This window comes from Pseudomonas sp. NBRC 111132 (genome assembly GCF_001320565.1).
Classification (GTDB): domain Bacteria; phylum Pseudomonadota; class Gammaproteobacteria; order Pseudomonadales; family Pseudomonadaceae; genus Aquipseudomonas; species Aquipseudomonas putida_P.
Genome location: NZ_BCBI01000020.1, coordinates 1 through 56854 on the forward strand (window position 1 = coordinate 1; position 56854 = coordinate 56854).

The window sequence follows — 56854 nt, forward strand, 5'->3', positions numbered from 1 at the left end:
CTTCCGCCCGCCATGGTTCCACCGCAACCTGATGAACGAGTTCATGGGCTTGATCAATGGTGCCTACGACGCCAAGGCCGAGGGCTTCCTGCCTGGCGGTGCCTCGCTGCACGGCGTGATGAGCGCCCACGGCCCCGACGCCGAAACCTGCGAAAAAGCCATTGCCGCCGACCTGGCGCCGCACAAGATCGACAACACCATGGCCTTCATGTTCGAGACCAGCCAGGTGCTGCGCCCGAGCCTGCAAGCCCTTGAATGCCCGCAATTGCAGGCCGACTACGATAGTTGCTGGGCAACCTTGCCAAGCACCTTCAACCCGAACCGGAGATAACCGATGAACCACACTGCCAATGCCCGTAGCTGGGTCGAGCACGCCAACGGGCACAGCGACTTCCCGCTGCAGAACCTGCCATTGGGCATCTTCAGCCGGCCGGGTGAAGCCCGGCGCTGTGGCGTGGCCATCGGCGACGCGATCCTCGACCTGGAAGCGGTGTTGGCCGCCGGCCTGTTCGAGGGGGAAGCCAAGGCCGCCGTCGAGGCTACTCGGGGTGGGGCACTGAACGCTTACTTCGCATTGGGCCGCAGCGCCCGTGTCGCCCTGCGCGAACGTTTGCAGGTGCTGCTTGGCGAGCACAGCGAGCACCAGGCTGCTCTGCAGCCGGCACTGTATCCAGCCAGCGCCTGCCAACTGCATGTGCCAGCGCAGGTCGGGGACTACACCGACTTCTACGTAGGCATCGAGCACGCCAAGAACGTGGGCAAGCTGTTCCGCCCCGACAACCCGCTGTTGCCCAACTACAAATATGTGCCGATCGGTTATCACGGCCGTGCCTCGACCATTCGCCCGTCCGGCACCGATGTACGCCGGCCAAAAGGCCAGACCCTCCCGGCTGGGCACACCGAGCCAAGTTTCGGCCCATGCGCACGCCTGGACTACGAACTGGAACTGGGCATCTGGATTGGCCAGGGCAATGACATGGGCCAGGCGATCCCGGTTGGCGATGCCGCCGAACACGTAGCGGGGCTGTGCCTGCTCAACGACTGGTCGGCGCGCGATATCCAGGCATGGGAATACCAGCCATTGGGGCCGTTCCTGTCCAAGAGTTTCATCACCAGCATATCGCCCTGGGTGGTTACCGCCGAAGCGCTGGAGCCGTTCCGCTGCGCCCAGCCTGCACGCCCGGAAGGCGACCCGCAGCCGCTGTCGTACCTGCTGGACAAGCGTGACCAGGCCGCCGGTGCATTCGATATTGAACTCGAAGTGTTGCTGCTGACCGAGCGCATGCGCGAGCAAGGTGTTGCCCCGCACCGCCTGACCCTGAGCAACACCCGCAGCATGTACTGGACCGTGGCGCAGTTGGTGGCGCACCACAGCGTCAACGGCTGCCAGCTGCAGCCGGGCGACCTGTTCGGTTCGGGCACGCTGTCGGGTGCTACGCCGGGGTCGTTCGGCAGCCTGCTGGAGATCACCGAAGGCGGCAAGCTGCCGATTGAGCTGGCCAGCGGCGAGGTGCGCAAGTTCCTCGAAGACGGCGACGAAATTATCCTGCGTGCCCGCTGCACGCGTGACGGCGTAGCCAGCATCGGCTTCGGCGAATGCCGTGGCACGGTCATCGCGGCCAACTAAGGAGGCAGGGGCATGGAGCTGTACACCTATTACCGTTCCACCTCGTCCTACCGGGTGCGCATTGCCTTGGCATTGAAGGGGCTGGCTTACCAGTCCCTGCCAGTCAACCTGCTGCAGGGGGAGCAGCGCGGTGCGGACTATACCGCCGTCAACCCGCAGGGCCGCGTGCCAGCCCTGCGCACTGACGGCGGTGAGTTGCTGGTGCAGTCGCCAGCCATCATCGAGTACCTGGAAGAGGTTTATCCACAGCCTGCGTTGCTACCGACCACGGCCGTGGAAAGGGCAAAGGTGCGTGGTGTGGCGGCAATCATCGGCTGCGACATTCACCCGTTGCACAACGTCAGCGTGCTCAACCGGCTGCGCCAGGCGGGTCAGGACGAAGGGCAGGTCAATCAGTGGATCGGTCACTGGATAAGCCAGGGGCTGGCAGCAGTGGAGCGACTGATTGGCGATCACGGCTTCTGCTTTGGCGATACGCCTGGGTTGGCGGATGTGTACCTGATCCCGCAGTTGTATGCGGCCGAGCGCTTCAACATCGACCTCGACAGCTTCCCGCGCATCCTGCGGGTTGCCGCACTGGCGGCCGCGCACCCGGCGTTCGCCAAGGCCCACCCCGCCCAGCAGCCGGACAGCCCGGCTCAGTGAAGTGAACGGTTTGCCGCCGGAAGCTTGCCGATTCGCTCGGACAGCTTCAGGCGCTGGACCGGGTCTTCCGTCAGCAGCAACGCATGCTCCAGGTCGAAGCGCTCGGCCTGCGGGCAATCCAGTTGTTGGTAGAGCGAAGCGCGGGTCACGTAATCGCTGACTTGCACCGGGCCCAACTGCATGACCCGCTCGGCGTCGATCAACGCGGCCAGGTGGTCATCGTTGCTGATGTGCAGTTGACGCAGGTTGCGCGACAGGCGTTGCAGCATCTGCAGCGGCGTAGCGCTGCGCATGTGCTCTGCCGTCAGCGCCACATGTGGGCCAAACTGGCGTGCCAGCAGTTCGCGGCAGTCACTCGGGTACAAGCGCCGACCGCCACAGGGGTCGAGCAGGTGGTCGGCACCCGGCACGCGCAGCAGGAAATGGCCAGGAAAGCCCACGCCCTCCAGCGGTATGGACAAGCGCCGGGCCAGCTCCAGGGAAAGAATGGCCAGGGTCAGCGGTTGGCCGCGGCGGCGCTGCAGTACTTTGTCCATCATCGCCGCATGCGGGCGTAACGGGTGGTATTCATCCTGCTGAAAGCCCAGCGCAATCAGTTGGCGCAGCAGTGGCTGGGCCAGTTCGCACAGTGGCAGCATCGGCAGGTTGGCGCTTATCTCGCGCTGCAGCTCGTTCAGGGTGGCAAGGCTGGCCGCGGGCTCGACACTACGATCGTGCTCGGCGGCAATCCACAATGCGGCTTCCAGCAGGGCGACAGGCTCGCGTTCCAGGCAGGCCAGGCAGGCTTGACGTGGCTTCATGGGGCATCTCCACACACGTTTGAGTATTAGCTGTGACGCGTGGTTTCGTCCAGTGGTCCGGCAGCGGCGTCAATGCCGGGGCCGTGCCTATACTGGAAGGAGCACCTCGTGGGGGAGCCTGTCGATGTTCGCACTGATGCAAAGTACCCGGACCCAGTCACTGCATTTGTTCAACGACCCACCTACGGGCCTTAAGGCGGTGGTGGCGATCCACAGTGAGCACCTGGGCCCGGCCATGGGCGGTTGCCGCTACCTGCCTTACGCTGATGACGAAAGTGCCATGACCGACGCCATTCGCCTGGCCCAAGGCATGAGCTACAAGGCGGCATTGGCCGGCTTGCCGCTAGGTGGCGGCAAGGCGGTGATCATGCGCAACCCGCACGTGGAAAACCGTGCCGCGCTGTTCGAGGCCTTTGGCCGCTTCATCGATACCTTGCATGGGCGCTTCATCATCGCCGTGGACAGCGGCACCTCGACCCTGGACATGGACTGCATCGCCCAGAGTACTCCCCATGTGACCAGCACCACTGCCTCGGGCGACCCTTCGCCGCATGCGGCGATGGGGGTGTTCGCTGGCATCCGCGCCACGACCTCGTTCCGCCTGGGCAGCGATGACCTCAGGGGCCTGCGGGTGGCGGTGCAGGGGTTGGGTAATGTCGGTTATGCACTGGCCGAGCAACTGCATGCGGTGGGCGCGGAACTGCTGGTCAGCGACCTGGACCCCGGGCGGGTGCGGCTGGCGATGGAACAGTTCGATGCCAAGCCTGTGACCAACGATGCACTGATCAGTACCCCTTGCGACATCTTCGCCCCCTGCGGTGTGGGGCCGTTGCTGAACGGGCAGAGCGTGATGCAACTGCGTTGCGCGGCAGTGGCGGGGGCGGCCAACAACCAGCTGACCACCTTGCAGGTGGCAGACCAGCTGGAGTCGCGGGGGATACTGTATGCGCCTGACTACGTTATCAATGCCGGTGGGCTGATCTACGTGGCGCTGACCCATCGTGGCGAGGACCTGGGCACCATCACCGCGCACCTGGCGCGGATACCGTCACGGCTGACCGAAGTGTTTGGCCATGCGCAGGCGGAAAAACGTTCGCCGGCGCGGGTGGCGCAGATGTTGGCGGAGCGGTTGCTCTACGGCTGACTGTTGATGTTGGCTCTACTGGCCTCTTCGCGGGTTTACCCGCGAAGCAGCAACGTCGCTATCACTCGGCAGCGCCACCCTCTAGCAACTCGGCCAGGGCATCCGGCTGGCTTTTGAAGGCCCGAGCGAACACATCGCGGTTCTTGGCCATGTAGATACCGGCTTCCTCGACCTGTTGCTCGCTCAGCGACGGCACTGCCTTGTGCAGCACTTCGGCCAGGCGCTCGGCCAGTTCGAGCATCTTGTCGTGACGGTCTGCTTCGGCCTTATCCATGAACAAGCGCTCCGGGTCGCGGCTGCTGCGGTACACCACTTCGACGGCCATTCATCACCTCTATGCCTTTTTGCTGGTTGTGTTGCTGGTTGCTGTATCTATATACAGTAATGGCATTTGCCATCACCACGCAACCAGATTCTCACGGCAAAAGCCTAGTACACAGGTGCCTTGCGGCAATCGGTCGCCTTCCAAGCCAAGGGCCTGGCCCTTTAACTGCATGGCACAAGCGTCACATCGGTGACGCATCATCCTTAAAGACGTATCGGGGAATGGAACATCGTGAACATCAAGTGGGCAGAAAAGCTGCGCAAGGGCCTGCACGGCTCGGCGGACTCGCTGGGCAACCTGTGCGTCGAGGCCTTCCATTACCTGGCGCTGTTCGGCATTGGCGCGATTACCGCCTATGCGGCAGTGGTGACCTTCCTGGACATGCTTGGCAAGGGTGGGGTCAGTGTCGATGACATCCTGCTGCTGTTCATCTACCTGGAGCTGGGGGCGATGGTCGGTATCTACTTCAAGACCAACCACATGCCGATCCGCTTCCTGTTGTACGTGGCGATTACCGCGCTGACCCGTCTGCTGATCGGCGATGTCTCGCATCACAAGGCGCCGGACGAGGGGCTGTTGTACCTGTGCGGCGGCATCTTGTTGCTGGCCTTCTCGATTCTGGTGGTGCGCTACGCCTCGTACCGCTACCCCTCGACCAAGGTGCTGGATGCCAACGGCAAGGAAGTGGAGGAGGGCAAGTAGCCCTCAGTTGGCCACGACATGGCGTGGGTGGTGGCGGGCATCGCGGGTCAATGCGGCCAGCACCTGCATGGGGTTCTGGCTGAGTTCGATGGCCAGGCCCAGGCGGATGCTGTCGATTACCCGCTGCAGGCGCACCGGGTCGTTGCGCTGGGCCTGGGTGATGAGGCGCTTGGCGACCACGCCTGCGTCGTCGGACAGGGTCAGCATGATGCTGCCATCGAGGTTTTCGATGCTCAGGTTGACCCGGTATTCGGGGGCAAATGCGGCACTGATGAGTTCGAATGGGTTGTTCATGTTCAGGCTTCTGCAGCGAATGAGTGCAGAAGTTGACTGGCAAAACGGCGGGTTGGTTCAGTGCCGTTGATCGCTGCAAATAAAAACGCCCGGCTCTAGGCCGGGCGTTTTGCATTGCCAATCAGGCGTCTGGGTCACTCAGTTCCAAGGCGCCGCGCTTGCTGCGCAGCTTGCCGTAGAAGTGTTCCAGCGCGTGGCTGAGCTTGGTGGCTGCACCGTCCACTGCCTGGTCCAGCGAAGTGGCGGTGTGGGTCACCGAAATCGGTTGGTGGCCTTTGGGGCGAGCCTCCATCTGGCAGCGTTTGTCATGCGGTCCGGGCTTGGCGCCGTTCTCGTCGCGCAGGTGAACCTCGATACGGGTGAGGTCTTCTTCGTAACGTTCCAGCGAGTTCTGCAGTGTGCTGCGGACCCACTGATCAAGCCGGGCGTTGCCTTCGAAATGGTTGCTGCTGTTGACCTGGATTTGCATGATTCAATCCTTATTCAGCTTGCTCGCATGGAGGCGCGCCTAGGCCCTTGAGACCCTTGGAATTTCTGCGCCTCTTGACTCTAAGGTCAGGCAACCACGAAACGAATTCAAGCCCTTTTTGAAAATAAATGTCTTGTTGCAAATGGGGCGGCAAAGCGGCCCCCCATTTGCAGTCGATCAGAATTCCACCGACGTCTGCACATACAAGGTACGCGGCTCACCCACGTACTTCCCTTTGTTGTTGTCATCGTAAGAGCGTGTGTAGTACTCGCGGTTGAACAGATTCTTCACCCCAACCGCCACTTTCAGGTTCGACAGCTGCGGGCCAAAGTCGTACCCGGCGCGGGTGCTGACCAGCATGTAGCCCGGAATGCGCCCGGTGCTGCCGTCGGCGCTTTCGGTGCTGGTGTTGGCGTTGTCTGCGTACTGGCTGCTCTGGAAGCTGCCGTCCAGGTTCAGCTGCCAAGGGCCATCGGTGTAGCCCACGCCCAGGTTGCCCTTGTGGCGTGACGAGAACGGCACCTGGTTGCCTTTGTTCGGCCCGTCCTCGCGGATAGTGGCGTCGACGAACGCATAGCTGGCATGCACATCGAAACCGGCCAGGGCGGGGCTCAGGCCGTCGAGCGCGTAGCGCACGCTGGTCTCGATGCCCTGGTGGCGAGTTTCGCCGCGGGCGATCACCGAGTCGTTGGTCTGGTTGCTTTCGTACTGGTTGTCGAAATTGATCAGGAACGCGCCAATCTCGGCCTGCAGGTCACCATTGTCATAACGGGTACCCACTTCCCAGGTACGCGCCTTTTCCGGTTTCACTTCGCCGCTGCTGACCCGGTTGGGCATCTGGCTGTACTGCACGCTGCCGAACGAGCCCTCGGTGTTGGCGTACAGGTTCCAGCTGTCGGTCAGGTGGTACATCACGTTCAGCGCCGGCAGCGCGGTGTTGTAGCTGCCTTCGTAGCGCTGGCCGTTGAGCTTGTTGCTTTGCTCGGAGTCGATCATCTCGTAGCGCACACCGGGGGTGATGGTCCAGCGGCCGATGTCGATGCGGTCATCCAGGTAGATGGCGTGGGCTTCGGTGCTGCCACGGGTGTCGCGGTCATTGCGGCTGGCGGTGGTCGGCAGGCTGCCATTGACCGGCTCGCGGAAGCGCAGTTCGTGGCCGGCTTCGTTGACGTAACGGTAGCCGATGCCCAGCTCGTGCCAGCTGTCGCCAAGGGCCAGGCCCTGCGAGAAGCGGGTTTCGATGCCGCGTACCCAGTACTCGCGTGGCGACAGCGAGACGAAGCTGCCCTGGTCCAGGTAACCGCTGCGCAGGGTCTTGGTGAAGAAGCTGTTGACGCTGAACTGGCGGTCGTCCTGCTTGTAGTCGTAGCCGAAGTTGAACAGGGTGCGGCGGCCCCAGAACTTGTCCTTCAGGCGCGTCGACTGGTACGGGTCGGCAGCGAAATCGGCAGTGCTCAGGCCGCCGGGCATGTCGGCTTCACCCTCGTAGTACTGGGCCATGGCGTGCAGGCTGTTGGCTTCGTCCAGTTGCAGCTTGCCCTTGAGGATCAGGTCGTCGATTTGCGTGTCGCTGTGTTCGCGCCAGTCACCGCCACGGGTGCCAGAGTACAGCAGGGCACCGCCCAGGCCGTTGGCATTGGTGCCGCCGACCAGCAGGTTGGCGCTGTTCTTGAAGCCATCGTGGCTGGAAGACGGGCTGATCTGGTTCTGCATGGCGGCCTTGAACGTGGCCTGTTCAGGGATCGCCCGAGTGACGAAGTTGACGATGCCGCCAACGTTCTGCGGGCCGTAGCGCACCGCGCCGCCACCGCGCACCACATCCACGGCGTCCATGTTGCCCATGCTCAGCGGTGCCAGCGACAGCTGCGGCTGGCCGTACGGGGCGAAGGGCACCGGGATGCCGTCCATCAGCACGGTGGAGCGCGATGCCAGGCGTGGGTTGAGGCCACGGATGCCGAAGTTCAGCGCCAGGTCGTGGCTACCGGTGCCGTTGTTGTCGGGGGCGTTGACACCGGGGATACGGTTGAGCACTTCGCGGGCGGTGGTGGCGCCGTTGCGCTCGAATTCCTCGCGACGCACTACGTCGCGGGCACCGGGGTGCTCGAACACATTGTCCTGCCGGGCCTCGGCCAGCCAGTCGCCGACCACGGTGGAAGCACCGAGCTCGACCGGCGCACCCGCAGCGGGGGTATCGATGGGCTGCAGGCTGAAGGCGTTGTCGGTTTCCTGCCGCACCTGCAGGCCGCTGCCGCGCAGCAGTGCATCGAGGCCCTGTCGCACGTCGTACTGGCCGTCCAGGCCTTGAGTGTGGATGCCTTGGGTCAGTTGCGAGCCGAACGAGATCAGCGCCCCGCTTTCGCGGCCAAACTGGTTGAGGGCGTCTTCAAGCGAGCCGGCGGCGATATGGTAGCTGCGGGTTTCGGCATAGGCGGCAGGCGTGGCCAGGCCGAGGGTGGTGGTGAACAGCAGGGCGTGGACGAACGGGCTGTGGCGCAACGGCATGGGTCGGGTCCTGAAAGAGGGGTTCTGCCATGTCTGTCACGCGAGGTTGGAAAAATGGCTCACTTGATTGAAAAAATGTACGTACGGCTCTACCCGATCTTCGGCTCGACCGTCACCCAGTACCGGGTGAACCGTCGCACCCGCACCGGTAGCGCCACCTCCAGCATCTGCAGGATGCGTTCACTGTCATCCAGCGGATACGATCCAGAAATACGCAAGTCGGCAACCTGCTCGCTACACCCCAACTGCCCATGGCGATAGCGCCCAAGTTCGGCAAGAAAGTCCGCCAGGCGCATCTGCGACGCCACCAGCATGCCGTCTACCCAGGCCCCGACATTAGGGTCGAGCGGCGTCACCGATCGCCAGGCGCCGGTGAAGCGGGCCTGTTGCCCGGCCCGCAGTGGCTGCCCAGCCGCGCTGGCAGCCCCCTGGAATACCGATACCAGGCTGTAACCGTCGAACTGGCGCACGTTGAAGCGCCCGCTGTCCAGGCGCAGCGCCCCTTCAGCGGTGCGCAACAGCAATGGCCGTGCATCGCTGGCCACTTGCAATGCCAGTTCACCTTCGAACAGACGCAGCTGTCGCTGCTGGCTGTCGAAGCGCGCGTCTGCGGCACTGCGGGTATTGAGTTGCAGCACGCTGCCATCAACCAGCTGCATGCGCCGACGCTGGCCGAGCGGGCTACGGTAGTCGGCCATCAACCCAGGCAGCGGATTGTGCTGTTGCAGGCCAAGCCCGGTGGCACTCGCCACACCGACCAACAGCAACGCCTTGAGTGCCCGGCGCCTGGCCGGCGAAGGCGGGGCTTGCAGCGTTGCATGCACCACGGGCGACGACACACCGCGCAGCCGCTGGTTGACCTGCTGGATATGGGCCCAGGCTCGCTGGTGCTCCTGGTTGGCCTGGAGCCAATGCTCAAGCGCCAGTTGCTGTACCTGGCCGAAGTCATCGCCCTGAGATTCGATCAGCCAGTGCACGGCCTGCTCCGCAACCTGCGCAGAGAACGAGGCGTTCACAGGGCAAAGTAACAGCGCATGGCTGCCTTGCTCAGGTAGCGTTTTACCGTGGCCAGGGAAATGCCCAGCTCACGGGCGATTTCGCCTTGGCCAAGGCCGTCGACCTGGGCCAACAGGAAGGCACGTTTGACCAATGGAGGCAGGCCGTCCAGCAGGCGGTCGAGTTCCAGCAGGGTCTCGAAGATGATCGCCCTCTGCTCCTCACTGGGTGCCACTTCTTCCGGTATTTGGGCCAGGGCCTGCAAGTAGGCGCGCTCCAGCTCCTGGCGGCGGAAGTGGTTGCACAACACACGCTTGGCCACGGTGGCGAGAAATGCGCGAGGTTCGATCAGTTGCGGTGTTTCGCGGGCCTGCAGCAGGCGCAGGTAGGTGTCCTGGGCCAGGTCGGCGGCACTCTGCGGGCAGCCCAGGCGGCGGCGCAACCAGCTGGTGAGCCAGTTGTGATGGGCGTGGTAAAGGCCTTCGACCGTGGAAGAGAGCGCGCTGGGCACCGTGATACTCCGGCGCTCGATCGCGCAACTGGTAGTAAGAATTGTTCGCATTATATGGACGGTCGCGCTACTCGGCAATCGTCACTCGTCTTGGGGCTTTGCTTATGAGAATTGAAATCATTATTATTGCAGCCCCGAAAACGCCCGGACCTTCGCCATGACGCGCAAAACCGCCGGCCTCCCGCTCAGCTATCGCCTGGCCGTGACCTCTCGCAGCCTCGCCGCGCTGCTGGGCGGCTACTTGCTGGCGTCCCTGGCGAGCGTCTGCATTGCCTTGCTGGCACCAATGCCAAAGGTGGATGCCACGCTCACCGGCCTGCTGCTGTCGTTCGTCTTCTACCTGCTGGCGTTCATCTGGTGCTTTGCCTGCCGCAGCGCTTGGCGTGCGTGGTTGGGCGTGCTGGCGCCAAGCCTGTTGCTGGGCATGATCAGCGGCGTTGCCTACTGGATGCAGAACCCATGAAAGAAGGCTTCCGCCAGGCCATGGCCTGGCTGCACACCTGGACCGGCTTGATCTTCGGCTGGCTGTTGTTCGCCATCTTCCTCACCGGCACGCTGTCGTATTTCAAGGAAGAAATCACTCACTGGTCGCAGCCCGAAGTGCGCAGCCACGCCCTGGACCCGGTCAACAGCCTGGGGGTGGCGCAACGTTACCTGCAGGACAATGCCGGGCATTCGGGTACCTGGTTCATCCGTATGCCCAATGCGCGTGAAGCGGCCCTGAGCGTGGGCTACCGCGACCCCAATGGCGGGCCGCGTGGCTTTGTCAGCAAAACCCTCGATACCCAGACCGGCCAGCCGGTGGAGGCACGCGACAGCCGCGGTGGTGAGTTCTTCTACCGCTTCCATTTCCAGCTGCAGATGCCTCATCCGTTTGGCCGTTGGCTGTCGACGTTCTGCGCTTTCATCATGCTGTTGGGGCTGGTCACCGGCATCATCACCCACAAGAAGATCTTCAAGGAGTTCTTCACCTTCCGCCCTGGCAAGGGCCAGCGCTCCTGGCTGGATGGGCACAATGCTATTGGCGTATTGGTGCTGCCGTTTCACCTGATGATCAGCTACAGCAGCCTGGTGCTGTTCATGTACATGGTGATGCCGGCAGGCATCATGGCCAGTTACGGCAATGACACCGACAAATACTTCAATGACCTGTTCGGCCGTAACGATGCGCCCAAGGCTGCCCAGGTGGCTACACCTCTGGTAGCGCTGCCGAGTTTGTACGCCAAGGTGCAGGCACTGCAGCCGGGGGCGCGCATTGGCAACATCCAGGTGCAGAACCCAGGCGACAGCAATGCCCGCGTCACCTTCACGCAATCGGCCGCCGACCACGTGGCTTATCGGCGCAGCGCCAATTGGACTTTCGATGGCGCCAGTGGTGCGCTGCTGAGCCAGGGCAAGCCGGAGAGCGGGGCAATGATGACCGCGTTCAGTTTCGCCGGGTTGCACATGGGTAACTTCGCCGGGCCCTGGCTGCGCTGGTTGTACTTCTTCTTTGGCGTGGCCGGTACTGCGGTGATCGGCACCGGGCTGGTGATGTGGTTGGGCAAGCGCCAGCTCAAGCACGCCAAAAGCGCACACATGCCAGGCGAGCTACGCCTGGTCGAAGTGCTCAATATTGCCAGCATGAGCGGCCTGTTACTGGCAGTGGCGGGCTTTTTCTGGGCCAACCGGCTGATGCCCATGGGTGTCGAAGGCAGGTCGGACTGGGAGGTCAATGCATTCTTCATCGCCTGGGGGCTGTCGCTGGTGCACGCCGTTTTGCGCAGTGGGCGCAGGGCCTGGGGCGAGCAACTGGCGTTGGGCGCGCTGGCCTTTACCTTGTTGCCGCTGCTCAATGGCCTGACGACCGATCGGGGTTTGAACCATTCACTGCCGGAAGGTGACTGGGCCATGGCCGGCTTCGACCTGACTGCGCTGGGCACTGGCCTGTTCCTGGCCTGGCTGGCCAGCAAGATGCTGCGCAGCCCCAAGCCCGTAGCCAAGCGCGCCGCGCGTGCGGCAAAAAAGCCGAGCACTGAAACGGCGGAGGCGAGCTGATGCTGGGTAACGCACTGATCGCATTCGCAGGCTTCGTCGCCCTCTGCCTGGCCATGGAAAAGCACTTTAGCGACCTGCTTGGGCGCAAGCCGCGCCCAGGGCAGCTGCGCCTGTTGCGTGTCGTGGGTTGGCTGCTGCTGATGCTGTCGTTGGCCCTCAGCGTGCACCTGCGTGGCTGGGCTCATGGCCTGGTGGAGTGGACGGCGGTGACGATGGCCGGGGTGACGCTGTGGGTGTTTGGCCTGCCATACCAGCCGCGCCTGCTGTTGGGCCTGGCCGCCGCCAGTGGGGTGCTGGGCCCGTTGCTTGCCGTGTTTGCCGTGTGACGCTGTGAGCGAGCAGAGCGATAGCATAGAGCCTGACGCCGACAGCGCAGGCGCGCGTGCTCGTTTCGTCCAGGTGTTCCAGGCCCAGCGCGCGCGCATGGAGGCGCTGGTCAGCCGCAGGGTCGGCTGCCGAGCTACCGCTTCGGACCTGGTCCAGGAGCTTTTTCTACGCTTCTGGCGCCGGCCCGAGGTCAAGGTCGAAGCGTTGGACACCTACTTGCTGCGGTGCGCCGGTAACCTGGCCATCGACCACCTGCGCAGCGAGGGTAGCCGCGAACGCGTGGCCGAAGTTGCTCTGCAGGTGGATGAAGCGGCCATGGGCCATGCCCCGGAGCAGGCGGTGGAGATCGACCACGACTTGCAGCGAATCGAAGCCGCCTTGCGTGCCTTGCCCGAGCGCACCCGGCAGATCTTTTTGCTCAACCGCATTCACGGCTGCAAGTACGGCGAGATCGCCAAAGCCATGCAACTGTCCCAGAGTGCTGTGGAAAAGCATATGATGCGCGCCCTTGAAGCGTGCAAGGCAAGTATTGCCGAACCCGCGCCCACCCCACGCCGGCCAGGGAGCGCCCGTCGATGAGCAGCATGCCCCCCATCACCGAGGCGCAATCCCAGGCCGCCCTGCAATGGCTCAGCCGCATCAACGAGCAGCCCGCACAAGCCGAAGGGGCGGCGTTCAAGCGCTGGTTGTTGGCCGACCCAGGGCACCGTGCAGCCTACCGGCAGGCGCAGGCGCTGTGGCAGAAAAGTGCCGCCCCGGCGCAGCGGTTGGCCGACGAAGAACAGCAAGCCCTGCACCGCTACCTCGATGCCATGGCCAGGCCAGCGCCCCGTGGCCGGTGGCGGCGGGTGGCAGCACTGGCGATGGCAGCCTGCATGGTACTGGCCCTAGGTATTGCAGGTGGTTGGCACCCGGGTTACTGGTTGCAGGACCTGCAAGCGGACTACAGCAGTAACGGGCAGGTGCGCCAGGTGACCTTGGCTGACCAGTCGCAGATCACGCTTGATGCAGGTAGCGCCATTGCGGTCGATTTCGCCCAGGGCGAGCGCCGTGTGCGGCTGCTGCATGGCGCAGCGTTCTTCCAGGTGACCCATACCGGCGAGCCGTTCATGGTCGAAGCTGCCGGTGGCGAGGTGCGAGTCCTCGGTACCCAGTTCGAGGTGCGCGAGCAGGGTGAGGGGGCACTGGTCACGGTGCGCAGTGGGCGCGTGGGGGTTAGCCCTGTTCCGGGCGCTTTGGTGCGTGAACTGACTGCCAACCAGCAGGTGGCCTATCGCGCAGGGCGCGCGGGCGACACGTTGGCGGTGGACAGCGATAACCGCCTGGCCTGGCGGGAAGGCTGGCTGAACTACTACCAGGTGCCGCTGGCGCAGGTGCTCGAGGACCTTGGGCGCTATTACCCAGGGCGCATCCTGCTGCTGGATGGCGAACTGGGGCAGCGCAAGGTCAGCGGCAGTTTCCCGGTGGCCGAGCCGTTGCTGGCGCTGGATTCGTTGGGCAATGTGATGGGCTTTTCGCGGCAGACGGTGTTGGGGCGTTTGACCCTGATTCGGTAGTTGTCGGCGAAGCGGTCGGCACAGGAAAATATTTTTCAGATAGCGGGTGAGGTAACAGGACGTGGCATCCGTGTAATGAGTGGAAGTGCGATTCATTCGCAGTAATATCCCTCTCACAGGTCAGCGTCCATGAAGTTCTCCCCGCGTTGCGTCCCTCTCTGGCTAGGCCTTGCTACGCTGCCTGCCATCGCTGTCGCCCCCCTGGCCTGCGCCGCCGAGCAACAGCAGGCCTACGCCTTCGCCCAGCCAGCCCAGCCCTTGGCCCAGGCACTCAACGCTTTCAGTCGTACCACCGGCCAGAGCGTGGTCTACACCCTTGAGCTACCAGGCGTGCAGGCGCCTGCGCTAAATGGCCGGTACAGCGCCGAACAGGCCCTGCAACAGCTGATGGGTACTTCCGGGCTGGCCTGGCGCCGCGTCGATGCACGCACCTTCACCCTCGAAGCCGCCGACACCTCCGGTGCCCTCAACCTGCAGGCCACAACGGTGACCTCGCAACTGGATGACTACAGCTATCAGCCCCCGGCTAGCGCCTCGATCATGCGCGGGCAGGGCCCTAACCAGGACATCCCCCAGGCGATCAACGTGGTACCGGCGCAGGTCATCCGTGATCAGGCGCCGCGTAACCTCGATGACGCCCTGGCCAATGTCAGCGGCATTACCCAGGGCAATAACTTCGGTGGCACGTCCGACACGGTGATGAAGCGTGGTTTCGGCGACAACCGCGATGGCTCGATCATGCGCGATGGCATGCCCATCGTGCAGGGCCGCAGCCTCAACGCCAGCACCGAGCGGGTCGAAGTGCTCAAGGGCCCGGCTTCGCTGCTGTACGGCATCCAGGACCCGGGTGGGGTGATCAACGTGGTCAGCAAGCGCCCGCAACTGCAGCAGTACAACGCCCTGACCGTGCGTGGCTCGACCTACGGCAGTGGCAAGAACGGCAGTGGCGGCGGGCTCGACAGCACTGGCGCGCTGGGCGACAGCAACTTCGCCTACCGCTTGGTCGTCGACCACGAGGACGAAGACTACTGGCGTAACTACGGCGTGCACCGCGAATCGCTGGTGGCGCCGTCGCTGGCCTGGCTGGGCGAAGATACCCAGGTGGTGGTGGCTTACGAGCACCGCGAGTTTCTCTACCCGTTCGATCGGGGTACCGCGTTCGGCAACAACGGCCACCCGCTGAACATCCCCGCCACGCGTCGTCTGGACGAGCCCTTCAACGACATGGAAGGGCGCTCCGACTTGTATCGCCTGGAAGTCGACCATCAGTTGGCCGATGACTGGAAGCTGCACTTCGGCTACAGCTTCAACCGTGAAACCTACGATGCCAGCCAGGTGCGGGTGACGGCCGTCAACGAAGCAAAAGGCACGCTGACACGCAGCATCGACGGCACCCACAACGCCATGAGCCGTGACCAGTTCGCGACCGTCAGCCTGGCAGGCAACGTGGAAGTGGCCGGCATGCAGCACGACTTGCTGTTCGGCATCGACCACGAAGACCGCAAGATTTTCCGGGGTGATCTGATTCGCCAGACGGCCAAGTCCACGTTCAGCTATGTGGACCCAGTCTACGGTCAGGAAGTGGAAGGCAGCACGGTGCGCGCCAGTGACAGCGACCAGACCGACAAGCTGCGCACCGATGCGCTGTTCGTGCAGGACGCCTTGCACCTGGACGAGCACTGGATCCTGGTGGCCGGCGCGCGCTTCCAGCAGTACGACCAGTACGCCGGTCGCGGCCGCCCGTTCCACGTCAATACCGACATCAGTGGCCAGGCCTGGGTGCCTCACGCCGGCATTGTCTACAAGGTCGACGACCAGCTGTCGTTCTATGGCAGCTACAGCGAATCGTTCAAGCCAAACTCCACCATTGCGCCACTGACCGGCAATATCGTGCTCGACTCGTCGGTAGCCCCGGAAGAGGGCAAGTCGTGGGAGCTGGGGGCCAAGCTCGATATGCCGGGCCGCATCACGGGCACCCTGGCGCTGTTCGATATCACCAAACGCAACGTCCTGGTTTCGAACTTCGACGCCAGCACCAGCGAGACGGTCTACAGCAACGCGGGTGAAGTCAATTCACGAGGCGTGGAACTTGACCTGACCGGCCAGCTGACTGATCGCTGGAGCTTGATTGGCAGCTATGCCTACACGGATGCCAAGGTTACCAAGGACCCGGACCTGCAAGGCAACCGCCTGCAGAACGTAGCCAAGCACAGTGGTTCGTTGTCGGCTGTGTACGACTTCGGCAGCCTGTTCGGTGGCGACAAGCTGAGGGTAGGTGCGGGTGCGCGCTACGTGGGCGAGCGGTCGGGTAACTCGACCAACACCTTCGACCTGCCGTCCTACACCGTGGCGGATGCATTCGCCAGCTACGAGACCAAGCTCGATGAACACAACGTGCGCCTGCAGCTCAACGTGAAGAACCTGTTCGACAAGGTTTACTACAGCTCGGCGGTGAACCAGTACTTTGTGGCGATTGGAGATGCGCGGCAGGTGAGTTTGTCGAGTACCTTTGAGTTTTAAGTACAGCCTGTGCCGGCCTCTTCGCGGCTAAAGCCGCTCCTACAGGGATCGCGTTACTCTGTGGGAGCGGCTTTAGCCGCGAATGGCCGAGCGATATTCCCCAGGCGTTGCGCCAAGGGCCTGCCGGAAGCGGTTACTGAAATGGCTGGCGCTGGCAAACCCGCACAACAGGGCAATTTCGCCCAGCGGCATTTCCCCCAGTCGCAACAGCTCACAAGCCCGTTGCAGCCGCCTGGCTAGCAAATACTGATGCGGCGGTAACCCGAAACTGGCGCGGAACATGCGCGCGAAGTGGTATTCGGACAAGTTGCAGCGCAAGGCCAGTTCACCCAGGGTAATCGGCTGGTCCAGGTGCGCTTCGATGTACTCGACCAACTGCCGGCGCAGGTTCGGCGCCAGCCCGCCTTTCAGGCGCAGGCCTTGGCGCAGCCCGACCTGGTTGAGCAGCGCATGGTCGACGATTTCGTGTGCCAGGCTGCTGGCCAGCAGGCGTTCGCCGGGCTCGTCCCAGTCCAGCTGGATGAGTTGGCGAAAGCGTGCCGCCTGCTGTGGATCGTCCAGAAAGGTCGCCTCCTGCAGTTGCAACTCCCGTGGCTCACGGTCGAGCAGGCGCACGCAGCCCAGGGCGAACTGCGCCTCGCTGACATACAGGTGTGCCAGCCGGATCGCGCCATTGACCACCCAGTTCGATTCCTGCCCGGCCGGCATCACGCACAGCTTGCCGGGTGCGCCCTTGTCGGCCGGGCGTTGGCGGCGGAAGGTGCCGGTGCCGTCGGCGATGTAGCACGACAGGGTGTGATGGGTCGGTGCCTGGTAATCACGAGCATCGTCACGGTTGCTCCACAACGCCGCCGCCAGCCCGTCGCCCAGGTGCGCGCTCAGCTCCAGCCGGGCGTGGGGCGAGGCATGCATGGCGTTGAACACTTGCAACTGGGTGAGTGGCGTCATGGCGGGTTCCTCTTGCCAGTCATCCTACTGCGCCCTGCACAGCGTGACATCTACTGGCGCAAGAAAAGCGCAAGTTTGTGCAAGCCGGTAAAGGCCCATCTATCTAACACTGGTGATCCCTGTGGGAGCGGGTTTACCCGCGAAGCGCCGGGCACCGATCCTGAAAGGCCCAAGGAACTGCCGCCATGAACCTGTCACTCTACCTGCTCACCGTCCTGATCTGGGGCACTACCTGGATCGCCTTGAAGCTCCAGCTGGGCGTGGTCGCCATCCCGGTCTCGATCGTCTATCGCTTCGCCCTGGCCGGCCTGATCCTGTTCGCCATCCTATTGCTCACCCGGCGCTTGCAACCGATGAACCGCCGTGGCCACCTGATCTGCCTGGCACAGGGCTTTTGCCTGTTCTGCGTCAATTTCATGTGCTTTCTCACTGCCAGCCAGTGGATCGCCAGTGGTCTGATCGCCGTGGTGTTCTCCACTGCAACCCTGTGGAACGCACTTAATGCGCGGGTCTTCTTCGGCCAGAAAATCGCCGCCAATGTACTGGGCGGTGGTGCCCTGGGCCTGCTTGGGCTGGGGCTGCTGTTCTGGCCCGAGCTGTCCCATCATGCGGCCAGCCGTGAAACCCTGTACGGCCTTGGCCTGGCGCTGCTCGGCACGCTGTGCTTCTCGGCGGGCAACATGCTGTCGAGCATGCAGCAGAAGGCCGGGCTCAAGCCCATGACCACCAATGCCTGGGGCATGGTCTACGGGGCGGCCATGCTGATGGTTTATTGCCTGGTCAGCGGCATTCCTTTCAACATGGAGTGGAACACCCGCTACATCGGTTCGCTGATGTATCTGGTAATTCCGGGTTCGGTGATCGGTTTCACCGCCTACCTGACCCTGGTCGGTCGCATGGGGCCAGAGCGCGCGGCCTACTGCACGGTGCTGTTTCCGTTGGTGGCGTTGAATGTGTCGGCGGTGGCCGAGGGGTATCAGTGGACGGCACCGGCCTTGTTGGGGCTGGTGGCGGTGATGGCGGGGAATGTGCTGGTGTTTCGCAAGCCTCGGGTCCGGGTGGCTGGCGGTGTTGTGGTGGCCAAATAGGACATGCGTTGCCTGCACCGGCCCTTTCGCGGGTAAACCCGCTCCCACAGCGTTCTGGACCTGTGGGAGCGGGTTTACCCGCGAAAGGGCCGGTGTAGGCAATAGAGCGCTATCAGCCCTTCCACACCTGCGGGTTCACCAGGTCCCGCGGCCGCTCGCCCAGCAGCGCCGCGCGCAGGTTGTCCATCGCCCGATTGGCCATGGCCTCACGGGTTTCGGCAGTGGCCGAACCAATGTGCGGCAAGGTCAGCGCATTGGGCAGCTTGAACAGCGGCGAATCGCTCAGCGGCTCCTTCTCGTACACATCCAGACCAGCCCCACGAAGGGTACCGTTCTGCAGGGCTTCGATCAGCGCCGCTTCATCCACCACCGGCCCGCGAGCGATGTTGATCAGGAAGGCACTCGGCTTCATCAGTTTCAGCTCGCGGGCGCCAATCAGCTTGCGGGTGGCGTCGGACAACGGCACCACAATGACCACGAAGTCCGCTTCGGCCAGCAACTGCTCCAGGCTGCGCAACTGCGCCCCAAGTTCTTGCTCCAGCGCGGTCTTGCGGCTGTTGCCAGCGTAGATGACCGACATGTTGAAACCGAACCGGCCACGGCGGGCAATGGCAGCGCCGATGTTGCCCATGCCGACGATACCCAGCGTCTTGCCATGCACATCGCTGCCGAAATGGGCCGGGCCTACGGTGGCCTGCCAGTTGCCGGCCTTGGTCCAGGCATCCAGTTCGGCGGTGCGGCGGGCACAGCCCATGATCAGCGAGAAGCCCAGGTCGGCGGTGCTTTCGGTGAGCACGTCGGGGGTGTTGGTCAGGGCGATGCCGCGTTCGTTGAAGTAGTCCAAGTCGTAGTTGTCATAGCCGACCGAAACACTGGACACCACCTCCAGCTTGGCCGCGCCTTCAAGCTGTGCACGGCCCAGCTTGCGGCCAACGCCGATCAGGCCGTGGGCCTCGGGCAGGGCTTCGTTGAACTGGGCGTTGATGTCGCCGAGCTTGGGGTTGGGCAGAATCACGTTGAAGTCTTGCTGCAGGCGCTCGGCCATGGCCGGGGTGATACGGCTGAAGGCCAGGACAGTCTTTTTCATCGGGCAACTTCTCTGCAAGGCGGGGGTGGACATTGGTTAGCAACCTACCATTGTCCACCCCCGCCATGCAGCAGCTTTTTAGTTGGCGATGAGCACTTGATGGGTTTTCAGGTCCGCCTCATGGGCCGCGAGAATCTCTGGCAGCGAGTTGCGCAGGTACTCGACCCAGGTCTTGATCTTGGCATCCAGGTACTGCCGCGATGGGTAGATGGCGTACAGGTTCAGTTCCTGCAGGCGGTACTCGGGCAACACTCGCACCAGGCTACCGTCACGCAGGCCGTCGATGGCCGAATAGATCGGCAGCACGCCTACGCCCATGCCGCTGCGGATCGCGGTCTTCATGGCATCAGCGGTGTTGACCATGAACGGCGAGCTGGTGATGTTGACCATCTCCTGGCCTTCCGGTCCGTCGAACAGCCACTTTTCCAGCGGGATCACCGGGCTGACCATGCGCAGGCAGGCATGCTTGAGCAGGTCGGCGGGCTTGTGCGCAGTGCCGTGGCGGGCGATGTAGCCGGGCGAGGCGCAGACGATGCTGTAGGTGATGCCAAGGCGCTGTGACACGAACCCCGAATCGGGCAGTTCGGTGGCCAGCACGATGGACACGTCATAACCCTCGTCGAGCAGGTCGGGCACGCGGTTGGCCATGGTCAGGTCGAAGGTGACGTCCGGGTGCGACTCGCGGTAGCGGGCGATGGCATCGACCACGAAGTGCTGGCCCACCCCGGTCATCGAGTGCACCTTCAACTGCCCGGCCGGGCGGGCGTGGGCATCGCTGGCTTCGGCTTCGGCTTCTTCCACATAGGTAAGAATCTGTTCGCAACGCATCAGGTAACGCTTGCCGGCCTCGGTCAGCGCAATGCGGCGGGTGGTACGGTTGAGCAGCCTTGTTTGCAGATGGGCTTCCAGGTTGGAGACCGCCCGCGACACGTTCGCGGTGGTCGTATCCAGTTGCGCGGCAGCAGCGGTAAAGCTGCCAAGCTGGGCTACGCAACTGAAAGCACGCATGTTTTGCAGGGTGTCCATGGGTCACTCTCGATGTAGAGGACAAAATTGTGTCACGAAGTAACGCAAAAAAGCTGAAAAGTTACCTTCGACCAAAGGCGGATTATCGCTGTTTTGGTAACAAAGATTCGCAGGAATCTGCGCTTATCGCCAGTGCTGTCGCCCCCTAGAATTGCCCGGCCCCTTCACCTCTTCCTCGGGAAATCGCAGCTGTGCCGCGTCGCATCATCAGAACGCTCAATGCGTTCAGTGCCTGTGCCCTTGCCCTCACCTTGAGTGGCTGTATCGGAACCTGGGGCATCGCCCCGCAAAGCAAGACGCTGCAAGCCAATACCTTGACCACCGACGCGGCCATACGCGAAGCCGCGACCGACGCCCATTGGCCTGATCAGCAGTGGTGGCACGCCTATGGCGACCCGCAGCTGGACCGCTGGATTGCCCTGGCCGTGGCCGGCAGCCCAAGCCTGGCCATGGCCGCGGCGCGGGTGCGCGAAGCCAAGGCCATGGCTGGCGTGGTCGAGTCGGCGGAAAAGCTCCAGGCCAACGGCCAGGCCACGCTCAAGCGCCACAACTGGCCTGAAGACCAGTTCTATGGCCCTGGCGCGCTGTCGGGCGCCAACACCTGGGACAACAACGCTGCCATTGGCTTCAGCTACGCCCTCGACCTGTGGGGGCGCGAGCGCAACGCCAGTGAGCAGGCCGTGGACCAGGCGCACATGAGCGTGGCCGAAGCCCGCCAGGCGCAACTGGAGCTGCAGAACAACGTGGTGCGCGCCTACATCCAACTGAGCCTGCACTTTGCCCAGCGCGATATCGTCAAGGCCGAACTGGAGCAGCAGGAGCAGATCCTGGCGCTGGCCAAGCGTCGCCTGGATGCCGGCATCGGCACTCACTTCGAAGTCAGTCAGGCCGAAGCGCCGCTGCCGGAAACCCACCGTCAGCTCGACAGCCTCGACGAAGAAATTGCCCTGACCCGCAACCAGCTGGCGGCGTTGGCTGGCAAAGGCCCGGGGGAGGGCGCACAGTTGCAGCGCCCGACCCTGGCCCTGGCCGCGCCGCTGAAGCTGCCCTCGAACCTGCCTGCCGAACTGGTCGGCCAGCGCCCCGATGTGGTCGCCAGCCGCTGGCAGGTGGCCGCTCAAGCGCGTGGCATCGATGTTGCCCATGCCGGCTTCTTCCCCAACGTCGACCTGGTCGGCAGCCTGGGCTTCATGGCTACCGGTGGTGGCCCGCTGGAGTTCCTGACCGGGCGCAAGTTCAACTACAACGTCGGCCCGGCGATCAGCTTGCCGATCTTCGACGGTGGCCGCCTGCGTTCGGAACTGGGCGTGGCCTCGGCGGGGTATGACGTAGCGGTGGCGCGCTACAACCAGACCGTGATTGGTGCGCTGAAGAACATTTCCGACCAGTTGATCCGCCGCGAGTCGATGAAAGAGCAGTCGCACTTCGCGGCCGAGTCCGTCGCCGCAGCTCAGAAAACCTACGACATCGCCATGGTCGCCTTCCAGCGCGGCCTTACCGACTACCTGAACGTGCTCAATGCGCAGACATTGCTGTTCCGCCAGCAGCAGGTGCAGCAACAGGTGCAGGCCGCCCGCCTGGTCGCCCATGCCGAGCTGGTCACCGCCCTGGGCGGCGGCCTGCAGGCCGGCCAGGATGTGCCGAAGGAGGAACGCCAGGCTGCGCCGAAAACCCCGGCTACCCTGGCCATTTTCGACAAGAAGCCGGATAACGCCGAATGAGCACTTCCAGTTTGCCCGTGCGCTGGCTGCAAAGCCTGGAATGGCGCCGGGGCTTCTTTGCCTGGGCACGCACCGACGGCGTGACCTGGGTGTACATCTTCAAGGTGCTGGCCGCCGCGTTCATCACGTTGTGGCTGGCCATGCGCCTTGAGCTGCCGCAACCACGCACGGCCATGATCACCGTGTTCATCGTCATGCAGCCGCAAAGCGGGCATGTGTTCGCCAAAAGCTTCTACCGGGTGCTCGGCACCCTGGCCGGCTCGGCGATGATGGTGGCGTTGATCGCCATCTTCCCGCAGAACACCGAGCTGTTCCTGCCCAGCCTGGCGCTGTGGGTGGGCCTGTGCTCGGCCGGTGCCATGCGCTACCGCACCTTCCGCGCCTATGGCTTCGTGCTGGCCGGTTACACCGCCGCGATGATCGGCCTGCCGGTGCTGCAGCACCCTGAGCAGGCGTTCATGGCAGCCGTATGGCGGGTGCTGGAGATTGCCCTGGGGATTCTGGTGTCGACCTTCGTCAGTGCCGCAATCCTGCCGCAGTCGGCCAGCGCCGCGATGCGTAACGCCCTGTACCAGCGCTTTGGCGTGTTCGCCGGGGTGGTGGTCGAGGCCCTGCGTGGCGATAGCCAAAAGGACCGTTTCGAGAGCAGCAACGTGCGTTTCGTGGCAGAGGCCGTAGGCCTTGAAAGCTTGCGCAATGTCACCGCCTTCGAAGACCCGCACATGCGCCGGCGCAGTGGTCGGCTGGTGCGGATGAACAGTGAGTTCATGGCCATCACCACGCGCTTCAACGCCCTGCACCGCTTGCTGGAGCGGCTGCGTGCCCGTGGCCCACTGCAGATCGTCAGTGCCATCGAGCCGGGCCTGAATACCTTGGTGGAGCTGCTGCAGCCCTACGTGGGGCGGGCGTTGACCGACGCCGATGCGCTGCGCCTGACCCTGGAGCTGGCCGCCTACAAGGAAGGCCTGCAGGCCCAGGTGCGCGGCTTGCGGGCCGAATACCTGGCGACCGACCCCAGTGAATCCGACTTGCTCGACTTTCACACTGCGTTCGAACTGCTGTATCGCTTCGTCGACGAGATGTTCAGCTACGCCGAAACCCATGCCTCGCTGGCCGCGCACACGCACCAGCGCGAGCAGTGGGACGAGCCCTACGTGGCGCAGACCAGCTGGCTGGTGTCGCTGGCCGCCGGTGTGCGTGCCTCGGCGGTGCTGTTGCTGCTGGGTAGCTACTGGCTACTCAGTGACTGGCCCAGCGGCGCCATGATGACCCTGATCGCCACCGTCACCGTGGGCCTTTCGGCGGCGTCGCCGAACCCCAAGCGCATGTCGTTCCAGATGGCCTGCGGCACGGCCATCGGTGCTTTTGTCGGGTTCTTCGAAACGTTCTTCGTGTTCCCCTGGATCGACGGTTTCCCGCTGCTGTGCATGGTGCTGGCACCCGTGTTCGTGTTGGGCGCGTTTCTGTCGTCGCGCCCGGCCTATGCCGGCTACGGCATCGGCTTGCTGGTGTTTTTCGCGATTGGCTCGGTGCCGAACAACCTCACCGTGTATGACCCCTACACCTTCATCAACGACTACATCGGCATGGTGATCGGCATGTTCGTCTGTGCCGCCGCCGGGGCGATCATCCTGCCGCCCAACAGCCGCTGGTTGTGGAACCGGCTGGAACAGGAGCTGCGCGAGCAGGTGCTGTTCGCCATCAGTGGTCGCCTGCGCGGCATCGGCACGGCGTTCGAAAGCCGCACCCGCGACCTGTTGCACCAGGCCTATGGCCTGGCGGCGGGCAAGCCGCAGGTGCAGAGCCAGTTGATGGGCTGGATGTTCACCGTGCTGGAAATCGGCCACGCCGTGATCGAGTTGCGCAAGGAGCAGGCCCGTGCGCCGGTGCACCCGGCCTACGCCGAGTCGCAGCCGTGGCGCCAGGCGATTCGCGTCATGGGCCGTGCCCTGGCGCGGTTGTTCCTGCAGCCAAGCGCCAGCAACCACGAGCGTGCATTGGTGGCCGTGGACCATGCCATCGCCCGCGTGCAGGCCACCGACGAGCCGTTCGCCCGGCACTTCGACACCTCGGTGCTGCGCCGTGCGCAAAGCTACCTGCACTTCATCCGTTCTTCCCTGCTGGACCCACAGTCGCCACTGGCACCGGCGAAAGGATTGCACCATGCCCCGTGAAATCGCCTTCCATGGCGTGTACATGCCCACCATGACCTTGATGTTCCTGTTCGCCCTGGGCCTGGCCTGGGGCCTGGACCGGTTCATCGCCAGCCATGATGGCTACCGTTTCTTCTGGCACCCGGCGCTGCTGCGCCTGAGCCTGTTCGTCTGCCTGTTCGGCGCCATGGCGCTTACTGTCTACTGGTGAGAAACCTTCGATGAAAAAGTTCTTCAGCCTGATCGCCACCCTGCTGGTGCTGGTCGCTGCCGTGGCCATCGGTCGCCAGTTGTGGTTGCACTACATGACCACACCATGGACCCGCGACGGCCGCGTGCGTGCCGACATCATCAACGTCGCCGCCGACGTGCCCGGCTACGTGGTGGACGTACCGGTCAAGGACAACCAGCGGGTGAAGAAGGGCGACCTGCTGATCCAGATCGACCCCGAGCACTACCAGTTGGCGGTCGACCAGGCCAAGGCGCTGGTCGCCTCGCGCAAGGCCACCTGGGAAATGCGCAAGGTCAACGCCAAGCGCCGGGCCGACATGGACAACCTGGTGATCTCCAAGGAAAACCGCGACGATGCCAGCAACATTGCCAACGCTGCCCAAGCCGATTACCAGCAAGCCCTTGCTGAACTGGCCGCAGCCGAACTGAACCTCAAGCGCACGCACATCGTGGCCACGGTGGATGGCTATGTGACCAACCTGAACATCCACAAGGGCGACTATGCGCGTACCGGTGAGGCGGTGATGGCGGTGGTCGATGAGAACTCGTTCTGGGTGTACGGCTTCTTCGAGGAGACCAAGCTGCCGCACGTGAAGGTGGGTGACCAGGCCGAGCTGCAGATGATGAGCGGCGAGCGCATCAAGGGGCATGTGGAGAGCATCGCCCGTGGCATCTACGACCGCGACAACCCGCAAAGCCGCGAGCTGATTGCCGATGTGAACCCTACGTTCAACTGGGTGCGGCTGGCGCAGCGGGTGCCGGTGCGTATTCACATCGATGAAGTGCCGGAAGGGTTTTTGCTGGCGGCGGGGACGACTTGTACGGTGGTGGTGAAGCCGAGTTCGCCTTGAGAGATTTGTAGTCAGGAACATCGAGCGCCGCCCGCGCGGCGCTCGATCTCAAAGGCGCTGTAAAAATCATGGCGAGCACCTGCATGCCCAAATGAAGCTCAGAGCCAAGCGTCCAATCTTCTGTGATTTCTACCCCGCCGCCCCCACCAACACTGGCACCTTCACCTGGTCAATCACCTTCGCGCTGATGGAAGGGTCGAGCAACCGTCCCAGCCGCGACAGGTGACGGTGGCCCATGATGATCAGCTCGCAATTGAGTTCGTGCGCCTTAGTCACGATCACATCGACCGGCTGCCCAGCCACCATGCAACCCCGGCTGGCAAAGCCGGCTTGCTGCAGTTCGCGCACGGCCTCGGTCACGGCGTGGTCGGCATGCTGCTGTTCCTCGCAGGCGGCGGGGTATTCCTCCAGCTCTTCGGTGGTGTAGGGCGCTGGTTGTTCATGCACGGCGAAGGTGGAGTCGATGGCCAGCAGCACGTGCAATTCGTGCTCGCCAGGGCGGCAGTAGCGGCGGGCGAGGGCCAGCAGGGCACTGGAAGCCGGGGAGGCGTCGATGGCGATCAGGACGGAGCTGGGCATGTAGGATCCTTGGCAATGGCTGGCGGGTGTATCTGCAGGATCGGCCCTTTCGCGGGCACGCCCGCGAAGAGGCCGATCCTGCCAATGCTCTATTTAAGGCCGAACACGGTCAGTGAATAAATGCCCCACAACGCACGAGCGCATTGCGTCTGGTGCAATCGAGCAACCTGTTACCATCGCCATTCCCACAGCTGTAACGGAAAACGGCCATGCAACTCCCGGACATGAACCTGCTCGTCGCCCTCGATGTCCTGCTCGACGAGGGCAGCGTGGTCGGCGCAGCTCAGCGAATGAACCTGAGCCCGGCGGCCATGAGCCGGACACTGGGGCGCATTCGCGAAGCCATGGGCGACCCGATCCTGGTGCGTGCCGGTCGTGGCCTGGTGCCGACGCCGCGCGCATTGGCCCTGCGCGAACAGGTGCATGGGCTGGTGGAGCAAGCCGGGCAGGTGTTCCGCAGCCGCGACGATGTAGACCTGGTGAACCTGGACCGTGCCTTCAACATACGCACCAATGACCTGTTCATCGCCCTGTACGGCGCCCAATTGCTGAGCATGATGCTGGCCCAGGCGCCGCGTACCGTGTTGCGGTTCGTCCCGGAGGGCAGCGGTGACGATGATGCGGTGCTGCGCAACGGGCATATCGACCTGATCATCAGCTCGGCCGTTGAACTCGGCCCGGAAATCAAGGTGCAGAGCCTGTTCAGCACCTACTTCGTGGGCCTGGCACGTGTGGGGCACCCGATATTCGACGCCCCCATCACCCCTGAGCGTTTTGCCGCCTACCCGCAGATCAGCGTATCGCGGCGCGGCCGGGCCAATGGGCCGATCGATGTGGCGTTGGCCAACCACAAAGTGGAGCGGCGGGTGGCGCTGATCACCACCAGCTTCCACTCGGCGATGTTCTCGCTGCCGGATTCGGACTTGATCTTGCCGATACCCGCCAACATCCTCAACAGTGTGCAGCGGCTGAAACTGCCATTGCGCTCGTTCGAGATCCCGGTGCCGTTGGAGAAGGTCAATGTGAAGCAGGCATGGCACCCGCGTTTCGACAACGACCCTGCGCACCGTTGGTTGCGCCAGACGTTGAAAGCCTGTGGCCGCATTGACCCGTGATGATTGTATCGATTGCGTCTGACGCAATATAAAACTGCCAACAAGTCAGTTTTCGTCAGCATTCGACCTTCTTAAACTTGCTCCAGCCCTGAAATTGTTGCTGGAGATGTATTCCCATGAGTTCCCTGACCGCGCCCCCTGCGGCGCTGGCCGCCGCCCCCGCGCCGGCCGCGCCTGCGCAGACGGCGTTTGGCCTGCAGGTGGTAGTGGGGCTGTTCGGTGTGTTGCTGGCCGTGCTGTGCGCAGGCCTAAACGAGTCGGTTACCAAGATTTCCCTCGCCGATATCCGCGGTGCCATGGGCATCGGTGCTGACGAAGGTGCCTGGCTGCTGGCGGTGTACAGCGCCGCCTCGGTCTCTGCCATGGCCTTTGCGCCGTGGCTGGCCACCACCTTCTCGCTGCGGCGCTTCACCATGAGCGCCATCGGCCTGTTCGCCGTGCTCGGCTTGCTGCAACCGTTCGCCCCCAACCTGCACAGCCTGATGCTGCTGCGCGTGCTGCAGGGCTTTGCTTCGGGGGCCTTGCCACCGATGCTGATGAGTGTGGCCCTGCGCTTCCTGCCACCGGGCATCAAGGTCTACGGCCTGGCCTGCTATGCCCTGACTGCCACCTTCGGCCCCAACCTTGGCACGCCGTTGGCGGGGCTGTGGACCGAGTATGTCGGTTGGCAATGGGCGTTCTGGCAGATCATTCTGCCCTCGCTGCTGGCCATCGTCTGCGTCGGCTGGGGCCTGCCGCAGGACCCGCTGCGCCTGGAACGTTTCAAGCAGTTCGACTGGCGTGGCGTGCTGCTCGGCCTCCCCGCCATCAGTTGCATCGTACTGGGCCTGTCGCTGGGCGACCGCTGGGGCTGGTTCGATTCGCCGCTGATCTGCTGGCTGCTGGGCGGTGGCTTGGTGTTGCTGGTGCTGTTCATGTTCAACGAGTGGTCCGAACCGCTGCCGTTCTTCCAGTTGCGCATGTTGCAGCGGCGCAACCTGAGTTTCGCGCTGGTGACACTGGCCGGTGTGCTGATCGTGCTCTCGGGCGTGGGCAGCATTCCTTCGGCCTACCTGGCGCAGATCCAAGGCTACCGCCCGGCGCAGACCAGCCCGCTGATGATGCTGGTGGCCATGCCTCAACTGATCGCCCTGCCGCTGACGGCGGCACTGTGCAACATCCGTGCAGTGGACTGCCGCTGGGTGCTGGGTATCGGCCTGGCGATGCTGGCGGTGTCCTGTGTCGGCAGCAGCCTGCTGACCAGTGAATGGATCCGTGGCGACTTCTACCCGTTCTACCTGCTGCAGGTGTTCGGCCAGCCGATGGCCGTGCTGCCGTTGCTGATGCTGTCCACCAATGGCATGACTCCGCAGGAAGGCCCGTTCGCCTCCAGCTGGTTCAACACCGTGAAGGGCTTGGCCGCCGTGATTGCCGGTGGCCTGCTGGACGCCCTTGGCACCCTGCGCCGGCACTTCCATTCCAACCACCTGGTGGACAGCCTGGGCAACGCCCCGCTGGTCGACGACAGCGCTGCAGGCCTGGCCAAGCGCATCCACGACCAGGCGTTGGTCCTGACCTCGGCCGACCTGTACCTCGTCATGGCCTGCATTGCCGTGGCCTTGATCTGCCTGATTCCTTTCGTGCCTACCCGGGTCTATCCGCCGCGTGCGGTGGCCTGAACCCTGGATGAATTCGAGAACCGCTGAAATGACCAACAACCGCAAAACCCTGTTCATCGGCTCGGTGCTGGCCGTGGCCGTCCTGGCTGGCATCGTCGGCCCCTGGATGTTGGGCAGTGACCACCGCCAGAGCACCAATGACGCCTATGTGATCGCCGACTACACCGTGGTCGCGCCCAAAGTCGCCGGTTTCATCAAGGACGTGCTGGTGGAAGACAACCAGCAGGTCACCGCAGGCCAGTTGCTGGCGACCATCGATGCCCGTGACTACCAGGCCGCGCTGGATGCCGCGCAGGCGCAGTTGCTGGTAGCCCAGGCGCAAAGCGCCGATGCCCGTGCCACCCTGGAGCGCCAGGCGGCGCTTATTGCCCAGGCCGAGGCTGCTGTCAAAGCGGCCCAGGCCGAAGCGGCGTTCGCCGACCATGAAGTCAACCGTTACAGCCGCCTGGCCGAGCAGGGCGCCGGTACCGTGCAGAACGCCCAACAGGCGCGCAGCGGTGTCGACCAGGCCCGTGCTCGCCTGGCCAATGCCCAGGCGGCGCTGGTGGCGGCGCGCAAGCAAGTGGACATTCTCACCGCTCAGGTGGCCAGCGCCGATGGCCAGCTCAAACGTGCCGAAGCGGGGCTGGAAAAGGCTCAGCTCGACCTGTCCTACACCCGCATCACTGCACCGGTGGACGGTATGGTCGGCGAGCGTGCCCTGCGCGTCGGCGCCTACGTCAACCCAGGCGCCCGCCTGCTGTCGGTGGTGCCGTTGCAACAGGCCTATGTGGTCGGCAATTTCCAGGAAACCCAGCTGACCCACGTGCAACCGGGCCAGCCGGTGAGCATCAGCGTCGATACCTTCTCCGGCGAAAAGCTGCACGGCCATGTAGAAAGTATCGCTCCCGCCACCGGCGTCACCTTCGCTGCCGTGAAACCGGACAACGCCACCGGCAACTTCACCAAGGTGGTGCAGCGCATCCCGGTGAAAATCGTCTTCGATGACGGGCAGCCGCTGCTCAGCCGCCTACGTGTGGGCATGTCGGTGGAAGCGACCATCGACACCCGTGGTGACAAGCTGGACGGCAAAGAGGTAAGTGCACGATGAAATCGGCATTTCGCTTGAGCCCTTTATTGCTGGCCGTACTGATGGCCGGCTGCACCATGGGCCCGGACTTTCTGCGCCCCGACAGCCAGGTACCGCAACAGTGGGCGCCGCTGCAGGGTGAGGCAGCGGCCAGCCAGCCGCAGGCCGAACCGCTGGAGTTGCGCTGGTGGGAATCCTTTCACGATGCCCAGCTCAGCGCCTTGATCCAGCGCGTCGCCGAACGCAACCTCGACCTGCAGATGGCCAGCGCACGGTTGCTGCAAAGCCGTGCCCTGCGCAGCACCGTGGCCGCCGACGAAATGCCGTCGGTGGACGCCAACGCCGGCTACAGCCGCGCGCGTAACAGCGCCGAAGGCCTCAGCGACCCGTCCGGCAAAGCGGGTAAAGCGGCGTACAACCTCTGGCAAGGCGACCTGGTGGCAGGTTGGGAGTTGGACCTTTGGGGCCGCGTACGACGCCAGGTCGAGGCTGCCGATGCCAGCGTCGAAGTGGCTGAGAACGACCGCCGTGGGGTGCTGCTTGCCCTGCTGTCGGAAACCGCCGGCAACTACATCCAGCTGCGCGCGGTGCAGCACACCCTGGATGTGACGCAGGACAACCTCAAGGTTGCCCGGCACAGCCTGAAGCTGTCCGAAGACCGCCAGGCCGAAGGCGTTGCCACGCGCCTGGATGTGGCCCAGGCCAGCGCTCAGGTCGCGTCGATCGAGTCGCGACTGCCCAGCCTGGAAGCCCGCCGTGATGACCTGATCAACGCCCTCAGCCTGCTCGCTGCCGAACCGCCACGCAGTTTGCAGGCCGAATTGCTGCAGGGCGGCGAGCTGCCCGCGCCGCAGCAGAAGTTTGCCATTGGCTTGCCGTCCGAACTGGCCGAGCGCCGCCCGGACATCCGCCAGGCCGAGGCCCGCCTGCATGCCGCCACCGCCAGCATCGGTGTGGCCAAGGCAGATTTCTACCCGAGCATCCGGCTGTCGGGCAGTGTCGGTTTCCAGGCCATGCAGCTGTCTGATTTTGGTGGCTGGGATTCGCGTCGGTTTGCTTTCGGGCCTCAGCTGTCGCTGCCGATCTTCGAGGGTGGCCGGCTCAAGGGCACCCTGGAACTGCGCGAGGCGCAGCAGCAAGAGGCCGCGCTGAACTACCGCAAGGTGGTGCTGGGGGCCTGGCATGAAATTGACGATGTGCTACGCCTGTACAACGCCAGCCAGTTGCGCCGCGACCATTTGGCCGAGGCCGTGCGGCAGAACCGCATCGCCCTGGAAACCGCCCAGCGCCAGTATGTGGAAGGGGCGGTGGACTTTCTCAATGTGCTGACAGTGCAAGGGGCATTGCTGGCCAGCGAGAAGCAGTGGATCGACAGCTCGGCGGCGGTGTCGCAGGCCTTGGTGGGTTTGTACAAGGCTTTGGGCGGTGGCTGGCAGGCGTTTGATGAGCAGCCAGCGAACAAAGCCTAGAAAGCGGGGCCGCTGTGCGGCCCATCGCGACACAAGGCCGCTCCTACAGGAGACCGCGACTGCCTGTAGGAGCGGCCTTGTGTCGCGATGGGCTGCAAAGCAGCCCCAGGGCATCCGAAAACTCAGAGCGGCCGCAGCAGCCCAAAGCGCTTGCGTAACGCCCAGTCCAGCAACCGCCGTGGCAGCAACCGGGCCATCAGCGGCAGCGCGGTACTGCCATTGCCCAACCGCACCACCCCCGGTACCGGCGACTTGCCGACTGCCGCCAACACCCCCCGGGCAAACACCGCCGCCGAAGTCGGCCTGTCCTGCGAAGCCCGCGCCCGTGCCTGCACATGCTCGCGCAGCGGCCACCACGGTGAATCCGCCGCCAGCACCTGCTCGGCCTGGCGCTGGGCATGGCTGGCGAACTGCGTGGCAATTGCCCCAGGCTGCACTTCCATTACCTGCACACCGAACGGCGCCAGCTCCAGGCGCAAGGCATCGCTCAGCGCATGCACGGCGGCTTTCGAGGCGCAGTAGGCACCGGCGAATGGCGTGACCAGCACACCGGAGACGCTGCCGATGTTCACCACCAGGCCCCGTGAGCGGCGTAGCAGCGGGAACAGCGCACGGGTAACGCCGACTACGGCGAAGACGTTGGTTTCGAACTGCTGGCGCAGGGCATCCACGCCGCCATCGAGCAACGGGCCCATGGCGCCGTAGCCGGCGTTGTTGATCAGGATGTCGAGGCTTTCCAGTTCGTCGGCCAGGCGGACCAGCGCCTCGCCGTCGTTCACATCCAACTGCCGGGCGGTGTAGCCGGCGGCGCTCAGTTGCTCGACATCTTCAGGCTTGCGGGCAGTGGCCCAGACGTGGTGGCCGGCATCGCGAAAAGCGTCGGCCAAGGCGCGGCCGATGCCGCTGGAACAACCTGTGATCAGGACAGTGGGCATGGGAGAGGCCTTCGATTAATTGGCGAATGTACCTTGCAGGTGCTCGGCACGAAATTCCAGGGTCTGTGGCCGGTACCCGGAGCGCAGCGGCGGCACCGGCAGGCAATCTTTCCACTCGGCTCCCGGCTGCAACTCACCCGGTCCACGGTAACGAGGGGCGTTGTAGGTATTCTCGGCCAGGTTCACGGTATCGCCCGGCGCATACGCCGCTACCCGCCAACGAAGTTCGGTGAGCGGGGCCTTGTTGCCGTTTTTCATGCGTACCTGCAGGGCGCGGTCGGCAGGGCACTGCTCGGGAGCGTAGCTCAGGCGCAGGTCCAGGCGGGCCAATTGCGAGGCTTCGCGGTTTTCCTGCCAGGCAACGAACAGGGCTACCAGGCCCAGGCCACACACGGCGGCCAGCGAAATCGGCAAGGCCTTGGCCGGGTAGCGCAACAGCAGCACCAGCCAGGTGAGGATGAGGAAGGCACCGATGATCATTGGGCTTGAAGACCTTGGTTGCGCGGGGTCTGACCATCGTAGCCTGAAATGGGGGAGGGCTCAAAAGCGCGAGGGCTTCGCCCTCGTGTCGAGAAAGGGCCGCAAAGCGGCCCCAGGGGTTTACTTACTGCGCAATCGTCTTGACCGAAACACCTCGCTCCACCGGCGTCGATGTCCGGCCATACACATCCTCGAAGCGCTCGATGTCATCCTCGCCCAAATAACTGCCGGACTGCACTTCGATGATCTCCAGCGGGATCTTGCCTGGGTTGCGCAGGCGGTGCACCGATGCGATCGGGATGTAGGTCGACTGGTTTTCGGTCAGCAGGAACACGTTCTCGTCGCAGGTGACCTCGGCGGTGCCGGACACCACGATCCAGTGCTCGGCGCGGTGGTGGTGCATCTGCAGCGACAGGCTGGCACCCGGCTTGACGGTGATGTGCTTGACCTGGAAGCGGCCACCCATGTCCACCGAGTCGTACGAGCCCCACGGGCGATACACTTCCAGGTGGTTCTGGGTTTCAGTGCGACCCTGTTCGTCGAGGGTCTTGACCATCTGCTTGACGCCCTGGACCTTGTCCTTGTGGGCAATCATCATGGCGTCCTTGGTTTCGACCACCACGATGTTTTCCAGGCCGATCACCGACACCAGCTTGCCGTTGCCGTGGATCATGCAATTGCGGCTGTCCTGCACCACCACGTCGCCCTTGGTGACGTTGCCGTTGTCGTCCTTCTCGTGCACTTCCCACAGCGATGACCAGCAGCCCACGTCGCTCCAGCCGGCCGACATCGGCACTACGCAGGCGCGCTGGGTTTTTTCCATCACCGCGTAGTCGATGGAGTTGTCCGGGCAGCAGGCGAAGGTGGCTTCGTCGATGCTCAGCACATCGCCGGCTTCCTCGCTGCGCTCCAGCGCCAGCACGCAGGTGTCGTAGATGTCGCCGTCGTGCTTTTTCAGCTCTTCGAGGAAGCGGCTGGCGCGGAACAGGAACATGCCGCTGTTCCAGAAGTAGCCACCGGCCTGGACGAACTCGGCGGCGCGTTTCTCATCGGGTTTCTCGACAAACTGGGCCACGCGTGCCACGCCTTCGGGCAGCAGGGCATCCTGGCTGGAGCGGATGTAGCCGTAGCCGGTTTCCGGCTTGGTCGCCGGTACGCCGAACAGCACCATCTCGCCACGCTCGGCGGCGATGGTGGCCAGGGCCAGGGCGCGCTGCAGGGCCTTCTGGTCGTCGATCACGTGGTCGGCTGGCAGTACCAGCATCAGCTCGTCGCGGCCTTCGTTGACCAGTTTCATGGCGGCCATGGCCACGGCCGGCGCGGTGTTACGGCCGAACGGCTCCATCAGGATGCCTTGGGTTTCCAGCTTCAGCGCAGCCAGCTGTTCCTGGACGATGAACTTGTGGTCCTTGTTGCAGACCACGATCGGTGTGTCCATGCCTTCGAACGCCAGGCGCTCGATGGTTTGCTGGAACAGGGTGTGTTCGCCGGTCAGGGCCAGGAACTGTTTTGGGAACTGCTTGCGCGACAGAGGCCACAGACGCGAACCGCTACCACCAGAAAGAATTACCGGGATCATCATGTTTCTCCAATAGTCGTTAAAGGCAGGGGGATCAGTTGCTAGCCACGGGGCGAGTTACCCACACCGGCGACAAGGTGTTGCCGGAACCCGTTACATACAGCACGGCGGCTTCGCCGCGCTCCAGGGCGACGGGTTTCACGTCACCCACTTTCTTGTCACCTTGGTACAGCGCCAGGTTGACCTTGACCGGGTTGATTTCGCGTTCGCCCCGGCCGTTTGCGGCCACCGGCTTGACCACTTCGGTCTTGCCGTCGGCGGTTTTCAGGGTCAGCTGCTGGTCGCTCAGGTTCTGCACGCGCACCAGGGCTTTCTGCTTGTTCTTGAACGGTGGTTCTTCGATCAACTGCGGGTTGCCGCTGCTGCTGTTGACCAGGGTGTAGTACTTGTCCGAGGCCAGCTTGACCGGCACGCTCTTGCCGCCGACCTGGGCTGTGTAGTCGCCGCCTGGCAGGAAGCTGAAGTCGCTGCTGGCCTGGGCGCCAACCTGCTTGATCTGGGTGTTGCCGACCGAGGCGGCGGCCGGTGCGCTGGCCGCGTTGTACAGGCGCACGAAGGTCGAGCCTTTCGGCGCGCTCGGGCCATACAGCGCGGCATCCGCGCCGGCGAAGGCCTGCATGGAAGCAAGGGACAGGCCGGCCGCGAGGGTGAGGGCTTTGGCAATGGAAGTCTTGGTAGTCATGTGCGTTTCCTCTCTATCGATCAGTGGCGCGTCTGGTTGGACGACAAGGCCAGGTTTTCTTCGGTTTTACGGGTGTTCTTCAGCTGCGCGATCCACTGCGGATCGAAACTGCTGAGGTCGTTTTTCATGGGCAGATAACGCTCGGGGAATTCCCACACCACCACTTGCGGTGCGGTGTTTTTAAAGGCATCGCTTTGCAGGTACTTGAGCATTGGCAGCAGCGGGCCATGGCCGTCTTCTGCGTAGTTGGCGACGTCGCTGTTCAGGGCCTGCTGCAGGGCACCAAGGAAGTTCCAGTGCGGGTTGGCGCTGTAGCTGGTACCCACCAGCGCAACCGGAATCTGCTTATCGGCGAACAGTGCGTCCCCCGCGTCACCCTCGGCATCGACCGGGCGGGTGGTGCGCTGCTGCAGGTTGTCCGGGGCCGGCAACAGGTTGCTGAACAAAGGGTCCAGTGGCAGGAAGTTGGTCAGGTCGCCTTTGTAGGGCGCGGTGCTGCCAGCTTCGGTGACGAAGGTTTGCGGGTCACCGTTGAGCAGGTTCTGCCGGCTTACCGCCTCGGCCAGCGTCTGGGCGGCGACTTCGGCGCCCATTGGTGTCCAGTGGGTGTCGGTGCGCAGGAATACCTGGCCGCGAGCCTTGGCTTGTTCCATGGCCGCTTGCAGGTCTGGGGCGAACACGTTGGCCTGGCGTACCTGGGCGTGGAACTGGTTGTACAGGTCATCGTGCAGGCTGGCCGGTTGCTCTTTGCCCAGGTATTCCGAATAGAGGCGCGCCTTGGCCGGGATGATCGCCAGCACCAGCTGGCTACCGTGCTGCTGCAAGGTGTCGCGCACGCCACGGATCAGCGCCAGGTTTTCCTGCATCAGTTGTTCGGCACCGGCGGTGGGCTTGAACTCTTCGTCGCTGAACAACCACTGGTCGCGGCCCAGCACCACACCGGGGCGGCCCTCGTTGAACAGCTTGAAGTCCATGGCCGCCCAAAGGTTCGTGCCCAGGCGCTTGATCGGGAACTCGTCGTCGTAGTGGGTCTCGGCGGCCTTGGCCAGCTTGCCGTTGAGCAGTGTCATCTGCTCGGTGCGCTGAAAGCTTTGCAGACCACCGGTGGACCACACGCCCATGCCCACGAGCAAGCCAAGAAACGACAGGGAATAAGTGATGCGTAATGTGCGGTTCATGTCATCGGCCTCAGAACTGGAAGTACAGGAACGGCGAGTAGCTCTGCGCCGAAAGCTTGAGGATCGAGGCGACGAACAGCAGCAGAATCAGGGCGCGGGTCATCACCCGGGTCCAGTCCAGGCCGATCGAGCCATCGCTGTTCACCTGCACCGGGGTTGCCTTGGGCGTCGGTTTGGCATTGCGGTAGAAGTCGCGTAGGCCGAAGAACGCCAGGGTGAGGTAGGCGATGACCAGGGTCGCCACCTGCAGGCCGGTCAGCTGGGCACTGTTGAGTTCCGACAGCTGCCAGTCGCCGAAGCTGAACATGGCGCCGTACATGCGGCCGGCCACGTGCAGGTTCTCGGCGCGGAAGATCACCCAGCCGACCACCACCAGCAGGAAGGTGAAGGCCCATTTGACCGGGTTGAAGCGCTGCGGGTTGGTGTCGATGCCCAGCGCGCGTTCGATGGCCAGCCACATGCCGTGCCAGGCGCCCCAGATGATGTAAGTGAAGTTGGCACCGTGCCACAGGCCGCCCAGCAGCATGGTCAGGAACAGGTTGCGGTAGGTGTTGAAGGTGCCTTTGCGGTTACCGCCCAGGGTGATGTACAGGTAGTCGCGCAGCCAGGTCGACAGGCTGATGTGCCAGCGCCGCCAGAACTCGGTGATCGATTGGCTGATGTATGGCTGCTTGAAGTTCTCCATGAAGCGGAAGCCCATCATCAGGCCCAGGCCGATGGCCATGTCGCTGTAGCCGCTGAAGTCGAAGTACAGCTGTGCGGTGTACGCCAGCGCGCCCAACCAGGCATCGCCCGTGGTCGGGTTTTGCAGGGCGAAGCAGTGGTCGGCGACCACGGCCAGGGTGTCGGCGATGAACACTTTCTTGATGAAGCCCTGCATGAAGCGGGTGCAGCCTTCGGAAAACTTGTCCAGGGTGTGGGTGCGGTTGTTGAATTGCTCGACCAGGTCCTTGAAGCGCAGCACGGGGCCTGCGATCAGGTGCGGGAAGATGGCCACGAACGCGGCGAAGTCGATCAGGTTGCGAGTAGCCGGGGTGTCGCCACGGTAGACGTCGATGATGTAACTGATCGACTCGAAGATGTAGAACGAGATACCGATCGGCAGCAGCACGTGGGTGAGGATGAACGGCTCAAGGCCGAACGAGGCCATGATCGCGTTGAGGCTGTCGACGCCGAAGTTGGCGTACTTGAAGTAGCCGAGAATCGCCAGGTCGACACCCACGCCAAGCAGCAGCCAGCGCTGGGCGGGCTTGGTGCGCACACCGGCGGCACCCACTTTGAGGCCGATCCAGTAATTCCACAGGGTGACCCCGGCGAACAGGGCCAGGAAGTCCACCCGCCACCAGGCATAGAAGATGTAGCTGGCGATCAGCAGCAGCAGGTTGCGATAACGTTGCCCGCTCAGGTAGTACAGGCCGAGGAAGATCGGCAAGAACAGGAACAGGAACACGTTGGACGAGAAGACCATCCCGGTTCTCCTAATTTGTTCACAGCATCCAGGGCAAAGCGCCCCCCAAACCCCCCAGCAAAAAGCTGGAGGAAACCGTTGTCACTTCATTCCTGATGGGCCGCAAAGCGGCCCTAACCCAGGCGACATCTATTTCTTGCTCTCTGCGTTCGGGTCGTAGACCCGGGTCAGGTCGCCGCCCAGCCGGAAGCTGTTGAACGGCTGCATGCCGTGCTTGCGCTGCAGGGTGTCGCCGACGCAGTGGTACAGTTCGCACCAGGGTTCGAGCCAGGCATACTTGCTGTCGACCTTGAGGTCCTTCATGTCCTGCTTCTCGCCGGTGCGGGCCTTGAACTGGCTCGGGTCGCGGGCACCGGCCAGTACGCCTTCACCCAGACGCTGCAGGGCGAAGTTGTTCTCTTTGCGCAGGTCCACGCCATTGGCCTGGGCAAAGCTGGCAATCATCGCCAGTGGCGGCAGGGCATAGTTGTGGTAGGCCAGTGCGCGCTGCTTGCGCTTGATTTCGTTGGGCAGAAAGCCCTGGTCATCCACCTGGTTGGCGCCCACCTTGTATTCCTTCACGGCCCAGTCGAACAGGTCGCGACGGTCGGTGGCGACAGCGGTCGCCATGACCGACCAGGCCGCCCAGTAGCTGTGGTTGTTGATCTTCTCCAGCGGCAGGTCGCTCCAGTCGCGCACGGTCTGTTCAGCCAGGCGGGCGAACCATTTTTCGATGACTTCGGCTTCAGCCTGGTGCGCGGCCAGCGGCTGCGAGTGGGAGAACTTCAGGCGCAGCCACGAGCCGCTCATGCTGCCCAGTGCCCATTTGCGCATCGACTTGCCGGTGTGGTTGTAGTCGGTGGACAGCAATGCGTCGGCGCGCGCCCAAGTGCCCAGCCAGGCCAAGGTGCAATCGAGCTGCGCCGGGCGGCCATCGCGCATGTACTGGCCAACCATCTTGCTTACGCCTTTCTCAAGCGTGGTGATGTCTTCGGTCGACTTGCGGAAGGCCTTTTCCGAGGCAACATTGAGCGTTGCCCGCGCCTTGTCAGAGCCTTCGTATTTGCTGCGAAACTGCAACGCGCCGGTGTACGGCTTGGGCGCCGCTTCGCAGCGGAAATTGCCGTCGCCGGTCTTGAGCTTTTCGATCCCCTCGTAGTAACCCTGCGGGGGTACCAGCGCAGCGTGCGCGGCACCGCCAAACAGGGCCAAAGCGAGCAGGGCGGGGCTGGAAATTCGCTTCAATAGGGTCATGGATCGCCTCACTGGCCGGCCTGCGCGGTCTGCGCAGGCACGGCGAAGTTGTTGCGTTTGCAGAGCTTGGCCTCGACCTTCTGGGTGCCGCTTTCCGGCCCCTGTACCTCGAACGCCAGCAGGCCCTGGCTGGCCCAGTCTTCGTCTTCACGCATTTGGAAGACGAAGCGGCCGTCGGTGTCGGAGGTTTCCGGTTTTTCCAGCTTGATGTCCTCGTGGCGGCCGTTGAGGTACCAGAGGGTGGCTTGCAACACCTTCACCGACGGGTCTTCGAACTTCACGTCCATCTGCAGGTTGCGGTTGATCAAGTCTTTGATCACGCCGCCCTTGCCGTTGACCATCAGCTCGTTCTTGCCGGGCTTGAGGGTGGTGCTGGCGCTCATCAGGGCAGGGCGGTCGTCGCAGCCGTCATCGAGCAGGCCAAGGATTTGCCGCCAGATGGTTTCCTGGTCCAGGCGGTACAGCGGGGAGAACTCCCACACCAGGATCTTCGGCGGGTGCTTCTGGAATTCCTCGCTGCCCAGGTACTGGATCATCGAGCCCTCCAGGCCACCGCCAGGGAAGGCAACGTTGAGCACGTCGGCGCCGATGTATTGCTCGAGGAAGCCCGAGAAGTTGTAGTTCTTGCCACTGTGGCTGGTGCCGACCAGGGTGATCTGCGCGTTGCCGCCGTCACCGAACAGGTCGTCGCCGCCGCTCGAACCTTTCGGCTCGGTGGCGAACTGGTCCATGTACTGCACCGCGTAGCTGGTGCCGCACAGCTGGCCGGCTACGTTATGCAGCGTGCCGGTCTTGCCCATGCGCCCGGACTTCTTGGTCTCGAATTCCTTGCGCGGTATGCCTTCGAAGGCCGGCATCTTGTGCACGGTGTCGGCCACGATTTTTGCCGCGCGCTCGGCGCCATAGGGCGTCCAGTGCTGGTCGCCACGGAAGTAGAAGTCCTTGCCCTGGTCGGCGGCGGCCAGTTGCTCGTTGGTCAGCGGCGACAGGTCGGGCACGTTGTAGCCCATGCTGGCGAAGCGCTTGAGCATGGCCTGGTAGTTGCCCAGGGCCTTTGGGTAGTCGAAGGCGGCTTTCTCGGCCGGGTTAAGCATGTTGCGGTTCACCAGGCCACGGGTTGGCTGGTACACCACCACCAGTTCCACGCCACGCTTCTTGAACGCGTCGTGCACTTGTTGCAGGCGCTTGTAGCCGGCCGGGGTGGTGGTGAACTCGGTGCGCAGGTCTTCGCGGGTACGGAACAGCCAGTCACCCTTGGCCTGCACCAGCGTGGTGAAGTTCTGCTGGTAGCGGGTGGTGTAGCGGCTGGCATCGTGCGCTTCGGGGCACAGCTGGCAGCAGGGCTCGGCGCTGAAGGTCGGGGCCTTGACGTCTTCGGCGCGCACGCCCTGGCTGATCGCCAGAAGGGCGGCGGACAGGCCCAGCAGTTTCATCAGGTGTGGAGTCATGGTCTGGGCTTCCTTAATCGATCATTTCGGTCTGGCGTTCGACCGGGTCGATCAGCACAGCCTTCTGCTGGCGTACCAGCAGGTCGAGGATTTCGTCCTGGCGCTCGCCCAGCACGCCATTGAGGCTGATGCCGCTGGCCTTGCGTGGGGCGAGCATGGACACCTTGTACAGTTCGACCGACAGCGGCGAGTCGATCGACAGCGGGCCGGAGCCGTTGGCCGCCAGCTCGCCACCCACCACGATCAGCGACACCTTGGTGTCGAACGGGTCGAGGGCAATATCGCGGTCGGTGTCGGACAGGTCCTTGATGTGGCCGTACACGCCGACCAGGCCGTTGGCCATGGCGACGTTTTCGTACAGACGGATGTTCACGCTGTTGCGCACGCGGATGCCGTGGCGGCGGTTGTTGATCAGCTTGTTGCCCCAGATCAGGTTGTCGCCACTTTCGTACAGGGTGATGCCGTCGGTGTGGTTGCGGTAAATCTCGTTGTAGGCCACCAGGTTGTTGACGCTGTTACGGTCGATCACTACGCCCGAGAGCTTGTTGTCGTAGCTCTTGTTGTTGATGATCCAGCTGTCGTTGACCTCACGCGAAACGATGATGCCGTGCTTCTTCTTGGTGCCGTACACCGTGTTGCCGGCGATGATCAGGCGGTGCGAGCGGTCGTGCGGGTCGATGCCGTAGACGATGTTGTCGCGGTAGGTGCTGTCCTTGACCACGAAATCCTGGGTTTCGTAGCAATAGAAGCCGTACCACATGTCGCTGAATTCCGAGCCGATGATCCAGCCGGTGGGTTCCGGGCGGCCCATGCGCTTGGCCATGTTCGGCGTGTACTGCGAAATGCTCACGCCATACGACTTGGACTTGGCGTAGCCGAAGCTGGCCATCCTGGTGTTGACGATGTAGGTCTCGGTGCCGCCCCACGACAGCAGGAACGGGCGGAATTCCTTGGGCGAGCGGAAGGTGGCCGGGCCATTGTCCTTTTCCCGCCAGCCGGTCACCTGGGTGTCGGTGACGAACAGTTTGCCGTCGTTGACCAGGAACGAACCGCCCTCCTGGGACAGGCGCAGCTGCTTGACCTTGCCGTCGATCTCGAGGATGCCCTTTTGCCCGACCACGATCGGCAGGCGCGCCAGGTACACACCGGGCTCGACTTCGCTGAGGTACTGTTTGGGCACCTTCTTGCTCAGCTCGACCAGGTCGACATGGCCGTCATCGACGAAGATCGCCTGCGGAATGCCGTGCTGGCGCTGCACCCACTCGGCTGCCTTGTTGTCGCCGCCGACGAACTCCTTGAGGGTGTCCTCCTGGAACATGCGGCGCAGGCTGACCTTGCCTTTGTGGCTACGGTCGATCTTCTTCTGCACCGCCTCGGCGGTGAAACCGGTCAAGTCGGGCAGCTTTGGCGGGTCCATCTGCAGCGGTTCGATCGGTGCGCTGGCCACTGTGTAGGTCTTGGCCTGCTGCAGCTCCTTGGCGATCACCTGGGGTTCTGCGGCAGCGGCCAGGCCGCTGGCCAGCAGCAAGGCGCTGGCCAACAGGCTGTGACGTAAGTGCGGGTGAAGGTTCATAACGGTCAGTCCCCTACCGGCCTCAGAAGCGCCAGATCACATCGACGAAGGCGCGGTGCATGTACGAGTCCGCTTCCTTGCCGTAGGCATCGCCCGGCTTGAATACACCGGCACGCAGGCGCACCAGAGCGGACGGCTCGTCGATGGCCTGGCTCATCGATGCCGGCAGCAGGCCTTGCTTGAAGTACTTGGTCACGACCACGTCCATTTCCTGGCCAAGGTCTTTTTCGCCGTCGACCAGCGGGCGGTTCACGCCGTTGTCGTTGACCACCGCGTTGATGCCGCTGGAGCCGATGTTCTGGTTACCGTCGACCCGCCAGAATTTGTGGTAAATCAGGCTGGCGTCGTAGTCGTCGCGCAGCTGCCAGGAGGCGAACAGGGTGGCTGCCTGCAAGTTGCCCAGCTCGCCACGGAAAGCTTCGCCGAAGCGGTGCACGCGCGAGCGGGTGCCGGTGAAGTTGGAGCGGTTGCTCTCAAGGCCGGTCTGCTCGAAGTTGTTCGAGCCGTCGTCGCCACCACCGCCGCTGCCACGGGCGTAGGCCGCACCGACCTGCCATTGCGGGTCCAGGCGCAGGCGAATGCCAAGGTCGGTGGCCCATGCATTGACGTCGCCGCTCTGCTTGCCGGTGGCAACCTGATCGTTGCCGACGGCCTGGCTGCTGAGGGTGTCGCGGTCACCGGTCAGCCAGGTGACGCTACCCCAGTAGTTGACGGTGTGGTCATTGCGCCAGTTGTAGGCGTCGCTGTTGGCTTCCAGGCCCAGCCAGGTCAAGTCGCCAGTGCGGGTCTTGTCCAGCGCGTCGACGGTTTCGCCGGGGTTTTTCAGGCTGCCGCTGTCGTGCGTATGGTGTGCCCGCACGCCAACCCAATGGCCAGGCGTCCACTGCGTGGCGACGTTGCCGTAGATGTGGGTGCGGTCCTTGTCTTCCGGGGCCAGTTCGGTGAGGTCAGTGCGGTACTCGCTGAAGCGCTGGGCCACGCCCAGGTCGGCCTTGAGCAGGGTGGTGTCGAAGGTCCAGTTCAATGCTTCGATGTTGGTGTCGCGCCACATGCCATCGTCGCTGCGCAGGCGCTGGCGGCCGAAGCGCAGTTGCTCGCCGGGGTAGGCGGTGAGGCCGCTGTAGCCGACCCAGAACTCGCGCATGGCCAGGTAGCTTTTGTCCGGCTGGCGGCTATCGTCGCCGGTTTCGGTGCTGGTGCCGTCGTCGTTCTGGCGCAGGGTGTCGGTTTCGATGGTGTCGGTGGCGGCGACGGCCTGGCCCATGGCATAGGCACTCCAGTTACCGCGCTCGCCGTACACCCAAGGGCGCAGGTCCAGGCCCAGGCCGTTGACGTCTCCGCCAGGGCGGGTGCCCAGGTCGCGGTCGTCTTCCGACTGGCCGGTGATTTTCACGTCCAGGCCAAAATTCTTTTCAGCGGTCATTTCCGCCAGGGTCGGGCAGGACCACAGCAGGGCGAAGCTCAGGCCGATGCCGGCTTTCACGAAGGGATTGAGCGTCATAGCGAGTCCTCACCGTCTACTTCTTTTTCGTCGTCTTGCAGGGCTTCGAGGGCCAGGGTGCTGTTCGCGCCCTGCGCCATGCTGCCGCGTGCGCGCTTTTCCTGGCCCAACAGTTGCTGGGCCTGGCTGCGCTGGTCAGGCGTGAGTTGCTGGTCGAGTTGCTGCAGCAGTTCGCTCGATTGCGGCGTCGGGTTGGCCTGCGACAGCTGGGCGAACACCCAGGCGTTGCCCGGTTGCGGGCGGATGCCGTGGCCTTCGCTGAACAGCTGGGCCAGGGCATAGTCGGCGCTGTTCTGCCCACCACGGGCGGCGGCCAGCAGGTGATCGACGGCTTTCTGCGGCTCGACATTGCCCAGGTAGCCACGGCGGTACAGCTGGCCCAGGTAGTAATGGGCGCTGATTTCGCCAGCGTCGGCGGCGGCTTGCAGGTGCTGCTCGGCTTTTTTCGCGTCGGCTGGCAGGGTTTTGCCTTCGTAGTACAGGCGGCCCAGCAACAGTTCGGCGCGTGGTTGTTCGGCCTCGCGGCCCTTGTCGATGTAAGCCATTAGCTGGTCGGTATCGCCCAGTTCGGGGAAGTCGTACAGCAGTTGCGCCAGGCTGACCCAGGATGCCGGGTTGGCGGGGGCCACCTGCTCAAGCAGGTCCTTGGCGGTTTTCTCGTCGGTCTGGCCAAGGCTGCGGTCGGCCAGCACCCGGGCAACACTGTCGACCCGAGTGGCCGGCACCGCGCCACGGGCGTAGGCGGACTTCAACTGGGCGAGCAGGGCGGCTTGCTGGTCGGCCTGGCCACGCTTCTGGTACACGGTGGCCAGTTCGACGTAGCAGATGTCGGTGCTGTTCAGGGCGGCCTTGCAGATCTTCTCCACGTCGCCCAGGTGCTGGTCGTAGGTGCCCTGGGTGCGGTACAGCAGCACTTGGGCCAGGCCCGCTTCCGGGTTGCCGGCGGCGCGCCATTGGTCGATCTGCTGCTGCGCATTGACCTTGGGGAAGCTCTGCGGGTAGCTGAGGTAGAGCATTGCCAGCGGAATCAGGGTATTGCTTTCGCCCTGCTTCGCAGCCTGCTTGAGCAGGGTTTCGGCTTCTTCGCGTTCGGCCTGGGTGCTGTCGGGCTTGGCCACCAGCAGGCGGCCAAGGCGCGCCTGGGCACGGGGCGAAGTGGCCGCCGCTGCGCGGTAGGTGGCCTCGGCTTCCTTGATTTGCGATGGGTCGCGCGTGGCCACCTTGATGTCTGCCAGGCCTACTTGTGCTTCGCTGTAGCCCAGGTCGGCCAGGGCCTTGTAGTTGCGCTCGGCCAAAGCCGTGTCGCCGCGCTTCATGGCTTCGTTGGCCAGGCGCTGGTCAGGCAGGCCGGCACAGCCGGCCAGGGTAATGGCCAGGGCGAGTGTGCACCATGCGAATGGGCGAGCGCTGCGCGCTCGATCGCGACGCAAGGCCGCTCCTACAGGTTGAGTGCCAGGCGACAGATGGGAGAACGACTCGGACCCTGTAGGAGCGGCCTTGTGTCGCGATCGAGGGCAAAGCCCTCGCAACGGCGGCATGCTAGTCATCGCAAGTTCCTCTTACAGCCCACGGGCCACTGCTTTGTCGATCAGCCAGTTCATAGACGGGCCACGGTCGCTGTTGACCGAAGCCGGGCGGCCGGCCAGTTCGGCGGGCATTCCAGTGTCAGGCTTGATCTGCACGCGGATGTCGGAGGACAGGTCTTCGCTGTTGAGGCTGGTGCTGCTGACGATCTGGCCGGTGCGCACTTCGTCTTCGCCGGCGACCTGGAAGTTGACCCGGGTACCCGGCTTGACCTCGTCGAACTGGCGGTAGCTGAAGCGGGCCTCGACCATCGGCGTGGTGGTGCGCGGGATCAGCTGGAAGATCGCCTGGCCTTTGGCTGCGTACTGGCCATCGTCCACCAACTGGCGGGCGACCACGCAATCGCAGGGGCTGGTGAGGGTGCCGGACAGCTGCTTGCCGAACAGCTCCTCGATCTTCGCCGGCTCCAGCTGTGCGTCTTCAAGGTTGCCCTTGAGCATGTCCAGCATGCTGGTGGTGAAGCTGGCCAGTGGCGCGCCCTTGGCGATCTGCCCGCCACTTTCGACCAGGCTGCTCACAGTGCCGTCGCGCGGCATGGTGACGGTGGTGGTCGGTACCGCGACCACACCCGCTTCGGCATGGCTGACGAAGTACATGCCGTACAGCGACTTGGCGACGAAGCCAAAAGCTGCAACGCCGACCACGAACACGCCGAGGGTGACGGTAACGGCCTTGAGCCGGCCGAAGGCGCTCAGGCCCGAACCTCCGTCCTTCTGCTTGCGCGCCTTGGTGAAGTTGTCGCGCTGCAGGGTACTGAGCACGTCGCCGATGCTGATCAGCTCACCGGACAGGTGGCTGGTGATGATGTGCCGCAGCGTGGCGATGTCGCGTGGTTCAAGGTTCTGGAACTGCGCGCCGGTACGGCCATTGTCCGGGTTGTACGAGCGCACCTGGAACTCGATGTCGATCGACAGGCCCAGGTTGTCGACCACGAACTGCAGGCGCCCGCGCAGTACATCGCCTACCGTCAGCTGCTGCTTGGTGTGGAAGCTCAGGCCACCGGCGGAAAGGTCGTCGACCTTCACTTCGTGGGTCTGGCGCTGGGCGTCCAGGAAGCGCAGCTTGGCGGGAATGCGTACCCGGGCGTGTTGGCGCTGGGCTTCGGACTCATGCACGACATTGACGTTCACGGCGGTATTCATGGTGGTTTGTTCCTGTTAGATCCGATCCGGGTTGGGCTCACACGACCATGAACAGCACAGCAACGAAGATGCTGGCAGCCGAGAAGGTCATGGTCCGCGAGGACCAGGTGTTGAACCATTGTTGAAAGCTGGCGAGGTCACGCTTGAGGGCAGTGGGCTGACGCGTCCACGACTGTTTGTCGAGGCGGAAGAACACGTAGATCTTCATCAGCGCGCCGATGATCTGGTTGTAATAGAGAATCAGCGGGTAGGCCGGGCCTACGTTGTGGCCGGAGCACAGCAGCATGATGGTGAGGATCAGGCGGGTAATGCCGATCCACAGCAGGTACACCAGCAGGAAGGCCAGGCCGAACTTGAGGCTGGCGATCACCGCCACGGTCAGGCCCAGCAGGCTGGTCCACATCGACACACGCTGGTCGAACAGCACGATGCTGGTGAACAACCCCAGGCGGCCCAGGCCCAGGCCCAGTGCGCGGGAGTTCTGCCGCAGGTTGTTGCCGTACCAGCGGTACATCAGCTTGCGGCTGGCTTTGAAGAAGCTTTTTTCCGGCGGGTGCTCGACCGTGTTGATGGCCGCGTCCGGCACGTAGAACGTGTCGTAGCCCAGGCGCATCAGGCTGAACCAGCTGGACTTGTCGTCACCGGTGAGGAACTTGAAGCGGCCCAGGCGCCAGTGCATCAGCGAGTCGCTTTCAACATCGGCGATGAATTCGGGGTTGGTCACCACGCTGGCGCGGAACATCGACATGCGGCCGGTCATGGTCAGCACGCGCTTGCTCAGTGCCATCGAGCACATGTTGATGTGGCGCTGGGCGAAGCGCAGCTTGTGCCACTCGCTCATGATGTAGCCGCCGCGCACCTCGCAGAATTCGTTGGTGGTCAGGCCACCGACGTTGGGGAACAGCTTGAACCACGGTACGGTCTTGCGTACCACGCCATCGGCCAGCACGGTGTCCCCGTCGATCACCGCCACCACGGCGTTCTCGTCCGGCAGCATGCGTGAGATGGCGCGGAAGCCGTAGGCCAGGCCATCGCGCTTGCCGGTGCCGGCGATGCGCACGATGTCCAGCTTCACATGGGCTGGTGGGTTGTATTTGGCCCACAGGCTTTTCACCAGCAGCTCATCGGACATTTCCACCAGCGAGCAGACCACGGTGGTGGGGAAGCCGCAGTTGATCGCCTCGCGGATCACCGAGCTGTACACCTGGGCGGTGGTCAGCGCTTCGATGCGGAAGCTGGTCACCATCAGGTAAACGTGCGACGGGTCGGCAGCAGTGCCCATTTTCTGCACCTTGCGGCGCAGGTACGGGTACACGCCGTAGAGGAAGATCATGCCGCGGATGAAATGGGTGGCGCCCATGGAATAGCGCCAGATGCCGACTGCGCCGACCAGGAAGATGAAGTGCTTCGATTGCGAGTCGAAGATATCGGCTGGCAGGGCCAGGGCGATCAGCATGAGCAGGCTCATGTAGAGCAGCCACCCGGCGCACTGCAACAGCACGGTCTGGAGCCTTTGCATGTTCAGCATCCGTCGAGAATTCGGGGGAGGGTGGGCAGCGCAAGTGGGGAGGGCTTGCGCTGCCCGGTCAGGCACTTACCAGCAGATGCCTTCGGTACGGCTGGTGGTGCAGGTTGGTTTGCTCATGAAACCGACCAAGTCGATTACTTGCTTGCCAGCTGGCGCTTGCTGGGCCAGCGCGCGGAACTGCTCGTCACGGTTGCCGAGGACGATGATGTCGGCGTTGTCGATCACCTGCTGGAAGTTGGCATTGAGCAGCGACGACACATGCGGGATCTTCGATTCGATGTAGTCCTTGTTGGCGCCGTGGACGCGGGCGTACTGGACGTTCTCGTCGTAGATGTCCAACTGGTAGCCCTTGCCGATCAGGCGCTCGGCCAGCTCGACCAGTGGGCTTTCGCGCAGGTCGTCGGTGCCGGCTTTGAAGCTCAGGCCCAGCAGGGCGACCTTGCGCTTGTCGTGGGCTTCGATCAGCTCGAAAGCGTTCTGCACCTGCGATTCGTTGCTGCGCATCAGCGAGTCGAGCAGCGGTGCGCGCACATCGAGACTGGCAGCACGGTAGGTGAGGGCACGCACGTCCTTGGGCAGGCACGAGCCGCCGAAGGCGAAACCTGGGCGCATGTAGTACTGGGACAGGTTCAGCACCGTGTCCTGGCAGACCACGTCCATCACTTCACGGCCATCAACGCCTACCGCCTTGGCAATGTTGCCGATTTCGTTGGCGAAGGTGACCTTGGTGGCGTGCCACACGTTGCAGGTGTACTTGATCATCTCGGCCACCTCGATCGGCTTGCGGATGACCGGGGCGTCAAGCTCTTCGTACAGGGCCTGGAGGATGTCGCCGCTGGCGCTGTCCAGTTCGCCGATAACCGTCATCGGTGGCTGGTCGTAGTCCTTGATGGCGGTGCTTTCACGCAGGAATTCCGGGTTGACCGCGACACCGAAGTCGACGCCGGCCTTTTTGCCCGAGCAGTCTTCGAGGATCGGGATGACCACATTCTTGACGGTGCCCGGCAGCACGGTGCTGCGCACCACGATGGTGTGACGGCGGGTGGTGTCACGCAGCACGTAGCCGATTTCACGGCACACCGATTCGATGTACTCAAGGCCCAGGTCGCCGTTTTTCTTGCTGGGCGTACCCACGCAGATCATCGACACATCGCTGGCACGGATGGCTTCGGCGAAGTCGGTGGTGCCACGCAGGCGGCCATTGGCGATGCCCTGTTGCAGCAGTGCTTCCAGGCCAGGTTCGACGATGGGCGACTTGCCCTGGTTGATCAGGTCGATCTTGGTGCTGGACACGTCCACACCGATCACTTCATGGCCACGCGCCGTCAGGCAGCCTGCACAGACTGCACCCACATAACCCAAACCAAAGATGCTGATACGCATCGCTATCACCTCATGTGTTTATCACGCCGGCGCCTCCGCAGAGTGCCGGGCTGGGTTGATTAACAACAGTTTTCGGGCGCACGGATCCATGGCGAATGCACACTTCGCCGAGCGCAGGCAAAATAAATCCGGAGCGCAAAAAGTTATGCGCTCAAAGTTGGCAGTAAAAAGCCATCAATTAAAAAACGTGCCCTGAAATGCAGCCGTCTTTATTGCAATGCGCTACTTGGCGCGTTGCTGTGCTTGTTTTTTCAAGTGGATAAATCCTTTGAAATCAACCACTAGGACGATTTTTAAGGGGCGCGTATCTCCAGCATGGACACGGTCTTGGGGTGTTCCCGTAGTACCTGTCGAAGTTGTAAGGGCACGGTAGTGGATACCTGCCATTGTCATCTGTAAGTCATCTCTCACAGCCCACAGGCAGGAAAATCGTTACGGCACTATGAGCGATTGCTCCTAGCAGAAGTTCCTGAGCCGGTTTCGCTCGGATGAAAGATTTCTAAATATTTATTCAGTTGTAGGCAGTTTCAATTTGATAGCACGCGGGTGTTTCACCCCCGTGTATCAAGGGTGTAACTGTTACGAGATGTTTTTATGCCAGTATCGGAAAATATTTTTCAAAATTCGTCAAAAAAGGTATGAACGGTCTTATGGCGTTTGGCGATAAAGATAGGCGTGTCGATTTGTTGGCGCCTGATTTATGGCGTGATGGCGATTTGCATCGTGCCCTGTTGCAGGGCGGAGGGGATGGGGCTTGGCTGATGGCCCCTTCGCGGACACGCCCGCGAAGAGGGCTTTGCAGGCTTAATCGGCAGGGTGATCGCGCAGGAACACCAGATGGTCCGGCTTGGACTGCTCGGCACTGTAGTAATAGCCCTGCACATCGAACTGCTTGAGCTGCTCTGGGTCGCTGATGCGCTGCTGGATGACGAAGCGGCTCATCATGCCGCGGGCTTTCTTGGCGTAGAAGCTGATGATCTTGTACTGGCCGTTCTTCAGGTCCTTGAAATCGACATTGATCACCCGGGCCTTCAGCGCGCTGCGTTTCACCGCGCTGAAGTACTCATTGCTGGCCAGGTTCAGCAGCACGTCATCACCCTGTTCGGCCAGGGCCTCGTTCAGCCATTCGCTGATGCGTGTGCCCCAGAAGGCGTACAGGTCCTTGCCGCGTGCGTTGGCCAGCTTGGTGCCCATTTCCAGGCGGTAGGGCTGCATCAGGTCCAGCGGGCGCAGCAGGCCGTACAGGCCAGAAAGCATGCGCAGGTGGTCTTGTGCGTAACTGAAGTCGTCTTCAGCCAGGCTTTCGGCGTCGAGGCCGGTGTACACGTCACCCTTGAACGCCAGCAGCGCCTGTTTGGCATTGGCGGGGGTGAAGTCTGGGGTCCAGCTGCCGAAACGAGCGGCATTCAGGCCCGCGAGCTTGTCGGACAGGTGCATCAGTTCGCTGATCTGCGCTGGCGACAGATCGCGCAGCTGCTGGATCAGCGCCTGGGAGTCATCCAGGTACTGGGGCAGGGTGAAACGCTCGGTTACCGGCGGGGTGTCGTAGTCGAGGGTCTTGGCGGGGGAAATCACCGTCAGCATCGGGTCGGCTCCTGGCATCGTTGGCCGAGGATTCTACGGGCTGGGCGGTGCAAGTCCAAACTATGGCGACGATAGTCACAGACCATGGCCGATGCAGGCGCTATAGTTCGCGTTTTGCCGTTGCGGAGCCTTCGACCGTGCGCACTGCCTTTGCCTTGCTGGCCGCTCTGCTGAGCCTGGCCGTGCAAGCCGCCCCTTCACCCCAGGTCAGCCTGGACCGCAGCCTGTGGCCCGAGCAACTGAACAGCCCGGCGCTGTTCGACGTGGCCTCGCGGGCGGAAATTCTTTCGTTCGCCCAGGTGCTACACGAAAGCGAGTTGCTGGATGACTCGGCGCTGGCGGCGAGGCTGGGGCTGCGGCAGATCAACCTGCAGAAGGTGCGCCAGGTGCGGGCACGTATGTGGCAGCGGTTGTCGGCAGGTTATCAACAGGCGCAGCGCAGTTGCGAGCAGGACGCGTCGTTCTGCTACCCGGTTACGTCGATGGCGGAGTTGCGCACGCAGGCAGCCACGTTCGCTGCTGATGTCGGCACGTTCTATACCGGTTGGGTCGAGCCAAGCCATCAGTTTCATGTGCGCTATCTGGACGAGCAGCTGCGCAAGGCGGCGTTGTTGCCGCAGACCAGTAGCGAAATCGAGCGGTTGTCTTCGCGCGAGCGCAATGGCGACGAATTGAACGACCGTATGTTCCTGCTGACCTTCGTCGGCGGGCCCGGGCCTGAGAGTGGCAGTACCGATTTACTCACCGATTACTTGCGCCGGCAGAAGCTCGAAGGCACGTTCTTCGTGCTCGGCAACCGTCTGCAGCAACGCCGGGATGGCGGGGCTGCGAACGCCTTGCGCCGGCTCTATGGCGGCCAGTGCGTGGGCATCCAGGGTTGGGAGTACCGCTCCCATGCGCAGTGGACCGACTGGCAGGATTCGCTGCGGCGCAGCCAGGCGCGGGTGCAGGCCGACTTGCCGGAACAGTATGTGCCGCTGTTCCGCCCGCCTTATGGCCAGCGCCGGGCCGACGGCGAGGCGTTCATGGCCAGCCAACAGCTGCGGGTATCGTTATGGGATATCGATGCCCAGGATGACGGCGCACTGAGCGCAGAGGCGTCGGCGCAGCGTGTACTGACCCTGATGCTGCTGTGGCGCAAGGGCGTGATCCAGTTCCATGACAGCCTGCCCAAGGCGCAGCCGGCGGTGGAATGGGTGCTGCGCAATACCGCCCAGAGCGGGATTGGCTGGGAGAGTTGCCGAGAATATGGATATAGCGAATAGAGGGTATGACTTCTGAGCGTAGACCCCTCTGGCCCTGCCGCCAAGAGGGCTTCGTCAATCAGAAAAATAAAGTTCAAAAACACGTAAAAATGCTTTTTTTGGTCATGGTTTTTGCGGTATGAAGAAACCAGACAGCCGATTCCTGCAGCACAGGTGGCGTCATCCAGGCCCACCTTGCCAGGTTCGCTTCCCGCCCGTAACAACGCGGATACGGGAACAGCGGCAGTCACTTTGCGGCGCAACAGACCGCGCCGTATGGCTTCGACATAAGGTGACCGAGTATGGATGACCAAGGACGCAACCCTTCCTCCAGCAAGCCAATCCTCTATGTGCTCGATACCAACGTCCTGATTCACGACCCCAACGCATTACTGAACTTCGAGGAGCACCATGTCGCCATTCCGATGACGGTGCTGGAGGAACTCGACAAGCTCAAGACCGGTAAACAGACCATCGCCGCCGAATGTCGGCAGGCCATCCGCCTGATCGACCAGACCCTTGGTGACGCTTCGCCCAGCGATGTCGAGCAGGGCGTGCCGATCCAGCGCAACAAAAGCGGGCCCAAGGGCTTCCTGTCGATCCTGATGAGCCCGCGCAACGAGCCCAGCAAGTTGCTGCCGGAAAACCTCAACGACAACATCATCATCAACACCCTGCTCGACGTACGCAGCCGGCGCACCGAGTTGGACGTGGTGCTGGTCACCAAAGACATCAACATGCGCCTGAAGGCGCGCGCCTGTGGCATTGCGGCCGAGGACTACAGCACCGACCAGTTGGTCGATGACGTGTCTTTGCTGTCCAAGGGTTACCACTCGGTCACCGGCTCGTTCTGGGACCGCGTCAGCAAGGTCGATACCCGCCAGGAGCGTGGCCGTACCTGGCATCGGGTGCAGATGATCGACAACTTGCCAGCCGTGCATATCAACGAGTTCATCATCGATGAGCAGGGCTTCGTCGGCTGGATCAAGGGCATCCGCAACGACGAACTGCTGCTGCTCGACTTGCACCAGGAACCGCTGCTGCACCAGGAAGCCTGGGGCCTGAAACCACGCGACATCCACCAAAGCCTGGCGCTGTTCGCCTTGCTCGACCCGGACATCCACCTGGTCAACCTGACCGGCGCCGCAGGCTCCGGCAAGACCATCCTGGCCCTGGCTGCGGCCATCGAGCAGACCATGGTCAGCAAGCGCTACCGGCGCATCATCGCCACCCGCAGCGTGCAGGGGCTGGACCAGGAGATCGGCTTCCTGCCGGGTACCGAAGCGGAGAAAATGGAGCCGTGGCTGGGCGCTATCACCGACAACCTCGAAGCCTTGCACATGGATGACGAAAGTACCCATGGCAGCGTCGAGTACATCCTCGAACGCGTGCCGTTGCAGTTCAAGTCGCTGAACTACATCCGTGGCCGCAGCTTCCAGCAAAGCCTGATCCTGATCGACGAGTGCCAGAACCTGACGCCGCATCAGATGAAAACCATCATTACCCGTGCCGGCTCCGGTTCCAAGGTGGTCTGCCTGGGCAACCTGGCGCAGATCGACACCCCCTACCTGTCCGCGACCAGCTCGGGCCTGACCTACCTGACCGAGCGTTTCAAGGACTTCCCCCACGGCGTGCACATCACCCTGCAGGGCGTGCCACGCTCGGTGCTGGCCGAGTACGCCGAGTCGCATCTGTAACCCTTGCCGCCGGGCGGTTCGCCGCCCGGCCTCTTCGCGGTCAAACCCTCTGCTCAAACCTGACCCACGGGTTTACACTGGCTGTTCCCTTCACAGGAGCAGAGCAGTGCTGACACATCTTGATTCCCAGGGGCGGGCCAACATGGTCGACGTCACTGAAAAGGCCGTGACCGAGCGCGAGGCCACCGCCGAGGCGCGGGTGCGCATGTTGCCGCAGACGTTGCAGATGATCGTCGACGGTGAACACCCCAAAGGCGACGTGTTCGCCGTGGCGCGCATTGCCGGGATCCAGGCGGCGAAGAAGACCAGCGACCTGATCCCGCTGTGCCACCCATTGATGCTGACCAGCGTCAAGGTCGAACTCAGTGCCGAGGGCCAGGACGCTGTGCGTATCGTCGCCCGTTGCAAGCTGGCGGGGCAGACCGGTGTGGAGATGGAAGCGTTGACCGCAGCCAGTGTGGCGGCGCTGACGATCTATGACATGTGCAAGGCGGTGGACAAAGGCATGGTCATCGAGCAAGTGCGCCTGCTGGAAAAGCTCGGCGGCAAGAGCGGTCACTACAAGGTGCAGGCGTAATGAAGATCAAGGTGATGTACTTCGCCCGTTACCGCGAGCTGTTGGGCGTGGATGCCGAACGTGTGGAGGGGGCGTTCAAGGTGCTCGACGATGTGCGCCAGGCGTTGGTGGCCAAGGGCGGGCAGTACGAAGTGCTGGCCGAGCAGAACCTGATGTGCGCGCGCAACGAAGAGCTGTGCAAGCTGGATGAGCCACTGGAAGAGGGTGATGAAGTGGCATTCTTCCCGCCGGTGACCGGAGGCTGAACATGGCAGTGCGAGTGCAGGAAGGCGCGTTCGACCCGGGGGCCGAGGTCAATGCCATGCATGCGGCCAACGTCGGCGTGGGGGCGGCGGTCGGCTTTGTCGGCTATGTGCGGGATTTCAACGATGGCCGCGAAGTGGCGGGGATGTTCCTCGAACACTATCCCGGCATGACCGAAAAGGCGCTGGCCAAGATCGTGGTCGAGGCCGAGCAGCGCTGGCCGCTGCTGAAGGTGGAGGTGCTGCACCGTATCGGTGCGCTGGAGCCTGGCGAGCCGATCGTGTTCGTCGGTGTGGCCAGTGCCCATCGGCAGGCGGCGTTCGATGCCTGCAACTTCATCATGGACTACCTGAAGACCCGGGCGCCGTTCTGGAAGAAGGAAAATACCCAGGAAGGGCCGCGTTGGGTGGAAGGGAAGCAGAGTGACCAGGATGCGGCGGGGCGCTGGTAGTCAAGGTTGCACCGATTCCCTGTAGGAGCGGCCTTGTGTCGCGAAAGGGCCGCAAAGCGGCCCCGGCAATAGCTGCATTAAAGATGAAATCTTTGGGGCCGCTGCGCGGCCCTTTCGCGACACAAGGCCGCTCCTACAGGGACGGCGTTAGCATTTCGGGTAATCAGTGGTGCTTGCGCGGCACCGGCTTCAACAGCTCATCCGGCGGCATTTCACACTTGATCTTGCGCCCCAGCAGTTCTTCGATCGCCGGCAACTGGTAGGAATCATCCTCACCGGCAAAGCTGATCGACACACCACTGCTCCCCGCACGGCCAGTTCGGCCAATGCGGTGCACGTAGTCGTCCGGGTCTTCCGGCAGGGTGAAGTTGATCACATGGCTGATACCATCGATGTGAATACCACGCCCCGCCACGTCGGTCGCCACCAGCACGGTGATGCGCCCTTCACGGAAGCTCTCCAGGGTACGGATGCGCTTGTGTTGCGGCACGTCGCCCGACAGCTGGGCGGCATTGATGCCGTCACGCACCAGCTTTTCTTCGATACGCCGCACTTCGTCCTTGCGGTTGGCGAACACCATTACCCGTTCCCACTTGTTCTGGGTCACCAGGTTGTACAGCAGCTTGTACTTGTCGCTGCCGGCCACGGCATACACATGCTGCTCGACCGTTTCGCTGGCGACGTTTTCCGGTTCGATCTCGACGATGGCCGGGTTGGTGGTCCACTGCTTGGCCAGGTTCATCACGTCGTCGGTGAAGGTGGCGGAGAACAGCAGGGTCTGGCGCTCGCTCTTCGGCGGCGTCTGGCGAATGATCTGGCGAACCTGGGGGATGAAGCCCATGTCGAGCATGCGGTCGGCTTCGTCCAGCACCATCACCTCGACCATGTCCAGGTGCACCTCGCCGCGCTGATTGAAGTCCAGCAGGCGGCCCGGGGTGGCCACCAGGATATCGCAGTGGCGCGCTTCCAGGGCCTTGAGCTGCTTGTCGAAGTCCATGCCACCGACGAAGCTCATCACGTTCAGGCCGGTGTACTTGGTCAGGGCCGCGGCGTCCTTGGCGATCTGCACCACCAGCTCGCGGGTAGGGGCGATGATCAGCGCGCGCGGTTCGCCCATGTAGCGTTCCTTGGGCGGGGGCGTTTGCTGCAACTGGGAAATGATCGAGATCAGGAATGCGGCGGTCTTGCCGGTACCGGTCTGGGCCCGGCCGATGGCGTCCTGGCCACGCAGGGTGTAACCCAGTACCTGCGCCTGAATCGGCGTGCAGTATGGGAAGCCCAGGTCGTGGATGGCGTGCATCAGCTCGTTGGACAGCTTGAAGTCGTGGAAACGGGTTTTGCCTTCCTGCGGCTCGACCACGAAGTCTTCGGGCTTCCATAGGCTGGCCTGCGGTTTGGGCTTGCGCTCGCGACGCGGTTTGTCCTTGGCCGGCTTCTCGGCTGCTGGCGCTGGCGTAACGGCGGCAGGCCGCTCAGCCTTGGGGGTGGGGTTGGCGCGCGGGGCGGCCGGTTTGGCTGCGGGCCGGGGCTCGCTGGCGGGCGTGGGCGCCGGTGGCGTCACGCTGGCAGCAGGAGCGACGGCCTGTGGCGCGGCGTCTCCCTTGCCGAATATTTTCTTGAGTGCCTTGAGCACGATCGTCTCATCAACTGGTTAAGGAATGTACGCCGGGCAGTGTAATGCAAGATTCGGGCGCGGCGTAGTGGAATAGCCCTACAACTACAGGCGGTCGCGGCTTATTGCAGTTGCTTGGCCAGCCATTCGTGAATGTCGTTCAGCTCTTCGACTACCACTTCGTGCTCCATCGGGTACTCGTGCCAGCGGGCGGCGACGCCCCAGGTGTTCAGGTACTCGAAGGCGGTGCGGCCCATGGACGGGATCACTACCGGGTCGTGC

53 protein-coding genes (1 of these 53 cut by a window edge) are annotated in these 56854 nt (G+C 63.3%); 25 read left to right on the forward strand and 28 right to left on the reverse strand.

The window, feature by feature from the left end; all coding sequences use genetic code 11:
* From APH35_RS11700 to maiA, 3 genes are all read left to right on the forward strand, one after another.
* A partial coding sequence (locus APH35_RS11700; protein ID WP_156341214.1) for a homogentisate 1,2-dioxygenase domain-containing protein occupies nt 1-331 on the forward strand: 331 nt, incomplete at its 5' end.
* Between the two features lie 3 nt (nt 332-334).
* Nucleotides 335-1627 carry a fumarylacetoacetase gene (gene fahA / locus APH35_RS11705; RefSeq protein ID WP_060514833.1) on the forward strand — a complete coding sequence of 431 codons (1293 nt, stop codon included), beginning with the start codon at nt 335-337 and terminating at the stop codon, nt 1625-1627.
* A 12-nt stretch (nt 1628-1639) separates the two neighbouring features.
* Nucleotides 1640-2272 (forward strand): maleylacetoacetate isomerase, encoded by a 633-nt coding sequence (gene maiA, locus APH35_RS11710; protein ID WP_012274141.1) that lies wholly within the window; start codon nt 1640-1642, stop codon nt 2270-2272.
* Here maiA and APH35_RS11715 read toward each other — a convergent pair.
* On the reverse strand, nt 2266-3072 hold the full coding sequence (locus tag APH35_RS11715; RefSeq protein WP_060514834.1) for a SirB1 family protein: 807 nt from the start codon (nt 3070-3072) through the stop codon (nt 2266-2268). The genes maiA and APH35_RS11715 overlap by 7 nt on opposite strands.
* 124 nt (nt 3073-3196) lie before the next feature.
* Here APH35_RS11715 and APH35_RS11720 point away from each other — a divergent pair, with 124 nt between their 5' ends.
* Entirely contained in the window at nt 3197-4216 is a 1020-nt protein-coding gene (locus tag APH35_RS11720; RefSeq protein ID WP_060514835.1) for a Leu/Phe/Val dehydrogenase, read from the forward strand.
* Nucleotides 4217-4277: 61 nt separating this feature from the next.
* Here the strand turns inward: APH35_RS11720 and APH35_RS11725 are convergent, their stop codons facing one another.
* Entirely contained in the window at nt 4278-4541 is a 264-nt protein-coding gene (locus APH35_RS11725; RefSeq protein WP_012274138.1) for a YebG family protein, read from the reverse strand.
* Between the two features lie 231 nt (nt 4542-4772).
* On the opposite strand from APH35_RS11725, the gene APH35_RS11730 reads away from it, so the two are divergent.
* A complete protein-coding gene (locus APH35_RS11730; protein WP_012274137.1) occupies nt 4773-5243 on the forward strand; it encodes a phosphate-starvation-inducible protein PsiE in 471 nt (156 codons plus the stop codon).
* 3 nt (nt 5244-5246) lie between these two features.
* Here the strand turns inward: APH35_RS11730 and APH35_RS11735 are convergent, their stop codons facing one another.
* From APH35_RS11735 to APH35_RS11755, 5 genes are all read right to left on the reverse strand, one after another.
* Entirely contained in the window at nt 5247-5537 is a 291-nt protein-coding gene (locus APH35_RS11735; RefSeq protein ID WP_012274136.1) for a DUF3509 domain-containing protein, read from the reverse strand.
* A 121-nt stretch (nt 5538-5658) separates the two neighbouring features.
* The gene (locus tag APH35_RS11740) at nt 5659-6006 is read right to left on the reverse strand and encodes an HPF/RaiA family ribosome-associated protein (RefSeq protein WP_012274135.1); all 348 of its coding nucleotides are present in this window, start codon (nt 6004-6006) and stop codon (nt 5659-5661) included.
* A 177-nt stretch (nt 6007-6183) separates the two neighbouring features.
* A complete protein-coding gene (fecA, locus tag APH35_RS11745) occupies nt 6184-8508 on the reverse strand; it encodes a TonB-dependent Fe(3+) dicitrate receptor FecA (protein WP_060514836.1) in 2325 nt (774 codons plus the stop codon).
* An 89-nt stretch (nt 8509-8597) separates the two neighbouring features.
* Complete coding sequence (locus APH35_RS11750; RefSeq protein ID WP_060514837.1) at nt 8598-9524, reverse strand: FecR domain-containing protein; 927 nt, start codon at nt 9522-9524, stop codon at nt 8598-8600.
* The gene (locus APH35_RS11755) at nt 9521-10066 is read right to left on the reverse strand and encodes a sigma-70 family RNA polymerase sigma factor (protein ID WP_256213757.1); all 546 of its coding nucleotides are present in this window, start codon (nt 10064-10066) and stop codon (nt 9521-9523) included. The genes APH35_RS11750 and APH35_RS11755 overlap by 4 nt, the downstream gene beginning before the upstream one ends.
* 106 nt (nt 10067-10172) lie before the next feature.
* On the opposite strand from APH35_RS11755, the gene APH35_RS11760 reads away from it, so the two are divergent.
* The 6 genes from APH35_RS11760 to APH35_RS11785 all read left to right on the forward strand — a co-directional run bounded on the left by APH35_RS11760 (nt 10173) and on the right by APH35_RS11785 (nt 16455).
* Entirely contained in the window at nt 10173-10478 is a 306-nt protein-coding gene (locus tag APH35_RS11760) for a DUF3649 domain-containing protein (protein ID WP_012274131.1), read from the forward strand.
* On the forward strand, nt 10475-12052 hold the full coding sequence (locus tag APH35_RS11765) for a PepSY-associated TM helix domain-containing protein (protein WP_060493270.1): 1578 nt from the start codon (nt 10475-10477) through the stop codon (nt 12050-12052). Before APH35_RS11760 ends, APH35_RS11765 begins: the two co-directional genes overlap by 4 nt.
* Complete coding sequence (locus APH35_RS11770; RefSeq protein ID WP_012274129.1) at nt 12052-12378, forward strand: DUF3325 domain-containing protein; 327 nt, start codon at nt 12052-12054, stop codon at nt 12376-12378. The genes APH35_RS11765 and APH35_RS11770 overlap by 1 nt, the downstream gene beginning before the upstream one ends.
* 4 nt (nt 12379-12382) lie before the next feature.
* Nucleotides 12383-12958: an RNA polymerase sigma factor gene (locus APH35_RS11775; protein WP_012274128.1), complete on the forward strand. Its 576-nt coding sequence runs from the start codon at nt 12383-12385 to the stop codon at nt 12956-12958.
* Nucleotides 12955-13935, forward strand: a complete 981-nt coding sequence (locus APH35_RS11780; RefSeq protein WP_012274127.1) for a FecR family protein — start codon at nt 12955-12957, stop codon at nt 13933-13935. The genes APH35_RS11775 and APH35_RS11780 overlap by 4 nt, the downstream gene beginning before the upstream one ends.
* Nucleotides 13936-14064: 129 nt before the next feature.
* The gene (locus tag APH35_RS11785; RefSeq protein ID WP_060514839.1) at nt 14065-16455 is read left to right on the forward strand and encodes a TonB-dependent siderophore receptor; all 2391 of its coding nucleotides are present in this window, start codon (nt 14065-14067) and stop codon (nt 16453-16455) included.
* Between the two features lie 72 nt (nt 16456-16527).
* Here APH35_RS11785 and APH35_RS11790 read toward each other — a convergent pair whose 3' ends face one another.
* Nucleotides 16528-17403 carry a helix-turn-helix domain-containing protein gene (locus APH35_RS11790; protein WP_012274125.1) on the reverse strand — a complete coding sequence of 292 codons (876 nt, stop codon included), beginning with the start codon at nt 17401-17403 and terminating at the stop codon, nt 16528-16530.
* A 185-nt stretch (nt 17404-17588) separates the two neighbouring features.
* Here APH35_RS11790 and APH35_RS11795 point away from each other — a divergent pair, with 185 nt between their 5' ends.
* Nucleotides 17589-18491: a DMT family transporter gene (locus APH35_RS11795; protein WP_060493267.1), complete on the forward strand. Its 903-nt coding sequence runs from the start codon at nt 17589-17591 to the stop codon at nt 18489-18491.
* Nucleotides 18492-18603: 112 nt separating this feature from the next.
* Here the strand turns inward: APH35_RS11795 and APH35_RS11800 are convergent, their stop codons facing one another.
* Both APH35_RS11800 and APH35_RS11805 read right to left on the reverse strand, forming a co-directional pair.
* Nucleotides 18604-19578, reverse strand: coding sequence for a 2-hydroxyacid dehydrogenase (locus APH35_RS11800; RefSeq protein ID WP_060493266.1), 975 nt, complete (start codon nt 19576-19578; stop codon nt 18604-18606).
* 78 nt (nt 19579-19656) lie between these two features.
* Nucleotides 19657-20604 carry a LysR family transcriptional regulator gene (locus tag APH35_RS11805; RefSeq protein ID WP_012274122.1) on the reverse strand — a complete coding sequence of 316 codons (948 nt, stop codon included), beginning with the start codon at nt 20602-20604 and terminating at the stop codon, nt 19657-19659.
* A gap of 191 nt (nt 20605-20795) precedes the next feature.
* On the opposite strand from APH35_RS11805, the gene APH35_RS11810 reads away from it, so the two are divergent.
* Genes APH35_RS11810 through APH35_RS11825 form a run of 4 tightly spaced genes read left to right on the forward strand, consistent with a single transcriptional unit; the run spans nt 20796 to nt 25560 of the window.
* Nucleotides 20796-22325 carry an efflux transporter outer membrane subunit gene (locus APH35_RS11810; RefSeq protein WP_012274121.1) on the forward strand — a complete coding sequence of 510 codons (1530 nt, stop codon included), beginning with the start codon at nt 20796-20798 and terminating at the stop codon, nt 22323-22325.
* On the forward strand, nt 22322-24499 hold the full coding sequence (locus APH35_RS11815) for an FUSC family protein (RefSeq protein WP_060514840.1): 2178 nt from the start codon (nt 22322-22324) through the stop codon (nt 24497-24499). The genes APH35_RS11810 and APH35_RS11815 overlap by 4 nt, the downstream gene beginning before the upstream one ends.
* On the forward strand, nt 24489-24689 hold the full coding sequence (locus APH35_RS11820; RefSeq protein ID WP_009685040.1) for a DUF1656 domain-containing protein: 201 nt from the start codon (nt 24489-24491) through the stop codon (nt 24687-24689). The genes APH35_RS11815 and APH35_RS11820 overlap by 11 nt, the downstream gene beginning before the upstream one ends.
* 10 nt (nt 24690-24699) lie before the next feature.
* Complete coding sequence (locus APH35_RS11825; RefSeq protein WP_012274119.1) at nt 24700-25560, forward strand: efflux RND transporter periplasmic adaptor subunit; 861 nt, start codon at nt 24700-24702, stop codon at nt 25558-25560.
* Nucleotides 25561-25689: 129 nt separating this feature from the next.
* On the opposite strand, the gene APH35_RS11830 is transcribed toward APH35_RS11825, so the two are convergent.
* Complete coding sequence (locus tag APH35_RS11830; RefSeq protein WP_012274118.1) at nt 25690-26139, reverse strand: universal stress protein; 450 nt, start codon at nt 26137-26139, stop codon at nt 25690-25692.
* Nucleotides 26140-26348: 209 nt separating this feature from the next.
* Here APH35_RS11830 and APH35_RS11835 point away from each other — a divergent pair, with 209 nt between their 5' ends.
* The 4 genes from APH35_RS11835 (at nt 26349) to APH35_RS11850 (ending at nt 31450) form a co-directional block, all read left to right on the forward strand.
* Entirely contained in the window at nt 26349-27254 is a 906-nt protein-coding gene (locus APH35_RS11835; protein WP_012274117.1) for a LysR family transcriptional regulator, read from the forward strand.
* Between the two features lie 116 nt (nt 27255-27370).
* On the forward strand, nt 27371-28912 hold the full coding sequence (locus tag APH35_RS11840) for an MFS transporter (RefSeq protein WP_060514841.1): 1542 nt from the start codon (nt 27371-27373) through the stop codon (nt 28910-28912).
* Nucleotides 28913-28940: 28 nt separating this feature from the next.
* Nucleotides 28941-30002 (forward strand): HlyD family secretion protein, encoded by a 1062-nt coding sequence (locus APH35_RS11845; protein ID WP_012274115.1) that lies wholly within the window; start codon nt 28941-28943, stop codon nt 30000-30002.
* Entirely contained in the window at nt 29999-31450 is a 1452-nt protein-coding gene (locus APH35_RS11850; RefSeq protein WP_060514842.1) for an efflux transporter outer membrane subunit, read from the forward strand. The genes APH35_RS11845 and APH35_RS11850 overlap by 4 nt, the downstream gene beginning before the upstream one ends.
* Nucleotides 31451-31572: 122 nt before the next feature.
* Here the strand turns inward: APH35_RS11850 and APH35_RS11855 are convergent, their stop codons facing one another.
* From APH35_RS11855 to yaaA, 15 genes are all read right to left on the reverse strand, one after another.
* On the reverse strand, nt 31573-32385 hold the full coding sequence (locus tag APH35_RS11855) for an SDR family oxidoreductase (RefSeq protein WP_060514843.1): 813 nt from the start codon (nt 32383-32385) through the stop codon (nt 31573-31575).
* 15 nt (nt 32386-32400) lie between these two features.
* Nucleotides 32401-32865, reverse strand: a complete 465-nt coding sequence (locus tag APH35_RS11860) for a hypothetical protein (protein ID WP_012274112.1) — start codon at nt 32863-32865, stop codon at nt 32401-32403.
* Nucleotides 32866-32989: 124 nt separating this feature from the next.
* Nucleotides 32990-34444 (reverse strand): mannose-1-phosphate guanylyltransferase/mannose-6-phosphate isomerase, encoded by a 1455-nt coding sequence (locus APH35_RS11865; RefSeq protein WP_060514844.1) that lies wholly within the window; start codon nt 34442-34444, stop codon nt 32990-32992.
* Nucleotides 34445-34478: 34 nt separating this feature from the next.
* The gene (locus tag APH35_RS11870; RefSeq protein WP_060514845.1) at nt 34479-35126 is read right to left on the reverse strand and encodes an alginate O-acetyltransferase AlgF; all 648 of its coding nucleotides are present in this window, start codon (nt 35124-35126) and stop codon (nt 34479-34481) included.
* Between the two features lie 20 nt (nt 35127-35146).
* Nucleotides 35147-36304, reverse strand: a complete 1158-nt coding sequence (locus tag APH35_RS11875) for an alginate O-acetyltransferase (RefSeq protein WP_060514846.1) — start codon at nt 36302-36304, stop codon at nt 35147-35149.
* 10 nt (nt 36305-36314) lie between these two features.
* Nucleotides 36315-37772, reverse strand: a complete 1458-nt coding sequence (locus APH35_RS11880) for an MBOAT family O-acyltransferase (protein WP_012274108.1) — start codon at nt 37770-37772, stop codon at nt 36315-36317.
* Nucleotides 37773-37901: 129 nt separating this feature from the next.
* The gene (locus tag APH35_RS11885) at nt 37902-39005 is read right to left on the reverse strand and encodes a mannuronate-specific alginate lyase (RefSeq protein WP_012274107.1); all 1104 of its coding nucleotides are present in this window, start codon (nt 39003-39005) and stop codon (nt 37902-37904) included.
* An 8-nt stretch (nt 39006-39013) separates the two neighbouring features.
* Nucleotides 39014-40453, reverse strand: coding sequence for an alginate O-acetyltransferase (locus APH35_RS11890; RefSeq protein ID WP_012274106.1), 1440 nt, complete (start codon nt 40451-40453; stop codon nt 39014-39016).
* Nucleotides 40454-40466: 13 nt separating this feature from the next.
* A complete protein-coding gene (gene algG, locus APH35_RS11895) occupies nt 40467-42026 on the reverse strand; it encodes a mannuronan 5-epimerase AlgG (RefSeq protein WP_012274105.1) in 1560 nt (519 codons plus the stop codon).
* A gap of 22 nt (nt 42027-42048) precedes the next feature.
* Entirely contained in the window at nt 42049-43527 is a 1479-nt protein-coding gene (locus APH35_RS11900) for an alginate export family protein (RefSeq protein ID WP_012274104.1), read from the reverse strand.
* Nucleotides 43524-45074 (reverse strand): alginate biosynthesis TPR repeat lipoprotein AlgK, encoded by a 1551-nt coding sequence (gene algK / locus APH35_RS11905; RefSeq protein ID WP_012274103.1) that lies wholly within the window; start codon nt 45072-45074, stop codon nt 43524-43526. Before algK ends, APH35_RS11900 begins: the two co-directional genes overlap by 4 nt.
* A gap of 12 nt (nt 45075-45086) precedes the next feature.
* Entirely contained in the window at nt 45087-46253 is a 1167-nt protein-coding gene (locus tag APH35_RS11910; protein WP_012274102.1) for an alginate biosynthesis protein Alg44, read from the reverse strand.
* Between the two features lie 37 nt (nt 46254-46290).
* On the reverse strand, nt 46291-47772 hold the full coding sequence (locus APH35_RS11915; RefSeq protein WP_041166586.1) for a glycosyltransferase family 2 protein: 1482 nt from the start codon (nt 47770-47772) through the stop codon (nt 46291-46293).
* A 75-nt stretch (nt 47773-47847) separates the two neighbouring features.
* Entirely contained in the window at nt 47848-49164 is a 1317-nt protein-coding gene (locus APH35_RS11920; protein ID WP_012274100.1) for a nucleotide sugar dehydrogenase, read from the reverse strand.
* Between the two features lie 804 nt (nt 49165-49968).
* Nucleotides 49969-50748 (reverse strand): peroxide stress protein YaaA, encoded by a 780-nt coding sequence (gene yaaA / locus APH35_RS11925; protein WP_060514847.1) that lies wholly within the window; start codon nt 50746-50748, stop codon nt 49969-49971.
* A gap of 137 nt (nt 50749-50885) precedes the next feature.
* Here yaaA and APH35_RS11930 point away from each other — a divergent pair, with 137 nt between their 5' ends.
* The 5 genes from APH35_RS11930 to moaE all read left to right on the forward strand — a co-directional run bounded on the left by APH35_RS11930 (nt 50886) and on the right by moaE (nt 54960).
* Nucleotides 50886-52013, forward strand: a complete 1128-nt coding sequence (locus APH35_RS11930; RefSeq protein ID WP_060514848.1) for a polysaccharide deacetylase family protein — start codon at nt 50886-50888, stop codon at nt 52011-52013.
* A 281-nt stretch (nt 52014-52294) separates the two neighbouring features.
* Nucleotides 52295-53689 carry a PhoH family protein gene (locus APH35_RS11935; RefSeq protein ID WP_060514849.1) on the forward strand — a complete coding sequence of 465 codons (1395 nt, stop codon included), beginning with the start codon at nt 52295-52297 and terminating at the stop codon, nt 53687-53689.
* 106 nt (nt 53690-53795) lie between these two features.
* Entirely contained in the window at nt 53796-54266 is a 471-nt protein-coding gene (gene moaC / locus APH35_RS11940; protein WP_016489004.1) for a cyclic pyranopterin monophosphate synthase MoaC, read from the forward strand.
* Nucleotides 54266-54511: a molybdopterin converting factor subunit 1 gene (moaD, locus tag APH35_RS11945; RefSeq protein ID WP_060493259.1), complete on the forward strand. Its 246-nt coding sequence runs from the start codon at nt 54266-54268 to the stop codon at nt 54509-54511. The genes moaC and moaD overlap by 1 nt, the downstream gene beginning before the upstream one ends.
* 2 nt (nt 54512-54513) lie before the next feature.
* Entirely contained in the window at nt 54514-54960 is a 447-nt protein-coding gene (moaE, locus tag APH35_RS11950) for a molybdopterin synthase catalytic subunit MoaE (protein WP_060514850.1), read from the forward strand.
* A 163-nt stretch (nt 54961-55123) separates the two neighbouring features.
* Here the strand turns inward: moaE and rhlB are convergent, their stop codons facing one another.
* The gene (rhlB, locus tag APH35_RS11955; protein ID WP_012274093.1) at nt 55124-56593 is read right to left on the reverse strand and encodes an ATP-dependent RNA helicase RhlB; all 1470 of its coding nucleotides are present in this window, start codon (nt 56591-56593) and stop codon (nt 55124-55126) included.
* A gap of 101 nt (nt 56594-56694) precedes the next feature.
* Nucleotides 56695-56854: the final stretch of an alpha/beta hydrolase gene (locus APH35_RS11960; RefSeq protein WP_012274092.1), read on the reverse strand. Its footprint extends 497 nt past the window's final position; 160 of the gene's 657 nt are visible here — the last part of the coding sequence; its start codon lies beyond the right edge, outside the window — the gene reads right to left on this strand; it ends in the stop codon at nt 56695-56697.

Excerpts from the sequence above, each read along its gene's own strand:
- APH35_RS11790 (WP_012274125.1), bottom strand. The coding sequence starts at position 17,403 with ATGACGCCACTCACCCAGTTGCAAGTGTTCAACGCCATGCATGCCTCG.
- moaD (WP_060493259.1), top strand. The coding sequence starts at position 54,266 with ATGAAGATCAAGGTGATGTACTTCGCCCGTTACCGCGAGCTGTTGGGC.
- APH35_RS11860 (WP_012274112.1), bottom strand. The coding sequence starts at position 32,865 with ATGATCATCGGTGCCTTCCTCATCCTCACCTGGCTGGTGCTGCTGTTG.
- APH35_RS11915 (WP_041166586.1), bottom strand. The coding sequence starts at position 47,772 with ATGCAAAGGCTCCAGACCGTGCTGTTGCAGTGCGCCGGGTGGCTGCTC.
- APH35_RS11720 (WP_060514835.1), top strand. The coding sequence starts at position 3,197 with ATGTTCGCACTGATGCAAAGTACCCGGACCCAGTCACTGCATTTGTTC.
- APH35_RS11870 (WP_060514845.1), bottom strand. The coding sequence starts at position 35,126 with ATGACTACCAAGACTTCCATTGCCAAAGCCCTCACCCTCGCGGCCGGC.
- moaE (WP_060514850.1), top strand. The coding sequence starts at position 54,514 with ATGGCAGTGCGAGTGCAGGAAGGCGCGTTCGACCCGGGGGCCGAGGTC.
- APH35_RS11800 (WP_060493266.1), bottom strand. The coding sequence starts at position 19,578 with ATGAAAAAGACTGTCCTGGCCTTCAGCCGTATCACCCCGGCCATGGCC.
- APH35_RS11740 (WP_012274135.1), bottom strand. The coding sequence starts at position 6,006 with ATGCAAATCCAGGTCAACAGCAGCAACCATTTCGAAGGCAACGCCCGG.
- maiA (WP_012274141.1), top strand. The coding sequence starts at position 1,640 with ATGGAGCTGTACACCTATTACCGTTCCACCTCGTCCTACCGGGTGCGC.
- APH35_RS11815 (WP_060514840.1), top strand. The coding sequence starts at position 22,322 with ATGAGCACTTCCAGTTTGCCCGTGCGCTGGCTGCAAAGCCTGGAATGG.
- APH35_RS11855 (WP_060514843.1), bottom strand. The coding sequence starts at position 32,385 with ATGCCCACTGTCCTGATCACAGGTTGTTCCAGCGGCATCGGCCGCGCC.
- APH35_RS11760 (WP_012274131.1), top strand. The coding sequence starts at position 10,173 with ATGACGCGCAAAACCGCCGGCCTCCCGCTCAGCTATCGCCTGGCCGTG.
- APH35_RS11890 (WP_012274106.1), bottom strand. The coding sequence starts at position 40,453 with ATGACTCCACACCTGATGAAACTGCTGGGCCTGTCCGCCGCCCTTCTG.
- APH35_RS11795 (WP_060493267.1), top strand. The coding sequence starts at position 17,589 with ATGAACCTGTCACTCTACCTGCTCACCGTCCTGATCTGGGGCACTACC.
- APH35_RS11850 (WP_060514842.1), top strand. The coding sequence starts at position 29,999 with ATGAAATCGGCATTTCGCTTGAGCCCTTTATTGCTGGCCGTACTGATG.
- algK (WP_012274103.1), bottom strand. The coding sequence starts at position 45,074 with ATGACTAGCATGCCGCCGTTGCGAGGGCTTTGCCCTCGATCGCGACAC.
- fahA (WP_060514833.1), top strand. The coding sequence starts at position 335 with ATGAACCACACTGCCAATGCCCGTAGCTGGGTCGAGCACGCCAACGGG.
- APH35_RS11765 (WP_060493270.1), top strand. The coding sequence starts at position 10,475 with ATGAAAGAAGGCTTCCGCCAGGCCATGGCCTGGCTGCACACCTGGACC.
- APH35_RS11830 (WP_012274118.1), bottom strand. The coding sequence starts at position 26,139 with ATGCCCAGCTCCGTCCTGATCGCCATCGACGCCTCCCCGGCTTCCAGT.
- APH35_RS11920 (WP_012274100.1), bottom strand. The coding sequence starts at position 49,164 with ATGCGTATCAGCATCTTTGGTTTGGGTTATGTGGGTGCAGTCTGTGCA.
- APH35_RS11770 (WP_012274129.1), top strand. The coding sequence starts at position 12,052 with ATGCTGGGTAACGCACTGATCGCATTCGCAGGCTTCGTCGCCCTCTGC.
- APH35_RS11755 (WP_256213757.1), bottom strand. The coding sequence starts at position 10,066 with ATGCGAACAATTCTTACTACCAGTTGCGCGATCGAGCGCCGGAGTATC.
- APH35_RS11885 (WP_012274107.1), bottom strand. The coding sequence starts at position 39,005 with ATGACCCTATTGAAGCGAATTTCCAGCCCCGCCCTGCTCGCTTTGGCC.
- APH35_RS11880 (WP_012274108.1), bottom strand. The coding sequence starts at position 37,772 with ATGGTCTTCTCGTCCAACGTGTTCCTGTTCCTGTTCTTGCCGATCTTC.
- fecA (WP_060514836.1), bottom strand. The coding sequence starts at position 8,508 with ATGCCGTTGCGCCACAGCCCGTTCGTCCACGCCCTGCTGTTCACCACC.
- APH35_RS11780 (WP_012274127.1), top strand. The coding sequence starts at position 12,955 with ATGAGCAGCATGCCCCCCATCACCGAGGCGCAATCCCAGGCCGCCCTG.
- APH35_RS11820 (WP_009685040.1), top strand. The coding sequence starts at position 24,489 with ATGCCCCGTGAAATCGCCTTCCATGGCGTGTACATGCCCACCATGACC.
- APH35_RS11825 (WP_012274119.1), top strand. The coding sequence starts at position 24,700 with ATGAAAAAGTTCTTCAGCCTGATCGCCACCCTGCTGGTGCTGGTCGCT.
- APH35_RS11935 (WP_060514849.1), top strand. The coding sequence starts at position 52,295 with ATGGATGACCAAGGACGCAACCCTTCCTCCAGCAAGCCAATCCTCTAT.
- APH35_RS11900 (WP_012274104.1), bottom strand. The coding sequence starts at position 43,527 with ATGACGCTCAATCCCTTCGTGAAAGCCGGCATCGGCCTGAGCTTCGCC.
- APH35_RS11865 (WP_060514844.1), bottom strand. The coding sequence starts at position 34,444 with ATGATCCCGGTAATTCTTTCTGGTGGTAGCGGTTCGCGTCTGTGGCCT.
- APH35_RS11725 (WP_012274138.1), bottom strand. The coding sequence starts at position 4,541 with ATGGCCGTCGAAGTGGTGTACCGCAGCAGCCGCGACCCGGAGCGCTTG.
- APH35_RS11715 (WP_060514834.1), bottom strand. The coding sequence starts at position 3,072 with ATGAAGCCACGTCAAGCCTGCCTGGCCTGCCTGGAACGCGAGCCTGTC.
- APH35_RS11785 (WP_060514839.1), top strand. The coding sequence starts at position 14,065 with ATGAAGTTCTCCCCGCGTTGCGTCCCTCTCTGGCTAGGCCTTGCTACG.
- APH35_RS11840 (WP_060514841.1), top strand. The coding sequence starts at position 27,371 with ATGAGTTCCCTGACCGCGCCCCCTGCGGCGCTGGCCGCCGCCCCCGCG.
- APH35_RS11845 (WP_012274115.1), top strand. The coding sequence starts at position 28,941 with ATGACCAACAACCGCAAAACCCTGTTCATCGGCTCGGTGCTGGCCGTG.
- algG (WP_012274105.1), bottom strand. The coding sequence starts at position 42,026 with ATGAACCTTCACCCGCACTTACGTCACAGCCTGTTGGCCAGCGCCTTG.
- yaaA (WP_060514847.1), bottom strand. The coding sequence starts at position 50,748 with ATGCTGACGGTGATTTCCCCCGCCAAGACCCTCGACTACGACACCCCG.
- APH35_RS11735 (WP_012274136.1), bottom strand. The coding sequence starts at position 5,537 with ATGAACAACCCATTCGAACTCATCAGTGCCGCATTTGCCCCCGAATAC.
- APH35_RS11805 (WP_012274122.1), bottom strand. The coding sequence starts at position 20,604 with ATGGACACCCTGCAAAACATGCGTGCTTTCAGTTGCGTAGCCCAGCTT.
- APH35_RS11910 (WP_012274102.1), bottom strand. The coding sequence starts at position 46,253 with ATGAATACCGCCGTGAACGTCAATGTCGTGCATGAGTCCGAAGCCCAG.
- APH35_RS11835 (WP_012274117.1), top strand. The coding sequence starts at position 26,349 with ATGCAACTCCCGGACATGAACCTGCTCGTCGCCCTCGATGTCCTGCTC.
- APH35_RS11875 (WP_060514846.1), bottom strand. The coding sequence starts at position 36,304 with ATGAACCGCACATTACGCATCACTTATTCCCTGTCGTTTCTTGGCTTG.